The 56,892-nt window shown below is 67.9% G+C and carries 47 protein-coding genes and 1 pseudogene (1 of these 48 cut by a window edge); 23 read left to right on the top strand and 25 right to left on the bottom strand.

Annotation, left to right across the window (positions count from 1 at the left end):
- Both egtD and egtB read right to left on the bottom strand, forming a co-directional pair.
- Window positions 1-802: the 5' portion of an L-histidine N(alpha)-methyltransferase gene (gene egtD / locus QZ853_RS06545; protein WP_295566355.1), read on the bottom strand. It extends 185 nt beyond the left edge of the window; only the first 802 of its 987 coding nucleotides appear in the window; its start codon is at window positions 800-802; its stop codon lies beyond the left edge, outside the window.
- Entirely contained in the window at window positions 799-2,070 is a 1,272-nt protein-coding gene (egtB, locus tag QZ853_RS06540) for an ergothioneine biosynthesis protein EgtB (RefSeq protein WP_295566357.1), read from the bottom strand. The genes egtD and egtB overlap by 4 nt, the downstream gene beginning before the upstream one ends.
- A gap of 143 nt (window positions 2,071-2,213) precedes the next feature.
- On the opposite strand from egtB, the gene QZ853_RS06535 reads away from it, so the two are divergent.
- Complete coding sequence (locus tag QZ853_RS06535) at window positions 2,214-3,494, top strand: GGDEF domain-containing protein (protein WP_295571465.1); 1,281 nt, start codon at window positions 2,214-2,216, stop codon at window positions 3,492-3,494.
- A gap of 3 nt (window positions 3,495-3,497) precedes the next feature.
- Here the strand turns inward: QZ853_RS06535 and QZ853_RS06530 are convergent, their stop codons facing one another.
- Window positions 3,498-3,890, bottom strand: coding sequence for a YchJ family protein (locus QZ853_RS06530; RefSeq protein ID WP_295566361.1), 393 nt, complete (start codon window positions 3,888-3,890; stop codon window positions 3,498-3,500).
- Between the two features lie 80 nt (window positions 3,891-3,970).
- Here QZ853_RS06530 and QZ853_RS06525 point away from each other — a divergent pair, with 80 nt between their 5' ends.
- The gene (locus tag QZ853_RS06525) at window positions 3,971-4,750 is read left to right on the top strand and encodes a TSUP family transporter (RefSeq protein ID WP_295566363.1); all 780 of its coding nucleotides are present in this window, start codon (window positions 3,971-3,973) and stop codon (window positions 4,748-4,750) included.
- Window positions 4,751-4,882: 132 nt separating this feature from the next.
- Here the strand turns inward: QZ853_RS06525 and QZ853_RS06520 are convergent, their stop codons facing one another.
- The 4 genes from QZ853_RS06520 to folE all read right to left on the bottom strand — a co-directional run bounded on the left by QZ853_RS06520 (window position 4,883) and on the right by folE (window position 11,161).
- Window positions 4,883-8,263, bottom strand: coding sequence for an SbcC/MukB-like Walker B domain-containing protein (locus QZ853_RS06520; RefSeq protein WP_295566365.1), 3,381 nt, complete (start codon window positions 8,261-8,263; stop codon window positions 4,883-4,885).
- A 16-nt stretch (window positions 8,264-8,279) separates the two neighbouring features.
- Window positions 8,280-8,981: a DUF4194 domain-containing protein gene (locus QZ853_RS06515; RefSeq protein ID WP_295571464.1), complete on the bottom strand. Its 702-nt coding sequence runs from the start codon at window positions 8,979-8,981 to the stop codon at window positions 8,280-8,282.
- On the bottom strand, window positions 8,968-10,437 hold the full coding sequence (locus tag QZ853_RS06510) for a DUF3375 domain-containing protein (protein ID WP_295566369.1): 1,470 nt from the start codon (window positions 10,435-10,437) through the stop codon (window positions 8,968-8,970). Before QZ853_RS06510 ends, QZ853_RS06515 begins: the two co-directional genes overlap by 14 nt.
- Window positions 10,438-10,549: 112 nt before the next feature.
- Window positions 10,550-11,161 carry a GTP cyclohydrolase I FolE gene (folE, locus tag QZ853_RS06505; RefSeq protein ID WP_295571463.1) on the bottom strand — a complete coding sequence of 204 codons (612 nt, stop codon included), beginning with the start codon at window positions 11,159-11,161 and terminating at the stop codon, window positions 10,550-10,552.
- 344 nt (window positions 11,162-11,505) lie between these two features.
- Between folE and QZ853_RS06500 the strand changes: the two genes are divergently transcribed.
- From QZ853_RS06500 to QZ853_RS06475, 6 genes are all read left to right on the top strand, one after another.
- On the top strand, window positions 11,506-11,961 hold the full coding sequence (locus QZ853_RS06500; RefSeq protein WP_295571462.1) for a MarR family transcriptional regulator: 456 nt from the start codon (window positions 11,506-11,508) through the stop codon (window positions 11,959-11,961).
- Window positions 11,962-12,068: 107 nt separating this feature from the next.
- Complete coding sequence (locus QZ853_RS06495; RefSeq protein ID WP_005411696.1) at window positions 12,069-12,278, top strand: DUF1656 domain-containing protein; 210 nt, start codon at window positions 12,069-12,071, stop codon at window positions 12,276-12,278.
- Window positions 12,275-13,192, top strand: a complete 918-nt coding sequence (locus tag QZ853_RS06490) for an HlyD family secretion protein (protein WP_295571460.1) — start codon at window positions 12,275-12,277, stop codon at window positions 13,190-13,192. Before QZ853_RS06495 ends, QZ853_RS06490 begins: the two co-directional genes overlap by 4 nt.
- Window positions 13,189-14,649: an efflux transporter outer membrane subunit gene (locus QZ853_RS06485; RefSeq protein WP_295571459.1), complete on the top strand. Its 1,461-nt coding sequence runs from the start codon at window positions 13,189-13,191 to the stop codon at window positions 14,647-14,649. The genes QZ853_RS06490 and QZ853_RS06485 overlap by 4 nt, the downstream gene beginning before the upstream one ends.
- A 3-nt stretch (window positions 14,650-14,652) precedes the next feature.
- Window positions 14,653-16,692, top strand: coding sequence for an FUSC family protein (locus QZ853_RS06480; RefSeq protein WP_295571458.1), 2,040 nt, complete (start codon window positions 14,653-14,655; stop codon window positions 16,690-16,692).
- Between the two features lie 94 nt (window positions 16,693-16,786).
- Window positions 16,787-17,185, top strand: a complete 399-nt coding sequence (locus tag QZ853_RS06475) for a hypothetical protein (protein WP_134965983.1) — start codon at window positions 16,787-16,789, stop codon at window positions 17,183-17,185.
- Between the two features lie 635 nt (window positions 17,186-17,820).
- On the opposite strand, the gene recD is transcribed toward QZ853_RS06475, so the two are convergent.
- The 3 genes from recD to recC are packed head-to-tail and all read right to left on the bottom strand — an operon-like array spanning window position 17,821 to window position 26,722.
- A complete protein-coding gene (recD, locus tag QZ853_RS06470) occupies window positions 17,821-19,701 on the bottom strand; it encodes an exodeoxyribonuclease V subunit alpha (protein ID WP_295571457.1) in 1,881 nt (626 codons plus the stop codon).
- Entirely contained in the window at window positions 19,698-23,378 is a 3,681-nt protein-coding gene (recB, locus tag QZ853_RS06465) for an exodeoxyribonuclease V subunit beta (protein WP_295571456.1), read from the bottom strand. The genes recD and recB overlap by 4 nt, the downstream gene beginning before the upstream one ends.
- Window positions 23,375-26,722, bottom strand: coding sequence for an exodeoxyribonuclease V subunit gamma (gene recC / locus QZ853_RS06460; protein ID WP_295571454.1), 3,348 nt, complete (start codon window positions 26,720-26,722; stop codon window positions 23,375-23,377). The genes recB and recC overlap by 4 nt, the downstream gene beginning before the upstream one ends.
- A 189-nt stretch (window positions 26,723-26,911) precedes the next feature.
- Between recC and QZ853_RS06455 the strand changes: the two genes are divergently transcribed.
- The 6 genes and pseudogenes from QZ853_RS06455 to QZ853_RS06430 all read left to right on the top strand — a co-directional run bounded on the left by QZ853_RS06455 (window position 26,912) and on the right by QZ853_RS06430 (window position 31,014).
- Window positions 26,912-27,700, top strand: a complete 789-nt coding sequence (locus QZ853_RS06455; protein ID WP_295571452.1) for an ATP-binding cassette domain-containing protein — start codon at window positions 26,912-26,914, stop codon at window positions 27,698-27,700.
- Window positions 27,700-28,449 carry an MlaE family lipid ABC transporter permease subunit gene (locus tag QZ853_RS06450; RefSeq protein ID WP_005414955.1) on the top strand — a complete coding sequence of 250 codons (750 nt, stop codon included), beginning with the start codon at window positions 27,700-27,702 and terminating at the stop codon, window positions 28,447-28,449. The genes QZ853_RS06455 and QZ853_RS06450 overlap by 1 nt, the downstream gene beginning before the upstream one ends.
- A 59-nt stretch (window positions 28,450-28,508) precedes the next feature.
- Window positions 28,509-28,973, top strand: a pseudogene (gene mlaD, locus QZ853_RS06445) (outer membrane lipid asymmetry maintenance protein MlaD); the annotation flags it as partial.
- Between the two features lie 56 nt (window positions 28,974-29,029).
- The gene (locus tag QZ853_RS06440) at window positions 29,030-29,692 is read left to right on the top strand and encodes an ABC transporter substrate-binding protein (protein ID WP_295571450.1); all 663 of its coding nucleotides are present in this window, start codon (window positions 29,030-29,032) and stop codon (window positions 29,690-29,692) included.
- Complete coding sequence (locus QZ853_RS06435; protein ID WP_295571449.1) at window positions 29,682-29,993, top strand: STAS domain-containing protein; 312 nt, start codon at window positions 29,682-29,684, stop codon at window positions 29,991-29,993. The genes QZ853_RS06440 and QZ853_RS06435 overlap by 11 nt, the downstream gene beginning before the upstream one ends.
- Window position 29,994: 1 nt before the next feature.
- Window positions 29,995-31,014, top strand: a complete 1,020-nt coding sequence (locus tag QZ853_RS06430; protein ID WP_295571448.1) for a VacJ family lipoprotein — start codon at window positions 29,995-29,997, stop codon at window positions 31,012-31,014.
- Window positions 31,015-31,152: 138 nt separating this feature from the next.
- On the opposite strand, the gene QZ853_RS06425 is transcribed toward QZ853_RS06430, so the two are convergent.
- The 3 genes from QZ853_RS06425 to rmuC form a co-directional block, all read right to left on the bottom strand.
- Entirely contained in the window at window positions 31,153-31,698 is a 546-nt protein-coding gene (locus tag QZ853_RS06425) for a glutathione peroxidase (RefSeq protein ID WP_010487473.1), read from the bottom strand.
- A 126-nt stretch (window positions 31,699-31,824) separates the two neighbouring features.
- Window positions 31,825-32,223: a hypothetical protein gene (locus QZ853_RS06420; protein WP_295571447.1), complete on the bottom strand. Its 399-nt coding sequence runs from the start codon at window positions 32,221-32,223 to the stop codon at window positions 31,825-31,827.
- A 71-nt stretch (window positions 32,224-32,294) separates the two neighbouring features.
- Window positions 32,295-33,845 (bottom strand): DNA recombination protein RmuC, encoded by a 1,551-nt coding sequence (rmuC, locus tag QZ853_RS06415; RefSeq protein WP_295571446.1) that lies wholly within the window; start codon window positions 33,843-33,845, stop codon window positions 32,295-32,297.
- Window positions 33,846-33,890: 45 nt separating this feature from the next.
- Between rmuC and QZ853_RS06410 the strand changes: the two genes are divergently transcribed.
- A complete protein-coding gene (locus QZ853_RS06410) occupies window positions 33,891-34,496 on the top strand; it encodes a glutathione S-transferase N-terminal domain-containing protein (RefSeq protein WP_295571444.1) in 606 nt (201 codons plus the stop codon).
- A gap of 162 nt (window positions 34,497-34,658) precedes the next feature.
- Here the strand turns inward: QZ853_RS06410 and QZ853_RS06405 are convergent, their stop codons facing one another.
- The gene (locus tag QZ853_RS06405; RefSeq protein WP_295571443.1) at window positions 34,659-35,666 is read right to left on the bottom strand and encodes a zinc-binding alcohol dehydrogenase family protein; all 1,008 of its coding nucleotides are present in this window, start codon (window positions 35,664-35,666) and stop codon (window positions 34,659-34,661) included.
- A gap of 91 nt (window positions 35,667-35,757) precedes the next feature.
- Here QZ853_RS06405 and QZ853_RS06400 point away from each other — a divergent pair, with 91 nt between their 5' ends.
- The 3 genes from QZ853_RS06400 to QZ853_RS06390 are packed head-to-tail and all read left to right on the top strand — an operon-like array spanning window position 35,758 to window position 37,807.
- Window positions 35,758-36,729: a LysR family transcriptional regulator gene (locus QZ853_RS06400; protein ID WP_295571441.1), complete on the top strand. Its 972-nt coding sequence runs from the start codon at window positions 35,758-35,760 to the stop codon at window positions 36,727-36,729.
- Window positions 36,730-36,743: 14 nt separating this feature from the next.
- Entirely contained in the window at window positions 36,744-37,373 is a 630-nt protein-coding gene (gene leuE, locus QZ853_RS06395; protein ID WP_295571439.1) for a leucine efflux protein LeuE, read from the top strand.
- Entirely contained in the window at window positions 37,370-37,807 is a 438-nt protein-coding gene (locus QZ853_RS06390) for a hypothetical protein (protein WP_295571438.1), read from the top strand. Before leuE ends, QZ853_RS06390 begins: the two co-directional genes overlap by 4 nt.
- 23 nt (window positions 37,808-37,830) lie before the next feature.
- Here QZ853_RS06390 and QZ853_RS06385 read toward each other — a convergent pair whose 3' ends face one another.
- Window positions 37,831-38,733 carry a LysR family transcriptional regulator gene (locus QZ853_RS06385; protein ID WP_295571437.1) on the bottom strand — a complete coding sequence of 301 codons (903 nt, stop codon included), beginning with the start codon at window positions 38,731-38,733 and terminating at the stop codon, window positions 37,831-37,833.
- Window positions 38,734-38,853: 120 nt separating this feature from the next.
- On the opposite strand from QZ853_RS06385, the gene QZ853_RS06380 reads away from it, so the two are divergent.
- Both QZ853_RS06380 and QZ853_RS06375 read left to right on the top strand, forming a co-directional pair.
- Window positions 38,854-39,849 (top strand): aldo/keto reductase, encoded by a 996-nt coding sequence (locus tag QZ853_RS06380; RefSeq protein WP_295571435.1) that lies wholly within the window; start codon window positions 38,854-38,856, stop codon window positions 39,847-39,849.
- A 175-nt stretch (window positions 39,850-40,024) separates the two neighbouring features.
- Window positions 40,025-41,452: an amino acid permease gene (locus tag QZ853_RS06375; protein ID WP_295571434.1), complete on the top strand. Its 1,428-nt coding sequence runs from the start codon at window positions 40,025-40,027 to the stop codon at window positions 41,450-41,452.
- 48 nt (window positions 41,453-41,500) lie between these two features.
- On the opposite strand, the gene QZ853_RS06370 is transcribed toward QZ853_RS06375, so the two are convergent.
- The 4 genes from QZ853_RS06370 to QZ853_RS06355 form a co-directional block, all read right to left on the bottom strand.
- Entirely contained in the window at window positions 41,501-42,742 is a 1,242-nt protein-coding gene (locus QZ853_RS06370) for a dipeptidase (protein WP_295571433.1), read from the bottom strand.
- A gap of 105 nt (window positions 42,743-42,847) precedes the next feature.
- On the bottom strand, window positions 42,848-43,117 hold the full coding sequence (locus tag QZ853_RS06365) for an antibiotic biosynthesis monooxygenase (RefSeq protein ID WP_285318739.1): 270 nt from the start codon (window positions 43,115-43,117) through the stop codon (window positions 42,848-42,850).
- A gap of 92 nt (window positions 43,118-43,209) precedes the next feature.
- A complete protein-coding gene (locus QZ853_RS06360; protein ID WP_295571431.1) occupies window positions 43,210-43,890 on the bottom strand; it encodes a YafY family protein in 681 nt (226 codons plus the stop codon).
- Window positions 43,891-43,986: 96 nt separating this feature from the next.
- Window positions 43,987-45,156, bottom strand: coding sequence for a class I SAM-dependent rRNA methyltransferase (locus QZ853_RS06355; protein ID WP_100475116.1), 1,170 nt, complete (start codon window positions 45,154-45,156; stop codon window positions 43,987-43,989).
- 386 nt (window positions 45,157-45,542) lie between these two features.
- Here QZ853_RS06355 and QZ853_RS06350 point away from each other — a divergent pair, with 386 nt between their 5' ends.
- Window positions 45,543-46,505, top strand: a complete 963-nt coding sequence (locus QZ853_RS06350; RefSeq protein WP_295571429.1) for a TerC family protein — start codon at window positions 45,543-45,545, stop codon at window positions 46,503-46,505.
- 105 nt (window positions 46,506-46,610) lie between these two features.
- Complete coding sequence (locus QZ853_RS06345; RefSeq protein ID WP_295571428.1) at window positions 46,611-47,381, top strand: rhomboid family intramembrane serine protease; 771 nt, start codon at window positions 46,611-46,613, stop codon at window positions 47,379-47,381.
- A 92-nt stretch (window positions 47,382-47,473) separates the two neighbouring features.
- Here the strand turns inward: QZ853_RS06345 and QZ853_RS06340 are convergent, their stop codons facing one another.
- From QZ853_RS06340 to rpmH, 6 genes are all read right to left on the bottom strand, one after another.
- Complete coding sequence (locus tag QZ853_RS06340) at window positions 47,474-48,580, bottom strand: glycerophosphodiester phosphodiesterase (RefSeq protein ID WP_295571427.1); 1,107 nt, start codon at window positions 48,578-48,580, stop codon at window positions 47,474-47,476.
- Between the two features lie 137 nt (window positions 48,581-48,717).
- A complete protein-coding gene (gene mnmE / locus QZ853_RS06335; protein WP_295571426.1) occupies window positions 48,718-50,067 on the bottom strand; it encodes a tRNA uridine-5-carboxymethylaminomethyl(34) synthesis GTPase MnmE in 1,350 nt (449 codons plus the stop codon).
- Window positions 50,068-50,070: 3 nt separating this feature from the next.
- A complete protein-coding gene (locus QZ853_RS06330; RefSeq protein ID WP_295571424.1) occupies window positions 50,071-52,743 on the bottom strand; it encodes a polysaccharide deacetylase family protein in 2,673 nt (890 codons plus the stop codon).
- 95 nt (window positions 52,744-52,838) lie between these two features.
- Window positions 52,839-54,554 carry a membrane protein insertase YidC gene (gene yidC, locus QZ853_RS06325; RefSeq protein ID WP_295571422.1) on the bottom strand — a complete coding sequence of 572 codons (1,716 nt, stop codon included), beginning with the start codon at window positions 54,552-54,554 and terminating at the stop codon, window positions 52,839-52,841.
- Complete coding sequence (rnpA, locus tag QZ853_RS06320) at window positions 54,554-55,048, bottom strand: ribonuclease P protein component (RefSeq protein ID WP_295571420.1); 495 nt, start codon at window positions 55,046-55,048, stop codon at window positions 54,554-54,556. The genes yidC and rnpA overlap by 1 nt, the downstream gene beginning before the upstream one ends.
- A 5-nt stretch (window positions 55,049-55,053) precedes the next feature.
- Window positions 55,054-55,194 (bottom strand): 50S ribosomal protein L34, encoded by a 141-nt coding sequence (rpmH, locus tag QZ853_RS06315; RefSeq protein WP_005411729.1) that lies wholly within the window; start codon window positions 55,192-55,194, stop codon window positions 55,054-55,056.
- Window positions 55,195-55,449: 255 nt separating this feature from the next.
- Between rpmH and dnaA the strand changes: the two genes are divergently transcribed.
- Window positions 55,450-56,781: a chromosomal replication initiator protein DnaA gene (gene dnaA, locus QZ853_RS06310; RefSeq protein ID WP_295571419.1), complete on the top strand. Its 1,332-nt coding sequence runs from the start codon at window positions 55,450-55,452 to the stop codon at window positions 56,779-56,781.
- Window positions 56,782-56,892 lie beyond the last annotated feature (111 nt).

Raw genomic sequence — 56,892 nt, 5'->3', positions numbered from 1 at the left:
GGTGCACCTCCTGCTCGCGCTGGCTGACCAGGTCGGTTTCGATGCGCAGGCGCGCGGTGCTGTAGCGGGCCTGGTGGCGGAAGCCATCGAGGTCGAAATCACTGCCGATCTCGCGGTTGAGGCGGGCCAGCAGATTGAGGGTGAACGCTGCGGTGATGCCGTCGGCATCGTTGTAGGCGGCCTCGATCAGCGCCGGGTCCTTGTGCAGGTCGATGCCGACCAGCGCCAGGCCGTCATCGCCCATGGTCTGTCGCATCGCGCGCAGCAGGGCGATGGCTTCTTCGCCGGCGAAGTTGCCCAGGGTGGAGCCGGGGAAGAACAGCAGGCGCCGCGCCGCCGCGCGCTCCGGTTCAGGTACCTGCACCGGGCGGGTGAAGTCGGCGCAGACCGGCAGCATCTCCACCTGCGGCAGGGCCGGGGCCAGGTGGTCGATGCTGGACAACAGCGCGGCGCGCGAGATTTCGATGGGGGTATAGGCCACCGGATCGTGGAGGGCGGCCAGCAGCAGCGCAGTCTTGCGGCCGCTGCCACTGCCCAGTTCGACCACGTGCGCATGCGCGCCGACGGCGCTGGCGATCTCCGGCAGCACCCGATCAAGCAGGGCCAATTCGGTGCGCGTGGGGTAGTACTCGGGCGTGTGGGTGATCTGCTCAAACAGACGCGAGCCACGCGCATCGTAAAAGTACTTGGACGGCAGCTGGCGTGCGGGGCACGAGAGGCCGGCCACGGCGTCGGCCATGATCTGCTGGCGGCCAGGGGTGAGGTCGGTCAGCGCCTGCAGCGCGTCCTGCACGGTACTCATGGAAGATCCCTCGCCAGGCGAGCGCCGGAAAACTGCCAGCGCGCCGGTGGATTGAAGAAGTTGCGGTAGCTGCTGCGTACGTGGCCACGCGGGGTGGCGCAGCTGCCGCCGCGCAACACCCACTGGCCACACATGAATTTGCCGTTGTACTCGCCCAGGTTGCCGCCGAAAGGCTGGAAGCCGGGGTAGGCGCCATAGGCGCTGGAGGTCCATTCCCAGACATCGCCGAACAGCTGCCGCAGGCCACTGCCCTGCTCCGCGTGCGGATGCAGTCGGTCATCATCGGCGAAGTGTCCATCAAGCGGCTGCGTGGCGGCGGCCGCTTCCCATTCGAATTCGGTCGGCAGCCGTGCCTCATGCCAACGCGCGCAGGCATCGGCTTCGTAATAGCTGAGGTGGCAGACCGGTGCATGTGGATCGATCGCGCGCCAGCCGCCGAGGGTGTACTCGCGCTGCAGGTCGTCGTGCCAGTACAGCGGGTGCTGCCAGCCTTCGGCCTCGCACAGGGCCCAGCCCTCGCTGAGCCACCAGCGCGGATCGCGATAGCCGCCGGCATCGACGAAGGCTCGGTACTCGCCGTTGCTGAGCGGTCGCTCGGCAATGGCGTGTGCGGGCAGCAGCACGCGGTGCGGCGGCGACTCGTTGTCGTAGGCGAAGGGCCCGTGCTGCGGCCAGCGCGCTGCGCCGACGCTGACGATGCTTTCTTCCCGCGCGATCCAGCCCTGTGCGCTGGGCACGCTGGCGACCACCGCAAGGTCTTCGCGATAGGGTGGCTGCAGCGGGTTGCACCACAGAGCGTGCTTGATGTCGGTCAGCAGCAGCTCCTGGTGCTGCTGTTCGTGCTGCAGGCCCAGCTGCAGGTGCTGCAGCGCCTCTTCATCCAGATCGCCATCGGCCAAGCGCGCCAGCACCTGCTCATCGACGTGCCCGCGATAGTCGCGCACCTGCTGCAGCGAGGGCCGCGACAACAGGCCACGGCGTGGTCGGGCATGGGCCGGGCCGAGGCTCTTGTAGTAACTGTTGAACAGGAAATCCCAGGCCGGTTCCCACGGCTGGTGGCCACGTACGCTGGCCAGCACGAAGCGCTCGAAGAACCAGGTAGTGTGAGCCAGGTGCCATTTGGCCGGGCTGGCATCGTCCATGCTCTGCAGCATCGCGTCTTCGGCGCTGAGCGGTGCGGCCAGTTGCTGGCTGCGTCCACGCACATGGGCGAAGTGGCTGGCGAGTTCACGCTGCGGGGCAGCGACGGCGAGGGTTGCGCTGTCCATGGGCGACAGCTTCGGCTGCTGCGGGTGAGCGCGATGTCATCGCATGGCGGCAGCGCATTCACATCGCGCCCATTCAAGAACCCTGCGCCAACGCCGCTAACGGCAGTGCTGCGACCGTATAGTGACCGCGCTGGAATTACCGCTTGTCCGATCATCCGCTCCGCCAGCCTGCGCATTACCTGTTCGTGCTGCCCGCCCTGCTGGTCGCACTGGTGCTGTGGGCCACCCTGGGCGACGAGGATGTCGGCCGCGCCGGCCAGCGCGTGCTGCCTTGGTTGCTGGCCTGCTTGGGCGCGGGGTTGGCGCTGATGTACAACCAAGTGCGTACGTTGTGCATGCTGTTGCTGGTGGCGGCCGTGTTCACGGTGCTGCACCCGGACCTCGCCCACTACCTGCGGCTGGGCTACATCAGCCCGCTGACGCCGCTGCGCTTCCATGCGGTATCCACCTGGCTGCCGCTGCTGTTTGCCGTGCATGCGCTGTGGTCCGAGCGTGGCCGGCGCCGCCAGGACCTGCTGCTGCGCGGGATCGGCAGCGGCACCCTGCTGGCGATCTTCGTCCTGCTGGCGGCGCAGCAGCCGCAGGGCATGAATGACCTGCTGTCGAACCGGCACTTCGCCTGGATCCCGAGCGACTGGAATGCGCTGGCACAGCTGCCAGCCCTGCTGTTCCTGGCCGCCACCGCGGCCTTGGGCGGGCTGGCCTGGCGGCGCCCTCGCCCGCTGCACACGGCGATGCTGTTGGCGCTGCTGTGCCTGTGGTGGATGCTGCCGCGGGTGTTCCTGCAGCCGGTGCTGCTGCCGGCGCTGAGCAGTGCCGCGCTGCTGCTGATGCTGGGCGCGATGCTGCAGGAGTCGTTCCACATGGCGTTCCGCGATGAACTGACCGGCCTGCCGGGGCGGCGCGCGTTCAACGAGACCCTGCAGCGGGCGCGGGGCACCTACAGCATCGCGATGGTGGATGTGGACCACTTCAAATCCTTCAACGACACCCACGGCCACGATACCGGCGACGATGTACTGCGGCTGGTGGCCTCGCGCCTCGCCCGGGTTGGCGACGGAGGCCGCGCGTTCCGCTACGGCGGCGAGGAGTTCGCGGTGGTGTTCCTCGACCGGCCGGCGGCGGCCTGCGTGGACGCGGTGGAAGCACTGCGCCAGAGCATCGAGGACACCCGCATGCAGTTGCGCGACCGAGGTACGCGCAGCCGCGACGACGAGACCGGCCGCCAGCAGCGCGGGCGTGGCGGCAGCGGCCAGGTAGTGCAGGTGACGGTCAGCATCGGGCTGGCCGACAGCCGCGTGGACCCACGCCCGGTGGCGGTGATCAAGGCCGCCGACCAGGCGCTGTACGTGGCCAAGGACGAGGGCCGCAACCAGGTCCGCGCGCACGGCGGCCAGCGCGTGCTGGCGGTGCGCGGCGGTTGAGGCTCAGACCGCGTCGAGGTAGTACCAACGGCCGTCGATGCGCAGGAAGCGGCTGTGCTCGGTCATCTTCACCGCACTGCCGCCGCCCACCCGGTAGCGAGCGGTGAAACGCACCTCGGCACTGTCGGTGCCGGTGATCGTCTGCTCGTGCACGGTCAGGCCCAGCCACTGCGTGCGCTGGCCAGGTGCATCGTCGAGCGACAGTTCGGCCGGGCGCGTGTCCGGGTGCCAGGTCTGGCGCAGGTAGTCGGCCAGCCCCCGTACGTAGGCACTGTAGCGCGAACGCATCAGGTGCTCGGCATCGGGCGCGGCCTGGCCGGCATGGAAGCGACCACAGCAGGCGGCGTAGTCGGCAGGCAGTCCACAGGGGCAGGGATCGGCGGGTTTTCGGCTCATGCATCCATTGTCGCGCGGGACGCCGACAGCATCCATCGGCGAAGGCGTATGCTGTCGCGCCCCCACCTTGATTGATCGCCGTGCTGGAACTGGTTCCCCCTGAGTTGTGGTGGCTGGTGGTGATCGCGTTCATCGCCGGCCTGGTCGATGCCGCCGTCGGTGGCGGTGGGCTGGTGCAGCTGCCCGGCCTGTTCACGGTGCTGCCGCAGCACACCCCGGCGATGCTGTTTGGCACCAACAAGTTCAGTTCGATGTTCGGCACCGGCGCAGCCGCCTGGCGTTACGCGCGCAATGTGCGCTTCCCGTGGAAGCCGGTGCTGTTCGCTGCGGGCACCGCCTTCGTGTTCTCTTTCGCCGGTGCCACAGCGGTGAGCCTGCTGCCCAAGGACGCGGTGCGTCCGCTGGTGCTGGTGCTGCTGATCGCGATGCTGGCCTACACGTTGTGGAAGAAGGATTTCGGCGCGCTGCACCGGCCGCAGGAAATCGGCCGCCGCGAGCTGGTGATTGCGCTGGCGATCGGTGCGGCGATCGGCTTCTACGATGGCTTCTTCGGGCCGGGCACCGGCAGCTTCCTGATCTTCCTGTTCGTTCGCTTCTTCGGCCTGGATTTCCTGCGCGCGTCGGCGGCATCGAAGGTGGTGAACCTGGCCACCAACGTGGCGGCGATCTCGTTCTTCGTGCCGACAGGCAACATCCTGTGGCTGTTCGCGCTGCCGATGGCAGCGGCCAACATCATCGGCTCGGTGGCGGGCACGCGGTTGGCGCTGAAGGGTGGCACGCCGTTCATCCGCAAGCTGTTCGTGGGCCTGGTCGTGGTGCTGATCGCGCGGATGGCGTGGGATACGTTCCGCGGTTCGTGAGCCGCGCTATAAGGCGGTAGGTGCCAACCTTGGTTGGCACGTGGGTTCCAGTCGCCAAGAGCAGCCGAGCATGGCTCGGCTCTACAGGGAACTCCGCCGGGCATGGCCCGGCGCTATCACAGACCGAGGCGCTCAGGCCTCGGCTTCTTCCGGTTCGTTGGCCTGCTGGCGGCTGCGCTCCGGCAGCTTCAGACGCTTGCCTTCTTCGTCGTACTCGATCAGCAGCACGCCGGAGTCGTGGCGGCCGCTGATCTCGACGAAGCAGGCGCCGCCGATGAACGGTTCCAGCGTCATCACCGACTTCAGCGGCGTGGCGACCACCATCTGGAAGCCGAAGTTGTCGAAGATGTTCATCGCCAGCGCGGTGAACTCGTTGTCGGCCTTGTCGAAGGCTTCGTCGAGCACGACCGCGGCATAGCTGGGCAGCTGGCTGTCTGCACCGCCCAACTGGTAGCGCAGCGCGGCGGCCAGGCAGGTGGTGGCCAGCTTCTGCCGCTGGCCACCGGACTTGCCGGCGCCGCTGCGGTAGATCTCGACCTGCTGGCGTGTTTCGGCATCCAGCTCGACGCCGATGAACTCCACGTGCATGCGCACGTCCAGCACCAGCTCGCGCCAGCGCTTGTCTTCGCCTTCCTGCGAGCCGAGGCGGTTGACCAGCTGGCGCAGCACGGTGAACTGCGACTCGGCCAGCTCGCGCTGTTCGGTCTGCTGTTGCGACAACACCTCGCGCAGCTGCAGGTGGAACTCGCCCACCTCCGGCAGACGGCGGTCGCTCAGTTCGATGGTCAGCAACGTGCCACGGTTGAAAGGCACCTGTTCCAGGCTGGCGTTCACTTCGTCCAGGCGCTGGCCGATCGACTTGCGGGCCTCGGCGCTGTGGCGCTGCAGGGCCAGCAGGTTGTTCTTGCTCTGGTTCTGCAGAAGATCGAAGAAGCGCTCTTCGTGCTGCGGCAGGCCATCGCGCTCCAGGCGTTCGAGGCGGGCAAGGAAGTCCTCGGCCGACGCCACAGACACGGTGAAGTCACCCGATTCCTCCGGCCACTGCTGGATGAAGCGGCGGAAGCAACCGATCAACTGGTTCTCGATCCGGTTGAGGTCCTGCTGCGAGGAGGACAGCTGCTCGTTCAGCGCGTTGCTGACCTGGCGCATGTGCGCTTCCAGCGTTTCCAGGCTGAGCGGGCCCTGCTCCTGCAGGCGCTCGGCCAAGCCGGCTTCCTGCTCCTGGGCCAGGCTGGGCAGCACCAGCGCACGGCTCTGCTGGCGTGCGCGGTCGAGGCGATCACGTTCCTTGACCAGCTGGCCACGCTCGACGCGGACGTCTTCATAGGTGCGGCGCGACTGTTCGATGTCAGCACGTACGGCATCAATCTGCGTGGCCAGCTTGGCCAGGTCGGCGTTGCCTTCGCGCAGGTCGCGCAGTGTGGCCTCGATGTCGCTCAGGCGCTGCTGCGGGGCGGCGATGTCGATCTCGTTCCAGCTGATGCTGACCAGCTCGTGGCACGCCAAGCGGCGTTCGTTGTCGCGGTCGCGCTGGCCACGCAGGCGCGCGATATCGGTCTCGCAGCCGGCGATGCGCTTGGCCAGTTCCTGTGCTTCACGCTCGAATGCGCCCACCTTGTCGTGGTTGTTGAAGCCGAGGATCCAGCGACGGCGGTCGCCAACAGCGCTGCGGTCGTCCTTCTCGAAACGGTCGCCCGGATGCTTGACCTGGCCTTCGCGGGTGATACCGCGGTCGACGTTGCGCAGCTGCTTGGCATCGACGCATTCGTAGTCGAAGCGCTTGCCGAGTTCGCGGCGCAGCCAGCTTTCGAACACATGCTCGCGCAGTTCCAGCTTGTGCAGCAGCGACTTCGCCGACGGCTCGCGGGCGAACGCATCGTCGTTGCGGCGCACACGGTAATAGGTGAAGCGCATGCCCAGATGGGTACGGTTCACCCACTCGGCCACGTCGTTGTAATGCTTGTCATCGACCAGCAGCGACAGCGCGAAGCCACCCAGCACGCGCTCGATGGCACCCTGCCAGCCCTGCTCTTCCGAGCGGACCTGGATCAGCTCGCCGACGAACGGCAGCGCTGCCTCGGCGATACCGGTTTCCTCGGCCAAGCGCGCGCGCAGCTTCTGCATCGGCGCCGGGATGTTGGACGGCGTGCGCTGCATCGCTTCAAGTTCCGCACGGACTTCACCGAAGCGGCGCTCGTCATCGCGCTTGCCACCCAGGCGATCGCTGATCGCGTCGTCCAGCGCCGAAGAGGCACGCTGGCGGTCCTGCAGCTCGTTCTGCGCACGCTCGACCAGCTCGGCGAAGCCGTGGGCGTCGTCCGGCAGTTCCGCCTGCAGCTGCTGCGCGGCCTGGCGTGCCTGCTCGCGCTTGGCCTGGCGGCGGTCGCGCTCGGCTTCGGCACGGCCCTGCTCGCGTTCCAGTTCCTCGATGCGCTCACCGCCCTGCTGGCGGCGCTGCAGTTCCAGCTCGGCCAGGCGCTCGGTATGGTTGTCGAGTGCAGCACGGCGCTGGGCTTCCTCGCCCAGCAGGCCACGGTCACGCACATCCATCTCGCGCAGGCGTGCTTCGATCAGCGCCTGCCGGCGGCTTTCGCGGAAGCTGTCGACGCCGAGCTTCAGCGCTTCGTCGTCGCCCCGCTGGCGATGCATTTCCTTCAGGTCGTTGTAGTAGGCGCGTGCCGGCAGCAGGGTCTCCACCTGGCGGCGCGCGGTGACCACCGCCTGGTGCGCGCCATCGAGCTCGGCAAAGTCGCTGACCAGTCGCTCGGCGGCATCGAAGGTCTTCGGCGTGTCGAGCATGAAGTCGCGCAGGAAGACATTGAGGTCGCCCAGGTTTTTCGCCGACTGCGTCTTGTGCAGCAGGCGCAGCGCCATCTCGTTGTCGATGCCGAGCAGATCGCGGAAACGCTCGGCGTAACCGGAGAAGGTGTCGAAGTGGTGCAGGTCGGACAGCTTCTGCTTGAGCTTGCGCAGGTCGAGGTCGAAACCGCCGAGGTCCTTGGCGATGTCGAACGGACGCTCGGCGATCATGTAGTGCTTGCGCACATCGCCAGCGGAGGTGCCATTGCCGGAGATCCACAGCAGGCGCACCAGGCTGACCACACGGCCATCGCCGGCGCGGTATTCCAGCACCAGTGCGGTCCAGGTCGCGCCCTTGCGCAGGTACTGGGTGGCGATTTCACCGGTGCCACTGTCCTGCTGGTCGGCCCACGCGCCACGCACGTAGGACACCAGGTTGCGGTCGCGGCCACTGCGCTCGGCTTCGCGCGCGGCGGCGTTGAAGTCGACGATGGCCGGCGGCGTCAGCAGCGCGGACATGGCATCGAGCAGGGTCGACTTGCCCGAGCCGGAACGGCCGACGAACAGGAAGCCGCGCTCGGCGATCGGCACTTCGGTCAGGCCATTGAAGGTGCCCCAGTTGTGCACCTGCAGGCGACGCATGCGGAACTGCTGCAGACGCGGGTCCGGCAGGCCTTCGTTGAACAGGGCGGGAGTGTGCTTGGAGATAGCCATGCGATGGTCGGGTCTCTCAGGCCTCGGCGGCCGGGGTTTCACGCAGCTGGCGGTAGACCGCCGAGAGCTGGGACACGTCTTCGGCGGAGAACAGCAGCTTCAGCGCCGGCGAGACTTCGTGGCGGTCTTCCTGGCCGCTGAGGCGGGTCAGGATGTGGTTGTCCTTCATCTTCTGCACCGCCGAGGCGACGCGGCGATTGAAACCGGCGCGGTCGGTGGACAGGTTCTTTTCGTAGATGGCCAGCGCTTCGGCCATCTCGGCATCGGCGACCACCGCGCGGTTGCCGCGTGCATCGGCTTCGGCCAGCTGCTGGCGCAGGTACAGCAGCAGTACCGAGTCGATGAAGGTGAGCGGCGAGGTGCGCAGCAGCACCGGCGCGTCGACGTCTTCGGTATCGGCCTGGCGGGTGAACGCCACGCCACTGTCACGATCGAGCACCAGTTCCAGGAACAGGTCTGCCAGCGCCGAGCGGATCGCCGCTTCGCTGCGGATCAGCGCCGGCCACAGCCTGGCGTGGCGCAGCTGGTCGATGCTGGGGCCGATCAGCAGCTGGCACAGCGCGCGGCGCGCATCCAGCGGCAGGCGCCCGGTATCGCCGAGGTAGTACACGTCGTTGCCACGGCGGGCCTGCGCCACAGCCGCCACCGGCTCGGCCTCGTAGGCGTCTTCCGCCACGTCGGCCTGCGATGCGTCGATGGGATCTTCATGCCAGCTCATGGCGTCTCTCCTGGGTGAACCAAACCAGCGGGATGCGGGCGCGACGGATCTGGCCGTCGCCGCCACGCCATTGCGCAAGCTCCTGCTCGCCGGCGACCACATTGCCGAAGCGCGTGCCCAGCGACAGGTAGCCAATGACGCTGCCCAGGCCCTGCGGCGCTTCGCGCTGCGACAGGGCCTGGGCGATGCTGAGCCGCGGCTGTGCGTCGAGCAGGTCGTGCAGGTCCTGGCGCAGCGTACGGAAGTCGATTTCGGACGAAGCGACCAGGTCGCCGACGCTCTCCAGGCTGATCGCAGCAGCGTCGTTGTACTCGACGTTGCCGTCGACCTGGGCGCTGCGCGGATCATGCAGCTTCCACTGCGACCATGAGCGCAGGCGGCTGGTGGTCAGCTGCAGGTCGCGGCCGATGCCGCGCTGTGCGGGGAATTCGTCACGCAGTGCCAGCGCTTCGGACTGCGCCTGCTTCAGCAGCTGGTTGAGGCGGCGCTGTTCCAGGTAGCCACGGCTCTGCACGAAGCCGCGCAGGCTGCGCGCGAAGTTCTGCAGCACATCGTGCACCTGGCCACCGCGCTCGAGCATGGTGCTGGTGAAGCTGCGCAGGAAGTTGCGTTCATTGCGGTCCAGGCGGCGCGCGAAGCCGCGCGCCAGCACGGCTTCCAGCGCGGCATCGAGCTGGGCACTCTGTTCGGCGTCGTTGAGCAGGCGCCAGAAGGCCTGGAAACTGCGGCCGGCGTCACTTTCACCGATGACATCCACACCTTCGAACAGCTGCGACAACACATCGCCGCGCTCGCCCTCGTCGTCGATGATGCGTTCGCGGAACTCGCGGTTGAGCTGCTCGAAGTCATCGCGAACACGGCGGAAGTCCTCGGTCAGCTCGTCGGCCAGGCCGATGATCTGGCGGGTGCGTTCCAGCGCGCGCTTGCCGTCCAGCGCAACCACGCGGCCAGTGCCGACCCGGGCGATTTCGGCATCGATGCGGTCGCGCTCATCGTGCAGCGCGGACAGGCGCGCATCGGGATCGGCTTCGGTCTGCGCAGCCAGCGCCGAGAGCTGCTCAATGACCAGCGCCAGGCGGCTTTCGGTGGCGGCCACGCGGGCCTGCTCGAGGCCATCCGCGAAGCGGATCGCCTGCAGTGCGGCGGTGGACAGCTCGTACTGCTCCTGGTCGGCGCCTTCGGGCAAACGGCGTTCCAGCCAGCCCTGGGCCAGCCAGTGGGCGATGTAGGCCTGGGCGGTACGCGGCAGCTCGCGCGAGAGCTCATCGCCGGCCAGCTGGTCCAGCGCGCGCTGCAGTCGCTCGTTCAGCACCGAGGACGGCAGCGTGCGCTCGCCATCCATCAGCAGGCCCTGCAACAGGCCAATGATTTCCGGGGCATGGTCGGCGGCAAGCAGCTTCCACTGGGGCTGTTCGCGCAGGTGGCGGTAACGGGCAATGCGTTCGCGGTGCTTCATGCAGCGAAAGAAGTCTGTAGGGCTGACAGGGACGAGCCGCCATGCACGGCTGCCGCGTGGGCAGCCGTAGGCATGCCGGCCTGCAGTGGCCGGCGCGATGCGGGCAAGCGGCTCAGCGCTTGCCGCCCACTTCGATGAAGCGCAGGAACTCCGCGCGGGTGCGCGCATCGTCGCGGAAGCTGCCCAGCATCTTGGAGGTGACCATGCTGACGCCGCGCTTATGGATGCCGCGGGTGGTCATGCACTCGTGGGCGCCTTCGACGACCACGCCGACGCCGATCGGCTGCAGCACGTCCTGGATGCACTGGGCGATCTGCGCGGTCATCTTCTCCTGCACCTGGAAACGGCGGGCGTAGGCTTCGACGACACGGGCCAGCTTGCTGATGCCCACCACCTTGCCGGCCGGCAGGTAGCCAACGTGCACGCGGCCGATGATCGGCGCCATGTGGTGCTCGCAGTGGCTTTCGTACTCGATGTCGCGCAGGACGATCAGTTCGTCGTAGCCGGCCACTTCCTCGAAGGTGCGCTCCATGTAGGCACGCGGGTCGTCGCGGTAACCGCTGAACCAGTCGCCATAGGCTTCGGCGACACGGCGGGGGGTATCCAGCAGGCCTTCACGGGACGGGTCCTCACCGGCCCAGCGCAGCAGGGTGCGCACCGCATCCTCGGCCTGGTCCTGGGTCACGTCGCCCTGCGGGGCGGCCTTATCGTTGTTCTTGCTCATTGCGTACAGCGTCCCGAACGGGGGGCGAGCATCGTACCCGACCGGGGGGTGGGTCGTCCTGTTGGGACGGTTCATCGGGGGTCTGGCGGCACCTTGGTTGATATCGGCTTGGATGGGGAAGGGCGGCAGGGCAGGACACGCCGTAAACCCATCCATAGGGGCTCGGTCGGCGCATGGATGCGCCGATCGAGCTTACATGGACGTACTTGCGGCGTGCCCTGCCCCGTCCGGCCTTCCGCCGCCCCAACCGATAGCCAGCAGGCGCAACGCTTTCCTCAACACACCCACCCATTCAGCAAAAATTATTGATAGGAATGAAATTAGTAGTATCCTATCTATCTCTTATGGATCGACCCCTCGACGAGCGCACCGTGCTGCAGATGCAGCTCAGCTCCGGCCTGCTGTACGCAGGGCGGCAGTGGCAGCGCCTTGCCGACAGCCGGCTCGGCAGCTACGGCATCTCCACCGCCTGCACCATGCCCCTGCTGATGATCGGTCGCTCCGGCGGCGGCATCCGCCAGGTGGCGCTGGCCCAGCAGCTGGGCATGGAGGGGCCGTCCCTGGTCCGCCTGCTGGACAAGCTGTGCGCCTGCGAACTGGTCCGCCGCGAGAGCGACGCCAGCGACCGCCGCGCCAACCTGCTGTGGCTGACCGACGCAGGACACGCGCTGGTCAGCGAGCTGGAAGACCAGTTGATCGGCCTGCGCCAGGACGTGTTCGGCGAGCTTTCCATGGATGAACTGCACGCCGTGCTGAAAGCATGGCGCCTGCTGGCCGAGGCTGCCGACCGCATCACGTAAGCGCGTTGCCCCCGAACACCGCCGCTGCCGTGCACACGCCAGCGGCTTTTGCCCGTTGCCGTTGTTTCGTTGTCCCTCCCCTCCCCACCTCGCCCCCGCCCCTTCCGATGCCCGGTGAATTCAGTCTCCACGGAGTGTTCGTCCCGACCCTGCTCGGGTTGATGTTGCTGGCCTACCTGGTCAACAGCGGCCTGCACGCGCTGCTGCAGCGTGCCGGTGCCTATCGCCATATATGGCACCCGCCACTGTTCAACCTGGCGCTGTACGGGATCGTGCTTGGCCTGCTGTTCCACCTCCTGCGTTGGATGCAATCGTGAACAAGATCGTGAAGAAGACCCTTCCCATACTGCTGACCAGCGCAGCCGTGATCATCGCCCTGCTGGTGCTGCGCCAGCTGTGGGTCTATTACATGGATGAGCCGTGGACCCGCGACGCCCATGTCGGCGCCGACGTAGTGCAGGTGGCGCCGGATGTTTCGGGCCTGGTGGAAACGGTGAACGTGGCCGACAACCAGGCGGTGAAGAAGGGCGACCTGCTGTTCGTGGTCGACCGCGCCCGTTACCGCATCGCGCTGGAGCAGGCCAAGGCCAGCCTGGCCGAGCGCCAGGCCTCGGTGGCACAGCTGCGCCGCGAGATCGGCCGCGACCGCAGCCTGCAGGACCTGGTTGCCGCCGAGGACGCCGAAGTGCGCCGCGCCAAGCTGCAGGCCGCACAGGCCGCGCTGGCCACGGCACAGGCCGCAGTGGACCTGGCCGAGCTCAACCTGGGCCGCACCGAGGTGCGCGCGCCGGTCGACGGCCGGGTCAACGACCGCACGATGCGCGTGGGCGACTACGTGGTGGCCGGCAAGCCGGTGCTGGCGCTGCTGGATACCGGTTCGTTCCGCATCGATGGCTACTTCGAGGAGACCCGCCTGCGCGGCGTGGCCCCGGGGCAGCGCGTGGACATCCGCCTGATGGGCGAGTCTGCCCCGCTGCGTGGCCATGTCGAAAGCATCGCCGCCGGCATCGAAGACCGCTACCGCAGCAACGGCAGCACCCTGCTGCCGAACGTGACCCCGGCCTTCGACTGGGTGCGGCTGGCGCAGCGCATTCCGGTGCGCATCGCCATCGACGAAGTTCCCAAGGGTGTGGAGCTGATCGCCGGCCGTACCGCCACGGTGACCGTGCAGACCCGCAGCACGAAGCGCGCAGACAAGGCCGGCACCACGCCGACACAGGCGGGCCTGTGAACGCTGCCCTGCCCCGTCTCGGCCTGATTGCCGCGCTGGCCAGCCTGGCCGCGTGCAGAACCGTCGGCCCCGACTATGCCTTGCCGGAAGGCTCGGCGTTCAAGCGCCCCGAAGCCAATGCCGCCTTCATCGATACGCAGAACCCGCAGGTCGCCGCCAACCAGGCACTGCCCGACCGCTGGTGGTCGCTGTACAACGACCCGGTGCTGGACGGGCTGATCACCCAGGCACTGCGTGACAACGTGGAACTGAAGGCCGCCGATGCGCACCTGCGCCGCGCCGCCGCCGTGTACGAGCAGGCGCTGGACGCCGGTGGCTTCGAGTACGAGGCCGAGGCCGGTGTCAGCCGCGCACAGCTGTCGGCCGAGTCGTTCCTGCAGGAGCACGAGCTGCCGGTGATCAACCTGGCCGACGGCAAGTTCGCGGTCAGCTATCAGTTCGACCTGTTCGGCAAGCTCAAGCGCGGTGCAGAAGCGGCGCGTGCCGACGAGCAGTCGGTGGCGGCGGCACGCGATCTGGCCCAGGTCAGCGTGGTCGCGCAGGTGGCCGACAGCTACCTGGAGATCTGCCACGCCAACCACGAACTGCACGTGGCCGAGCACTCGCTGCAGCTGCAGCAGCGCAGCCGCACCGTTACCGAACGCCTGATCGCAGCCGGTCGCGGCACGCCGCCGGAACTGGCCCGCGCCAACGCGCAGGTGGCCCTGCTGGAAGCCGCATTGCCGCCGCTGCGCGCGCAGCGTTCGGCCGCGGCCTATTCGCTGGCCGCGCTGCTGGGCCAGACCCCGGGCCAGCTGCCGGCCGGCGTGATCGACTGCGCGCACGCACCCGGCCTCGCGCAGCCGCTGCCGGTGGGTGATGGCCGTGCCCTGCTGCAGCGCCGTCCAGATGTGCGGCAGGCCGAACGCAAGCTGGCCTCGGCGACAGCGCGGATTGGCGTGGCCACCGCCGAGCTGTATCCGGACATCCGCCTCGGTGCCTCGGTAGGTGCCGCCGGCCTGCTGGAAGACTTCGGCACGCCGATGACCCAGCAGTGGTCGATCGGCCCGCTGATTTCGTGGACGCTGCCGTCGTCGGGAACGCATGCGCGCATCCACGCTGCAGAAGCCGGCGCCGATGCCGCGCTGGCCGAGTTCGACCACACCGTGCTGCAGGCGTTGCGCGAGACCCAGACCGCGCTGGACCGCTATGCGCAGGACCTGCGCCGCCTGCAGTCGCTGCGCACCGCACAGGAGCAGGCCGCGCTGGCCGCCGAGCAGAACCGCCGGCTCTACCAGGGCGGCCGCACGCCATACCTGTCCAGCCTGGATGCCGACCGCAGCCTGGCTACCAGCGACGCTACCCTGGCCGCCGCCGAAGCGCAGGTCTCACGCGACCAGATCCATCTGTTCCTGGTGCTGGGTGGCGGCTGGCAGGCCAGTGCCGCCGCGACCAACGTCACCACTGCCGCGAAGTAAGCCATGAGCGCGCTGACCGACCGCCAGGCCTGGCTGTTTTCGATCAAGACCTACCTGGCCGCGGTGGCCGCCCTGTACATCGCCATGGCCGGCAACCTGTCGCGCCCGTACTGGGCGATGGGCACGGTGTACATCGTCAGCCAGCCGCTGCTGGGCCCAACCCGTGCCAAGGGCGTCTATCGCATCGTCGGCACGCTGGTCGCCGGGCTGGCCACCCTGCTGGTGCTGCCGGCACTGGTGGAAACGCCGCTGGTGCTGAGCGCTGCAATGTCGATCTGGCTGGCCGGTTGCCTGTTCATGGCGCTGCTCAACCGCGGCCCGCGCGGTTACGCGTTCCTGCTGGCCGGCTACACCACCGCCTTCATCGGCTTCCCGGCGGTGACGTCGCCGGAAACCATCTTCGACACGGTGGTGGCGCGCAGCGAGGAGATCATCCTCGGCACGGTGGTGGCGGTGCTGTTCGCCTCGCTGCTGTTCCCGGCCTCGGTGCGACCGATGCTGCGCGCACGCATCGGCAACTGGATGGAAGACGCCGCGCAGTGGTGCCGGCAGATTCTGGAACGCGGCCGTGCGCATGCGCCGCGCAACCGGCTGGCCGCCGACCTGGTGCAGTTCGAGGCGCTGATCGAGTTCCTGCGCCGCGATGATCCACGCCACGCCGGGTCCGCGGTGTCGATGGAGCGGCTGCGCGAGCGCATGCTGCTGCTGTTGCCGGTGCTGTCCTCGATCGCCGACCGCCTGAGTGCGCTGCGCAGCGATGGCCAGCCCCTGCCGGAGGGCCTGCCGGAGCTGATCGACGACATCCACGACTGGCTGGACGGGCCCACCAACGCCAGCGAGTATGCCCGCCTGCGCGCGCGCATCAGCGCGCTGAAGCCGCAGGTGGACCGCGACCTGCAGCACCTGCAGCTGGCCAGCCTGCTGCTGCGCCTGGAGGAGCTGGTGGACCTGTGGCAGGACTGCCGCACCCTGCAGCACGCGATCGACCACGGCACCGCGCCGCTGGACCGCGCGCACTACCGCATCCGTACCGAACGCGTGACCGCCGACAAGCACGTCGACTACGGCATGGCGCTGTTCTCCGCGCTCAGCGCCGGCGTGGCGCTGATGAGCTACTGCGTGCTGTGGATCGCGTTGGGATGGGAAGGCGGCGGCAACGGCGCGATGATGGCCGCGGTGACCGCCGCGTTCTTCGCCGCGCAGGACGATCCGGCACCAAGCATGGTCTCGTTCCTGGTCTGGGCCATCGTCGCTTCGCTGGTGGCCGGCGTGTACCTGTTCGGTGTGTTCCCGGCCGTGCATGACTTCGGCCTGCTGGCACTGGTGCTGGCGGTGGCGTTCCTGCCGCTGGGGCTGCTGCTGCACCACCCCAAGAGCGCGCTGTTCGCACTGCCGCTGACAGTGAACCTGGCTGCGCTGCTGAGCCTGCAGAACACCTACAGCGCCAACATCCAGACCTTCCTCAACTCGTCGATCGCGATGTTCATCGGCATTGGTTTCGCGGTGGTGATGACTCGCCTGTTCCGTTCGGTGGGTGCCGAGTGGACCGCGCGCCGATTGGTACGCCAGGGCTGGACCACGCTGGCCGAAGCGGCCGAAGGCCGTGGCCAGCAGGACCGCCAGCGCTTCGCCGCACGCATGCTGGACCTGCTGGGCCTGCTCGCACCGCGCCTGGCGGCGACGCCGGAAGGCAGCGACATCGCCTCGGTGGACATGCTCAACGAGGCACGCATCGGCCTGAACATCCTGCAGCTGCGCCGCGCCCGGCTGGAACTGCCCGAGCGCAGCCGCGAGGCGGTCGAGCACATCCTGGAGGAAATCGCGGCGCACTACCGGCGGCAGATCGCCGCACGCAAGCCGATGGTGGCGGCCGAGGCGCTGCGCGAACGGCTGGATACCTCGCTGGGCCGGGTCGGCAGCGTGGGCGCCTGCAAGGCCCGCGACGAGGCGCTGATGGGCCTGATCGGCCTGCGCTTCGCGCTGTTCCCGGAGGCGAAGGCGTTGGCGCCGGGATGGGTAGGCGCCGAGCCGCCGTCCGTGTAATGCGATCCGCCAGGCGCGGCCCGGCGCTACCATCGTGGTTCGGTAGCGCCGTGCCATGCCCGGCGGCCACTCGCGATCCCCACAGGACGGTTCAATGAGTTACGACATGATGGTGTTCGAGGCCAGCGCGGCCCCACGCGAGGCGGCGGCCTTCATCGCCTGGTTCGAGAAGCAGACGCAGTGGAACGAGCGCCACGAGTACGACGACCCGGCGGTCAGCAGCCCGGCGCTGCAGGCGTGGTTCGCGGAGATGGCGCAGGAATTCCCGCCGTTGAACGGGCCGTTGAGCAACGACGATGACGACCGTGCCGAGGTAACCGAGTACAGCATCGGGCAGCAGGTGATCTACGGTGCGTTCGCATATTCGGTGGCTGAGCGCGCGCACGGGCGGGTGCAGGACCTGGCCGAGAAGCACGGCGTGGGCTTCTTCGATGTGAGTGCCGATGAAGCCGCGATCGTGTTCCCGGATGGGCTGGTGCTGATCGCGGAATGACGGGGGGCGGCAGGGCTGCGCCCTGCACCCGCCGAGGCAGCGTCAACGTCAAAAGCGGGCTTTCCATGGGATGGCAGGGTGGGTGCGGTTGCGGGGGGCGCCGTAAATCCGTCCATGGAGGCTCGGTCGCGCCATCCATGGCGCTCACGCCCCCGCAACCGGCCTCCCCCGCCTTCGACAGTGTTCCGCGATCTGCAGTAGATCCACGCTCATGCCGGATGAGCGTGGAAATGATCGAAGTACTCTTTTGTAGAGTCGCGCCATGCTCGACTGCTTCTGGCTATCGACTCAGGAGTAGATCGATCACTTCATCCGCCTCGCAAGCGGTTATCTGCCCAAGCATCCGCGCGACACCGGTGTTCTCATGGGCCAGGGCAAGCGCTGTCAGCAAAGCGCGCGAGGCGCTGAAGCGACGCCGAGTAGTGCGGCTCCAGAAATTCGGGGGCGCTCGATGTCAGCGTCCCTTCGCTCGGCCTCGATTGTGATCGGCAGCCCAGCGAAGTCGAACATCAGGAGCGCTGACCGCTGCGCAAGCGCATCAACCATATGCGGCACAACCGCAAACGAGGCGCTATAGACATCCCCGGGTGGCAAGGGCAGATACGACATCCGGGCGACGGGGATCCGATCCCGGTTCAGAACAACTGGCCCTGCACCGTGGGTTGCTCGATGGGTGCCGGTGCTTCGGCCACCTCTTCTGCACCCAGCCGCCAGGCCAGACCACCGAGGCGGCTGGCATGCCGCTTCAATGCGGCCTGCAGCACGTCGGCGCTGCCGGCCACATGCAGCACCTGGCGGGCGCGGGTCAGGCCGGTGTAGACCAGCTCGCGTGACAGCACGCGGCTGTCCTGGCGTGGCAGCTGCAGCCATACTTCATCGAACTCCGAGCCCTGCGCCTTGTGCACGGTCATCGCGAACGCGCTTTCGTGCGCGGGCAGCGCGGCCGGGTGGAAGGCGCGCGGCTGCTCGACGGTATCGCCGGGGAACCAGGCCACCATCGCGCCGCTGCTGTCACGCAGGCAGATGCCGATATCGCCGTTGAACAGGCGGTGCCGATAGCTGTTCTCGGTGACCAGCAGCAGGCGGCCCTGGAAGTAGCCCGGGGTGTTGCCGGCCAGTAGTTGTTCAATACGGCTGTTGAGGCCGCGTGCACCCTGCGGGCCCTCGCGCAGTGCGGTCAGCACGCGCAGGCGGCCGGCCTGCTGCAGGGCAAGCACTGGATCAGCCGCCTCGGCCAGCGCGCGCCAATGGCCGAGCAGATGCTCACGCTGGCCGCGCAATGGATCGGCCTCGCCTTCGTGGAAGTGCACGCCCGCCAGCGACCCACCGCGCAGCAGCTGCAATGCGGTGCTGCTGTCGCCTTCGCGCACGGCATGCGCCAGTGGCGCCAGGTCCAGCGCATCACTTTGCCGGTAACCACGTTGCAGCTGCACGCGGCGGCCGGCGAAGGCGCGTGGTGCGGCCTGGGGTTGCAGCGTGGCCGGCGCCAGCAGGCCATGCAGTGCCTGCGCGTCGTCGGCGCGGGTGCCGATCCCATCGCCGCTGGCGCGCAGGATCGCACTGAGCACGTCACCGGCTTCGACCGACGGCAACTGATCGGGATCGCCGAGCAAGATCAACCGGGTGCCGCTGGCAATCGCCTCGACCAGCTTGGCCATCATCGGCAGATCGATCATCGAGGCTTCGTCGACCACCACCACATCCACCGGCAGCGGATTGTCGGCGTGGTGACGGAAGCGCGGTGAATCCGGGATCACGCCGAGCAGGCGATGCAGGGTGGTGCCGGTACTGGGCAGTGCCGCGCACAGCGCCGGGTCCACACCGTCTTCCTGCAAGCGCTGCACGGCCCGCCGCAGGCTCTCGGCCATGCGTTCGGCGGCGCGCCCGGTAGGCGCGGCCAGCGCCACCTCGGGCAACGGTTGGCCGGCCTGCCGGGCCTGCGCCGCCAGCAACAGCAGCAGGCGCGCGATGGTGGTGGTCTTGCCGGTACCGGGACCGCCGGTGACCAGCGCCAGCGGATGGCGCAGGGTTACGCCGGCGGCACGTGCCTGGTGATCTTCGTGGTCGATCGCCTGCGGGAACAGGCGCGCGAACAGCGGTGCCAGGGCGACCATGTCCGGCGCCGGTAGCGGATGCCGGCCGATGCGCTGCAGCCCGGCCGCCAGCTGGCGTTCGTACTCGCGATAGCGGCGCAGGTACAGCAGGCCGTTTTCCAGTACCAGCGGCGCATCCTCGGCGATCATCTCGGCCTGCTCCGGCGTGGCCACCCATGGCGATGCGCGCAGCTGTACCAGCCAGGCCTGTGCATCGGGCCATTCCGGCACGCCCTCCAGCAGGCGCTGCGGCTGTGCCGGATCAAAGCCGGCGTGGCCTTGCGCCACCGCCAGCGAGGCCAGTGCCGCCGCCAGCGCCACGCTCTCGGGCGTGTCGTCGCGTAGCCGCTGCAGGCTGGTGGCCAGTGCATGGTCGAGGGTACGCAGCAGACCCTTCTGGTGCAGTTCCTTCAGCAGGTTCATGCGCTGGCTCCACGCGCACGCGCGGCGAGTTCGACCTGGGCCTGCTCGCCACCGGCGAACAGTGCATCCAGTGCGTCCACCAATGCCAGCGGGAAGCGATCCGCATGCACACCGTTGCCAGCGCCATCCAGTCCGCGGCAGAACAGGTAGCGGATGCCGCCCATGTCGCGCTCATAATCGTAGGCCGCGCCCAGGCGGAAGCGCAGCCAGCGGTGCAGGGCCACGGTGTAGATCAGCGCCTGCAGGTCGTATTCGCTGTGCCGCATGGCGATGGCCAGCAGCTCCGGGCTGTAGCCGGGCAAGCGGTTGGACTTGTAGTCGAGCACGTACCAGCGCCCGTCGCGCACGTAGGTCAGGTCGATCATGCCAGTCATCAGCCCTTCCAGCCGGCGGCGCTGGCCGAAGCCTCGACGACCACTGGAAACGCCGTGCGCATGCAGCACCTGCAGCAGAGCCGGCACCGTGGTTGGTTCGATGGCGAAATGGAAGTCGATTTCCGCGCGGCGCTCGCCTTCGCCCAGGCTGTGCAGCGCGCCGCCTTCGGGCAGCGGTACGGTCAGCGTGTGGCCAACCAGCGGCACCAGCACGGCCACGCCGTCGTCCAGATCGACGTCGGCATAGCCTTCGTCGTGCAGCGCCTTGCGCAGCACCTCGCCCTGTCCCTCGGGCGCTTCCAGACCCGGCTGCCAGTCAGCCCATGCAGCAAAGTCGACGTTCTCCATCGCCTCATGCAGCACGTTGCCGAAGCGACTACCCATGAAACGCGGGTCGATCGGCGCGCTGTCTTCCACGATCGCGGCGGGTTCGGGCAGCGCCGGTTCCAGTGGCAGCTCCGGGCCGGCCGGTTCGTCGGCGGCCGGTGCCGGCAGCTCGGTGGCGGCCGCTTCGATATCGTTGCCGGCACCGGCGTCTGCGTGGGCCAGCTGGGTGAAGCTGTACACCCACCAGTCGTGCGGCACGCGCCGGGTCAGTGCACGCACCGCCGGTAGGTCACCTTCCACTTCCGCGGCCAGCTGCGGCAGCGCGGCCGGTGTCTCACTGTCATCAACGTGCACATCGGCGTGCGCGCGCAGCGCCTGCAGGTCGTCCAGCAGCGGCGCCAGACGCGTCCTGCCGAGCCCGGCCAGATCACCCACGGCGATCCACAGCGCATGCTCGGCACGGGTCAGTCCCACATAGAGCAGGCGCGCATCCTCGGCCCGCTGCTCGCGCTCACGCTGCGTGCTGGCCGCTTCCCAAGCCTCGTCCTTGCCCAGCTTCCAGTGCAGCTGGCGCTGGCCACCAGAATGCACGGTGCAATGCGAGGCGGTGTTCGGTGCGCCGCCGTCGATGCCGACGAAGGGCAGGAACACCAGCGGATACTCCAGGCCCTTGCTCTTGTGCAGGGTGATGATCTGCACACGGCGCGCGTCCGATTCCAGGCGCAGCAGCTGCTGCTCGTCATCCTGGTCGGCGCTGGCCATCTGCCCCTGCAACCAGTCCAGCAGCCCGTGCATGCCCAGCGCCTGCGCGGAGGCTTCCTGCAGCAGTTCACCCAGCTGCAGGTAATTGGTGAGGCGGCGCTCGCCGTCGATCAGCGCCAGCAGGCGTTCGCCCTGTGCGGCACAGACATCGGCGATCACCGCGAACGGTCCACCGCGCTGCCAGCGCTCGCGCCAGTGCAGCAGCTGCGCCTGGAAACCGCGTTGCAGGTCGCCCTCACGCTCCATCGCGGCGATCGCACTGGCCCGCTGGCCGAGCAGTACCGTGGCCAGCACTGCACGCAGGCGACCTTCGTCGGCCGGTTGCAGCAGGGCCAACAGCAGCGCACGCAGATCACGCGCCTCAGCAGTGGCGAACAGGCTCTGCTTGCCCGCTGCCACCGCGGGAATGCCGACCGCGGCCAGCGCCCGTTGCACCAGCGTGGCCTCACGATGCGAGCGCACCAGCACCGCGATGTCACCGGGTTGAACCGGGCGCCCACGCAATACGGCATTGCCCGCACGCGCCTCGACCAGAATCTGGTGAATCGCGGCCACGCAGGCCTGGGTCGCCGCCTCGCGCGAGGCATCGGCGCTCATCGCCTTGTCACCACCACTGCGCAGCACGCGCAGGGTGAGTGCCTTGGCGGCATGGCCGTCGCGCAGGTAATCCGCATCGCTGCGCACGCCACCAGGACGCACCGGCTCGAACTGGATGTCGCGCTCGAGGAAGGCGTCTTCGCCACCGTTGTCGTACAGCGCCTGCAGCGCACGCAGCACAGCCGGTCGCGAGCGGAAGTTCTGCTCCAGCACCGGCGCTTGCTGCGCCACCTGCTTGGCCTTCAGGTAGGTGTGGACGTCGCCACCGCGGAAACCGTAGATCGCCTGCTTGGGGTCACCGATCAGGAACAGCGCCGGCGCCAACCCGAGTTCGCGCACCTCCGGCGAATCGCCGAACACGGTGTGGAAGATGCCCCACTGGCGGTCGTCGGTGTCCTGGAACTCATCGACCAGCGCGATGCAGTACTGCGCGCGCAGCTGCCTGACCAGCGCCAGCCGCTGCGGGCCTTCCAGGGCCTGGGCTACGCCATCGATCAGGTCATCGTAGGTCTGCACCCGGCGCGTGCGCTTCAGTGCCTGCAGGCGCTGCGTGGCTTCGTCGCGCAGCGTATGCAGGAAGTTCAGCGCGGTGGCGCGCAGCCAGGTTTCACGCTCGGCCAGCAGCGCGACGTAGCGGGCCAGCGCTGCCTGCAGCGGCGATGACGGCGTGCGCTCGGCGAACTTCTTGTTGGTCTTGGCTGCCAGCGCCTCTGGCAACAGCGCCGGCAGGCGTTCGCTGATCAGCAGTTCGCGCGGGTCGGCGCGCTCGGCCCAGGCCAGCAGCTGCCGGCGCAGCGGATGCAACCAGCCCAGCTTGTAGGACACGCCGTTGATCCACTTGTTGTCGACCGCATCGCAGAGGTCGATGAAGAACTGCTCGCCGTGTTCGCGCACGCGTGCCGACAGCGCTTCCGCCGCGTCCTGCAGGGCCACATGCGGATCGGCCAGCGCCACCGGCTGCGGCAACGGGTGCAAGGGCGGCGCAGCCAGCAGCACGCGCAGATCGGCGGCCAGTGCGTCCGGGGTGGACCACAGCCAGGTCAGCGGCTCCACCGTGACCGGGTTATTGGCATGCACGCGCCACAGATCCGCCGCCAGTTCCTCCAGCAGCTCGCGGTCGCTGGCCAGCAGTTCCGGCGGGTCGAAGGTATGGCCACTCTCCAGCGCATGCTCGCGCAGCACGCGGGTGCAGAAACCGTGGATGGTGAAGATCGAAGCGAGGTCGATCTCATCGGCGGCAACCTGCAGGCGACGCTTCAGTGCCGGCGCGCTTTCGCTGCCTCCCTGCAGATGACGCTGCAGAACCTCGCGGGTGAGGCGCACGTCCGGCGCTTCGCCCTCGGCCGGTTCCAGATCGACCAGCCGCGCCGCCAGCGCCAAGCGCTCGCGGATGCGCTTGCGCAGTTCCTGGGTGGCGGCATCGGTGAAGGTCACCGCCAGGATCTGGCCGATGCGCAGGCCCTGCTCCACCACCAGGCGGGTGAACAGCGTGGCCAGGGTGAAGGTCTTGCCGGTACCGGCGCTGGCCTCGATCAGGCGGATGCCATCCAGCGGCAGCGCCAGGTAAGGATCACCACCGGAGCGGCCGATGTCGTTGTCCGCGATGACGTTGTTCATTCGCTGCCCTCCTGGCGTGCATCCGTGCCAAGGGTGCGGCCTTCGCGTACCGCACTGAAGACCACTTGGCTGTTGCGCAGCAGATCGGCATAGCTGGCATCGGTGGCGAACGGATCGGCACCGCGCAGCAGCAGCTGCCAGGCATCGCTGCTGGATTCACCCCAGCTGCGATCGCTGCCATGCCATTGCTTCCAGCCTTCGCTGCGTTGTTTCTCGCCCGCGGTGCTGTACAGCACCCAGCCGGTATACGGCGCAAAGCGCAGCGGTTCGCGCAGGCCGCGCGTGCGCAGCTGCAGCAACGCACGCAACGCCGCGCGTGCTGCCGTCACGCTCAATGCCGGCTGCACATGGGGGCCCGGCCCGGCATCGCCACCGTCGTGGAACTGCACCAGCGGCAAAGCATCACCGGCGGCATTGGCCAACAGCCAGTCCAGGCCCTGGCGGATCACCGCATTGCCGTTGAGCGTGCCGGCGCGCAGCCGCACCAGGCCGTCGGGATGGCGGTCGGCGATCCGCCCGTGCAGGCGCACGCCATCGATGTCCACCTCATAGCGGCGGCTTTCCAGCGGTTGGCCCTGCATCCAGCCCAACAGGGCGTTGGCATACGGTCGGGTCTTCAGCTGCTCCACCTCGAACTGGCGCTCGCCCAACGCACCGGAGGGCAGCAGGCCGCGCGCGCGCAGCCTTGGATACAGCGGCTCGGTGTCGCCAGTGAGCGTGGCCCGCACCACCGCGGCCTGCACGCTGCGCTTTTCCGGACCGCGCGAAGACAGCACCAGCGGCTCCAGGTCATCCACCTCTTCGACCTCATCGGCCAGGCGCAGTCCGAGCGACTGCGCCAGGAACTGCCCGGCCGGGTCGCACAGGAAACGGCGCAGGGCATCGAGCGCGACCTCGTCTTCCACCGTGTCTTCCCGCGGTGGCGGCAACGGGGCGTCGAACCAGGGCTGCAGGCCGCCACGCTGGCCGGTCAAGCGGCCCGCCGCCGGATGCCATTGGTGGCGATAGCTGAAACGGCGCGGGTCGCCGTCGCCGAACGCGGCCGGCGAGAACGGCTGCAACGCATGACGCACGGTGAAATCGCGGGTGGCTGCAGCCGGATCGACGTGATACGCGGCGGCGGCGTCGATCAGTTCGCTGACCAGCACCGACGGCTCGCGTACGCTGCCGTCGCGCGGATCGGCACCGAGATAGCTGAGATAGAACACCTCCTGCGCCGCCGCGAAGAGCTGCAGGAACAGGAAGCGGTCGTCTTCGCGGGTGGAGCGGTCACCGGGGCGGCGACGCGGCGTATCCAGTTCCGCAGTGAGCTGGTTGAGGCCGGCGGCCGGGTCCCGGCGCGGGAAATCCCCATCATTCAGGCCCAGCACGCAGATCACCCGGAACGGCAGCAGGCGCATCGGCACCATGCGGCCGAAGCTGATGCCACCGGTCAGCAGCGGTGCGCGCGTATCGGCCTCGCCCAGCGCGCCGGCAAAGTGCGAACGCACCACCTCCGGCGGCACGCCGTCTTCGAAACCGGCCTTGGCGGCATCGTCGGCAAACTGGTTGAGCAGCTTGCGCAGCCGCTCCAGCGCGCGCTGGCTGTTGGGTGAGCTGGGCGCGGTCGGCAGCAGTGCATCCAGCAGCGACAGCAGGCGCTGTCGCCACTGCGCCGGGGTCAGCAGTTCGCCCAGGCGGCGCTGGTAGATGGCCAGCACCCGCAGCAGGCGCAGCAGCCGGTCCAGCGCGTCCAGCGCGCCGCCTTCCAGTTCGATCCACGGCGCCACGCCGGCCAGATCGGCCTCGCTGCCGCTGGCATGGCCGAGCACCAGACGGTCCAGCGCGAACTGCCAGGTGTAGGCATCGTCGGCCGGCGCCTGATGCTGGTCGCGATGCCTGGCATCCAGTCCCCAGCGCGCACCGGCCTGCTGCAGCCAGCCGTGCAGGCGGTCGAAGTCCGCCGCTTCCAGCCCGGCCGCCTCGGCCAGCGGCGCGCTGGCCAGCAGATCCAGCACTTCGTTCAAGCCAAAGCGTGAGACCGGCAGGCCCAGCAGATGCACGAACACGTCGGCCAGCGGCTCGCCGGCCAGTGGGCTGCTGTCGGCCAGCGCGTAGGGAATGTGTTCGTCGTCACCGCCGCGGCCACCGAACACCGCTTCCAGGTACGGCACGTAGGGGTCGATGTCCGGCGCCAGCACCGCAATCTCGCGTGCCTGCAACGGCGGGTCGAAACGTGGGTCCTGCAGCAGGCTGCGCAGCTGGTCGTGCAGCACCTGCAGCTCGCGCAGGCGGGTGTGGCAGGCGTGCACCTGCAGGCTTGGGTCGTCGCTGCGCAGCCCATCGCGGCGATCGCCCGAGGGCAGCGCGCGGCGGTGGAACAGGTCGCGCTGCAGGCGATGCAGCAGGCTGTCGGACAGGCCACCGTGGTCCAGGCTCGGCCGGGTGTCCTCTTCCGGATCGGAATAGGCGGCGATCTCGCCGGCCGGGTGCACTATCTCGTAGCTGCCCAGCACCGCCATGAAATCGCGCCCGGCCGCGCCCCAGGCCTCCAGCAGGCGGTTCTCGCCGGCGGCCTCGCCGAACGGGTCCGGCGCGCCGCTGCGCAGCCGCTCGGCCAGGGTCTGCAGGTCGCCCCAGTACGACTGCACGGGCGTGGGCATATAGAAATGCAGTTCGCCGACCCGCGCCTGGGTCGCCATCACCCGCAGCACGTCGGGCGAGATGTTGAGCGTGGCGAACGCGGACATTCGCAGCGGCAAGCCTTGCGGCAGCGGCTGGCCGGCGCCTTCGAAGCGGTCAAGGTATTCCTGGATGCGACGGGCGCGGTAGTCGTGGCCGTGGGTGATGGTGCGCCACAGGATCGCCTGCGGATCCGCCGGGTCGGCACCGGCCGCCCAGCGCAGCAGCCAGTCGCGGCGCCAGGCCTGGTACTTCTCGAACACCGCAGCGAGTTCACCGGCCAGCGCCCAAGGCTTCAGTGCATCGGCGCCGGCAAGGTAGGACTGCAGCGCACGCATCGGCGGCTGCGCCAGCAATGCCGGGTCGCGCAGTGCCTGATACAGCCTCCAGTGCAGGCCGGCGGCATCCAGGTCGTCCTGCTCGCCGCTGACATTGGCCTTCAGCGCGCGGGCCACGAACTCGCCGGGGGTGAGGAATTCCAGGTTGGCTGCGACACCGAATTCGGCCGCCAGTGTCGCTTGCAGCCAACGGCGCATCGCTACCTGCGGGATCAGCACCACCTCCGGCGCCAACAACGGTTGGCCCGCTACAGGGGCGCGCACGTTGCGCGCCAGCAGCGCGGCCAGCACGTCCAGGGAGTTGGAATGGTAGAGGCGGAAGTCGCTGCCTGGGTCACTCATCATGCACAGTGTGCAGGACGACAGGCAGTATTCAATGGTGCGCGCACCACCGGTACGGATTGTTCCGGGCTCCTAATCGATTGTCCCGGCCTGCGCCAAGCCTTGTCGTGCAACAATACTGGACCGTCCAGTCTGCTTATGTTCAGCCGGCTGGCCCGATCCTTCGATGTCTAAAAAACGTTAATGGTGCCCATGTCGGCTTCCACCTCCAGTCTGGTGCAGTTGTCCAACGTCCGCATCGACCGGAGCGGGCGCACGATCCTGCGCGATGTGTCGCTGCAGGTCCCGCAGGGCAGCATCACCGCTGTGCTCGGCCCGTCCGGCAGCGGCAAGTCGACCCTGCTGGCCGCGCTGACCGGCGAACTGCGCCCGGTCGCCGGCGACGTCACCCTGTTCGGCAAGCCCATCCCGCACGACAGCAGCGCGCTGCTGGAAATGCGCAAGAGCGTGGGCGTGCTGCTGCAGGGCAATGGCCTGCTGACCGACCTCACCGTGGCCGAGAACGTCGCGCTGCCGCTGCGCACGCATACGCGCCTGCCGAGGGCCGTGCTGCGCCGGCTGGTGGAGATGAAGCTGCATGCGGTGGGCCTGCTGGCCGCCGCCGATGCGTGGCCGCGTGAGCTGTCCGGCGGCATGGCGCGCCGCGTGGCGCTGGCCCGTGCGCTGGCGCTGGACCCGCCGCTGATGATCTACGACGAGCCGCTGACCGGGCTGGACCCGATCGCCTCGGGGGTGATCATGAGCCTGATCCAGCGCCTCAACCACAGCCTGGGCCTGACCAGCATCATCGTCAGCCATCACGTGCACGAGACCCTGCCGATCTGCGACCAGGTGATCGCCATCGCCAATGGCGGCATCGTGTTCCAGGGCACCCCCGAGGCGCTGCAGTCCAGCCAGGATCCGCTGCTGCGGCAGTTCCTGCATGGCCAGCCCGATGGCCCCATCCCGTTCGATGCCGCGCCGCGTGCGAGGGTTGCCTGATGCCGTTCGTTCAAGCCACCCGTTCGCTGGGCCGCGCCGGCCTGTTCTCGCTGACCGTGCTGCGCGGTTCGCTGCCGACCCGTGATTTCCTGGCCGAACTGACCCGCGAGATCTACAAGATCGGCGCGCGCTCACTGCCGATCATCGCCGTCGGTGGCGCCTTCGTCGGCCTGGTGCTGACCCTGCAGGGCTACCGCACGTTGACCACCTTCGGCGCGGCCGACGCGCTGTCGACGCTGCTCGGTCTGTCGCTGTACCGCGAGCTGGCGCCGGTGCTAACCGCGCTGCTGTTCATCGGCCGCGCCGGCAGTTCGATTGCCGCCGAGCTGGGCCTGATGCGCGCCACCGACCAGATCAAGGCGCTGGAGCTGATGGCGATCGACCCGGTGGCCAAGGCCGTGGCGCCGCGCTTCTGGGCAGCGGTGCTGACCGTGCCGCTGCTGACCGGCATCTTCTGCTCGCTGGCGATCAGCGCCAGCTACTTCGAGGCCGTGCACGTGCTGGGCCTGGACAATGGCGTGTTCTGGTCGGCGCTGCGCAACAGCGTCGATTTCTGGGATGACTTCGGCGTGGCGATGCTGAAGTCGGCGATCTTCGGCGGCACCGCCGCGCTGGTTGCCGCCTACGTTGGTTTCCACGCCGAGCCGACCATCGAGGGCACCTCGGTGGCGACCACCCGTGCGGTGGTCAACGCCTCGCTGCTGGTACTGATGTTCAACTTCGTGCTGTCGGCAATGTTGTTCACCTAACCCCTCCACCGGCGGTGCGCAGGCGCGCGCGGCCACCACGACTCGATCAGGTAATCCACATGGCCATCCGCGGTCCCAGACTCGAATTCTCCGTCGGCGCTTTCCTGCTGCTGGCCCTGGCCTCGCTGATGGTGCTGGCCGTGGCCTCGACCAACCAGCGCTGGAGCTGGGGCAGCGACGGCTACGAGCTGAAAGCACGCTTCTCCCAGGTCGGCCAGCTGCGCAAGCAGGCCCCGGTGAAGATCGGCGGTGTCACCGTCGGCCAGGTCGCCTCGATCGACCTGGATCCGGTGAAGTTCGAATCCATCGTGACCCTGCGCATGGACAGCAAGGTCAAGGACCTGCCGGCAGACACCTCGGCCGGCATCTTCACCAGTGGTTTGCTCGGCGAGAGCTATATCGGACTGCAGCCGGGTGGTGATCCGGACGTGCTAAAGGCCGGCGACGAGATTGTCTTCACCCAGCCGGCGGTGGACCTGATCCAGCTGGTCGGCAAGTACATGTTCAGTGGCGGCGCCGGTGGCGGCGCTGCTCAGAAGCCCAACGATGGCGCCCAGGCGCCTGCAACGGAACCGCAACCATGAAGATGAAACTGATCCCGGCCCTGCTCGCCTCGGCGCTGCTGGCGACCACCCCGTTCCTGGCCCAAGCCCAGGCCGCCGCCCCAGCCGCAGCCGCGACCCAGGGCCAGGCCGGCAAGGTGGTGATCGACGCCAGCAGCCGCATCCTGACTACCCTGCAGCAGCGCAAGAGCGAGTTCACCAGCAACCCGGCCAGCCTGCGCAGCTACATCGACAGCGAACTGACCCGCACCTTCGACCGCGACTATGCCGCGCGCCTGGTGCTGGGCCCGCACGCCCGCGGCGCGTCGGACGCCGACATCAAGCTGTTCGCCGATGCCATGGCCGACAGCCTGATGCAGCGCTATGGCTCGACCCTGCTCAACATCCAGGGCAAGCCAAGCTTCCGCCTGAAGGGTGAAAGCCCGCTGCCGGGCAACCGCGGCGTGCGCGTGAGCACCGAACTGGTGCGTGCCGGCAACGAGCCGACCCCGGTCGAGTACTGGATGCGCAACGTGAATGGCCAGTGGAAGATCTTCGACGTCAACATCGAAGGCATCTCCTACGTGCAGACCTTCCGCAACCAGTTCGATACCCCGCTGCGCCAGAAGGGCATCAAGCAGGTGGCCACCGAGCTGCACAGCGGCAGCATGCAGGCTGGGCCCGCAGGCAATGGCAAGTAACGCACTGGCCCTGCTGGAAGGCGACACCCTGCGCCTGCGCGGGGTGCTCGACCGTGCCGCGGTGATCGCGCTGTGGCCGCAGCTGCAGGCCCTGCCGGCGCAGCTGGCGCGGCTGGAGCTGGGCGAAGTGGAGCGTGTGGACAGCGCCGGCCTGGCCCTGCTGGCCGAGCTGGCTGCACGTGCACGCACGGCCGGCCATCCGCTGGCGATCTCCGGCGCCCCCGCCGGACTCAACGAGCTGAGCGCGGCCTACCGGCTGTCGCCCGACCTGGATTTCAACGCTACTTCTGCTGCGAGCTGACATGAACGTCGTACGCGCTCTCCCCCTGATCGTCCTGGCCACCGCGCTGACTGCCTGTGCCGGCAAGCCCGCGCGCAGCGACGCGCCGGCCGCCAGCACCGTGGTCCCGGCCAACGCTCCCGCCGAGGCGGCGCCCGTCGACACCGGCGTTGCCGACGTCGCGCCGGTAGTCCCGGTGGCCGCGGTGAACACTCCGCCGCCCGCCACCGCTGCGGCGCCGACACCGCCCGCAGCCAGTACCGATGCCGATGCAGCGAAGACCGCGGCGGCCAGCGCGCCGGGCGGGGATGATGACTTCGATGCTCTTTACGGCGGCGCCCGCAACACCGGCAGCGCGGCGGCCTACGACCCGTGGGAACCGTTCAACCGCAAGGTGCACACGTTCAACAACGCGGTCGACCGCGGCATCGCCCGTCCGCTGGCTACCGCCTATACCCACGTGGTGCCGCGCTTCGCCCGCACTGGCGTCAGCAACTTCTTCAGCAACCTGCGCGCGCCGGTGACCATCACCAACCAGCTGCTGCAGGGCCGTGGTGCCGATGCGTGGGACAGCCTGGGTCGCTTCCTGATGAACAGCACGCTGGGTATCGGCGGCCTGTTCGATCCGGCCAGCAAGGCGATGGTGCCGCGTCGCAATGAAGACTTCGGCCAGACCCTGGGTGTGTGGGGCTGGCGTCGTTCGCGCTACGTGGAACTGCCGTTCTTCGGCCCGCGTACCGTGCGCGATGTGTTCGGCCTGGCCGGCGACATCCCGCTGTCGCCGATCCGCCGCATCGAGGAAGACAAGGTCCGCATCGGCCTGCAGGGCCTGCAGCTGGTCGATACCCGCGCGCAGCTGCTGGCGATCGACGACCTGCGCGACACTGCGGTGGACGAGTACTCGCTGGTGCGCGATGCGTGGATGCAGCGCCGCAACTACCAGATCGAGAACGATCTGCGCAGCAAACGCGACCGTGGCCACGACGATGCCAATTCGCCGATTCCGGTCGATGCGATGCCGATGCCGCAGTGGACCCACTGAGGTCGCTGATCGATGCATGAAAAACCCCGCCTCGGCGGGGTTTTTTCTTTGGCGTTGCCGGTGGGGTCGGAACCCTTTCCCCTGAAAAGGAGTCCGGCCCCGGCCCGGCAGGTGCCAACCTTGGTTGGCATGCCTTGCTCAGGCCGCCAGCGCGGCCTCGATGGCTTCGCGCAGGCGTGCATCGTCGGCGGCCACGTCCGGAGCGAAGCGGGCGATGACCTTGCCGTCGCGCCCGACCAGGAACTTCTCGAAGTTCCACAGCACCGCCGGCGCGGCGTGGATCGGAATCTCCTTGCTGGCCAGGCGCTCGCGCAGTGGGCCTTCGCCGATCGACTGCGGCTGCGCGGCGGTCAGCTGCTGGTACAGCGGGTGGGTGTCATCCCCGGCCACGCTGATCTTGGAGAACATCGGGAAGCTGACATCGTAGGTGAGCTGGCAGAACTGCTGGATCTCCGCCTCGCTGCCCGGCTCCTGGCCGAGGAAGTTGTTGGCGGGGAAGCCCAGCACTTCCAGGCCCTGAGCGTGCTTTTCCGCGTACAGCGCCTGCAGGCCTTCGTACTGCGGGGTCAGGCCGCACTTGGAGGCGACGTTGACCAGCAGCAGGACCTTGCCCTGGTAGTCGGCAAGCGAGGACGGCTGGCCGTCGATGGTGGTGAGGGAAATATCCTGGATCGGGGTGCTCACGCGGGGGCTCCGGCTACGGCGGGGAATGGCCCACCAGCATAGCGCCGCGCGCACTGTTGTAGAGCCGAGTCTACGCTCGGCTCATTGCAGGGCAGCCGAGCATGGGCTCGGCTCTACAGGACATCTTCAATCCACGCAGATCGTGCCCTGCGCCTTGCCGTCCTCGATGCGCTGGCGGCATCCGAAGTTCTGGCTGGCATCACGCTGGCAGGTACCGGTGGCGACGCTGCCGGCGGCCACTTCGCCACTGGCCAGGCATTGGCCCGTGCAGTCGCTCTTGCCGCTGCAGGTCTTGCGGGCATCGGCATTGGGAATCACGCACTGCTCGCGCTGCAACCGGCCCAGCCGCTGCAGGCTGCCACCGGCCGCCTGGCAGTCGACGTCGCGCGCTTCACGGTAGGCCTCGGCCGCTTCAGGCGTGGTTGCCGCGCCGGCAGGCGCCGGCGTGTCCGCAACCGGTGGCGCACTGCTGCAGGCGGCAAGCAATGCGGTCAGGACAAGGCGGGTGCAGAGGCGCAGGCGCATGGCGGTACCTGATCGAAGCGGACAGGCCGCCAGCATACGCATCGGCGATGCAGGCGGCGTGTCAGCGTGGCTCAGGCCTCGTCGCCGTCGTTGCCTTCCTCCTCGCCGGCCCCATCGCCCTCGGCCAGATCACCCAGCAGCGACTGCGCCTGTTCGGACGCCAGCGATTCCACGCCACGCAGGCGTCGTTCGATGGTGCGCGTCTTGCGGCTGGCCTCGCCGATGCTGCGGCCGACCGTGGTGATCTGTTTCTCGGCCTTTTCCAGGATGCCGGCGAACTTGCCGAACTCGCTCTTCACCGCACCCAGCAGGCTCCACACTTCGCTGGAGCGCTGCTCGATGGCCAATGTGCGGAAGCCCATCTGCAGGCTGTTGAGCAGGGCGGTGACCGTGGTCGGCCCGGCCACCACCACGCGATGCTCGCGCTGCAGCAGGTCGACCAGGCCCGGGCGCCGGATCACCTCAGCGTACAGGCCTTCGGTGGGCAGGAACATCACCGCGAAGTCGGTGGTGTGCGGCGGTGCGATGTACTTGTCGCAGATCGACTTGGCCTGCACGCGCACCGCGCGCTCCAGCTGGATGCCCTGAAGGCGCACGCCCTCGGCGTCCCCCTGTTCCTGCGCATCCAGCAGCCGCTCGTAGTCCTCGCGCGGGAACTTGGAGTCGATCGGCAGCCATACCGGCGTGTCATCGCTGCTGCGGCCCGGCAGGCGCACGGCGATGTCGACCATCTCGCCGCTGTCCGGCCGCACCTTCACTGCACGTGCGTACTGCTCCTGGGTCAGGGTCTGCTCGAGGATGTTCTCCAGCTGCACTTCGCCCCAGCTGCCGCGCGTCTTGACGTTGGTCAGCACGCGCTTGAGGTCGCCCACGCCGGTGGCCAGCTGCTGCATCTCACCGAGGCCGCGCTGCACCTGCTCCAGGCGCTCGGAGACCAGCTTGAAGGACTGGCCCAGGCGGGTTTCCAGCGTGGACTGCAGCTTCTCGTCCACGGTCACGCGCATCTGTTCCAGCTTCTGTGCGTTGTCGCTCTGCAGCGCACGCAGCTGTTCTTCCAGCGTCGTGCGCATCTCGGCGATACGCTGCTCGTTGCGCTGGGTCAGCTCCTGCAGCCGCTGGCCCAGGTTCTCGGTCAGGCGCTGCTGCGACTGCGCGCCCTCCTCGCGGCCCTTGCGTGCATCGTCCACCTGGGTCTGGCGCAGGGCACCGAGCTGGCTGTCGGTGCGCGTGGTCAGTTCCTGCAGCTGCTGGCCGAAGGCATGGATGCGCGCCTCCTGCTGCTGGCCAAAGGTATCCAGCTGACCACGCAGTTCCTGCAGGCGCTGGCCCATCAATGCAGCGCCGCGCTGCTGGCTTTCGGCGGACTCGGCGCGCGCCTTGCGGGCGTCCTCGCCCAGGGCCTCGCGCAGCAGGTCCAGCCGCTGGTCGGTACGCGTGGACAGATCGGTCAGCGCGCGGGCGAAGGTGTCCAGCTGTTCGCGCAGTTCGCTGCGCCCGGCCCGCGCCTCCTCGCGCACCGCCTGTTCCAGGCGGTCGTGGGGCGGGCGCCGCAGCAGGGCGACCAGCTGCAGGATGAGCACGGCCAATAGAAGGCCGCCAATGAGCAGATATTCGGTTTGCATGCGGCAAGTGTAGGCTGGCGGAGTCTCAGCTGCTGCGCCGGAACCATGCTCGCTCTGTACGGAAAGCCCACCTCCATCAATGTGCGCAAGGTGCTGTGGCTGTGCGCGGGGCTCGACCTGCCGCTGCAACACGATCCCATGCCGCCGCCAGACCTGCTGGCCGCGCTCAACCCGAACCGGCAGGTACCGGTGCTGCGCGACGGCGACTTCGTCCTGTGGGAATCCAACAGCATCTGCCGTTACCTGGCTGCCCGCGCCGGCCGCGACGACCTGCTGCCCGCCGCGGCACAGGCCCGTGCGCGGGTGGAGCAGTGGATGGATTGGCAGGCCAGCGACCTCAACAGTGCCTGGCGCCACGTGTTCATGGCCCGGGTACGGCAACACCCGGACTACCTGGATGACGTACGCGCCGAGGCCAGCCTGGCGCAGTGGAACCGGCTGATGGGCGTGCTCGACGCGCAGTTGGCCGATGGCCGGGCCCATGTCACCGGCAGTGCGTTCACCCTGGCCGACATCGTGCTGGGCCTGTCGACCCAGCGCTGGCGCAGCACGCCCGGCGGAAAACCCACACTGCCAAATGTGAAGGCCTGGTTCGAACGCCTGCGCCAGCAGCCCGGGTTTGCCGAACACGTCGACAACGGCGTGGCCTGAGGAGTGGGTCGCGCCCGCTGTGGGGAGGTGTCGCGCTTGATCGGCACGGTAGATCCGCGCCATGCGTGGGTGAAGCGCTGCAGAGCCGAGCCCATGTTCGGCTGATGCCCATGCGCAAACGGCAGCCGAGCGCGGGCTCGGCTCTACAGAAGGCGCTTCGTGTTACCAGCCTTCCAGCACGATCTTGCCCTTGGCGCGGTGGCTTTCCAGCAGCGCATGGGCACGCCGCAGGTTGGCCGCGTCGATGCGCCCGAAGTTCTCACCGAGCGTGGTCTGCAGCACGCCGGCGTCGATCAGCTCGGCCACCCGGTTCAACAACTCATGCTGGCGCTGCATGTCCGCAGTCTTGTACAGCGGTCGGGTGAACATCGATTCCCAGTGCAGCGACAGCGCCTTGCGCTTGAGCGCCATGACATCCACCTGTCCCGGATCGTCGATCAGGCCGAACTGGCCCTGCGGCGCCAGCAGCTCGACGATCTGCGCGTAGTGCTGGTCAGAGTGGGTCAGGCTGGCGACGTGCTGCACCTCGCTGATGCCCAGCCGCGCCAGGCCTTCGGCCAATGGCTGGCTGTGGTCGATCACGTGGTGCGCGCCCATCGCATACACCCAGTCCTGGGTATCCGGTCGCGAGGCGGTGCCGATCACCGTCAGTTTCGTCAGCTTCCGTGCCAGCTGCACCAGGATCGAGCCGACACCACCGGCCGCACCGATCACCAGCAGGGTCTGACCCTCGCCACCGCCCTCGGGAATGCGCAGGCGGTCGAACAGCAGTTCCCAGGCAGTGATCGCGGTCAGCGGCAGCGCCGCAGCGGCGGCATCGTCCAGGCTCGCCGGCTTGCGGCCAACGCTGCGCTCGTCCACCAGCTGGTACTCGGCATTGCTGCCCGGGCGGTCGATCACACCGGCGTAGTAGACCGCATCGCCGGGCTGGAACAGGGTCACCTCGCTGCCGACCGCGTCGACGATGCCGACTGCATCCCAGCCCAGCACGCGCGGACCGTCGGTGGCCACGCCGCGCCGCACCTTGGTGTCGACCGGGTTGACCGCCACCGCGCGCACCGCCACCCGCAGGTCACGCGGGCCGGGCTGCGGCAGGTCCAGTTCGATGTCGATCAGGGCCTGCGCATCATCAATCGGCAGGCCGGCGTGGGTGTAGGCAATGGCGCGCATGGCAGCGGTCCAGTGGGGAAGGAGCCGACAGAGTGCGCCGCGCACGGCCGCTCAGAAAGGCGCAGAATCGGGCAGCACTTTCACTCCGGCAATGAAGATGATCCGCTTCGATGACCTGCACCTGTTCGTCCGCACGGCTGCGCTTGGCAGCTTCTCGCAGGCCGCACGCGAGGCCGATCTGCTGCCCGGGCAAGTCGCGGCCGCGGTGGCGCGGCTGGAGCGCGAGCTGGACCTGCGCCTGTTCGTGCGTACCACCCGCAGCCTGCGCCTGACCGGCGAGGGCGCGCTCTACCTGCCCTATGCGCAGGAGGTACTGGCCACCCTGCGCGAAGGGCGGGCCCGCGTGCAGGGCGAGGACGCCGAGCTGCACGGCACGCTGCAGCTGTCGGCGCCGTCGGACTTCGGTCGCAACCTGCTGCTGCCGTGGCTGACCGCGTTCCGCGCCGCGCACCCGCGGCTGCGCCTGCACCTGCGCCTGTCCGATGAAGTGGCCGACGTGTTCCGCGACCCGGTGGACGTTGCGATCCGCATCGGCCATTTCGATGACGCCAGCTATGTCGCCCTGCCCCTGCTCGAAGACAACCGCCGTGTACTCGCAGCCTCGCCCGATTACCTGCGGCGACGAGGCACGCCCGTGCGCCTTGACGAACTGCGCGAGCACGATTGCCTGGTCTACCAGCTCAGCGGCCGCGCCTACGATCGCTGGTCGTTCGAGGTCGACGGGCGCCGCACTGTCATTCCGGTGCGCGGCCCGCTGGTCTGCGACGACGCCGATGTGGTGCGACGCTGGGCGGTGGCCGGCGAAGGCATCACCTACAAATCCTGGCTGGACCTGCGCGAAGACGTGCTGGCCGGGCGCCTGCAGCTGCTGCTCGATGGCGTTGGCAGCCACATTCCGCTGCAGCTGGTGTGCCCGCATCGCAAGCAGTTCTCGCCGGCGGTGCGGCAACTGCACGCGCAGCTGCGGCAGCACCTGCAACCGCTGCTGTCTGGCATGCCCGATGGACTTGCCGGCCCCCTGTCGCCCGCCCCGGCGCTGGCCGACAATGGCGGCCCCCCGTAACAGAGAACACCGCCATGCCGTGGATGGGCATCCAGGACCTGTGGACGTTTCTGGTCGCCGTGCTGGTGTTCCTCGCCCTGCCCGGCCCCGGCACCTTCACCCTGCTGACCGCCACCGGCCGTGGCGGCGTGCGCGGCGGCTACACCGCACTGGCCGGCCTGCTGGTCGGCGACCAGATCCTGATGTGGCTGGCGCTGGCTGGCGTGGCTGCGCTGCTGAAAGCCAACCCGCTGGTGTTCCATGCCGTGCAGTACCTGGGTGCGGCCTACCTGGTGTGGGTCGGCATCAGTCTGCTGCGCACGCCCAAGCACGACGGTGCGGATGCCGGCCCGATCCGCATGCAGCCGGGCCGCTATTTCCAGCAGGCGATCCTGGTCAGCCTGCTCAACCCGAAGGCGATCCTGTTCTACATGGCATTCCTGCCGTTGTTCATCGATCCCAAGGCGCACCAGGGCATCGCGACCTTCGCGGCATTGGCCGGCATCATCCTGGTGGTCAGCATCGCCTACTGCTCGATGCTGATCGGGGTCGGCAACCTTGCCCGCCGCCGCTTGATCCAGCATCCGCGGATCAGCGATGCACTGCGCCGGGTGGCCGGCCTGTTCCTGGTGGGGTTCGGCATCCGGCTCGGGTTGAACGGATGAACGCGCGGCTGCCACTGCTTGGCCTGGCCCTGCTGCTGGCCGGTGCCGCCCCGGCCGCCACCGTGCAGGACCATCGCTGCCTGAGCGGTGGTCGCAATGACCGCATCCATCTGGAATGGCGCTGGCTGGCGGGTGGCGGCGCCGACGTGCGCTACGCCGGCCAGCGTGAGCGCCTGACGCTGCGCCGGATGTCGATGGAGACCACGGTGCTGGCCGAAGATCGCCCCTACCAGTTCGACAGTGTCTGGGAAGAGCGCATCGACGGGCGGGTCAACGGCCGCTACCGGCTGAGCACCCAGGGCGCGCTGGTGCTGGACCTGAGCTACGAACGCGCCAGCGACGGCCGCACCACCGCTTTCCACGATGACCCCAAGGCCTGGCAGGAAGAGGGCTGCCATTGGCCGGGAGGCGTAGCGGCGCGCGTGATCGATTGAAGCATGCCAGCCAAGGTTGGCATCTACCGGTCGTGCATCTCCGCCCGCAGGTGGTCGATGAATACCCGCAGCTTGGGCGCCATCTGCTCGCGCGCGGGGTAGTACAGGTGGAAACCTGGGAACGGCGGCTGCCAGTCCTGCAACACACTCTGCAGTCGACCAGCGGCGATGTCGTCGGCCATCAGCGAGGCGAACCCCTGGGCCATGCCCAGCCCCGCCAGCACGGCGTGATGGGCGACGCCGGCATCGTTGAACGCCAGCCGCCCGCTCACTTCCACCTCCAGGTCGTGGCCTTCGCGGCTGAACTCCCACGGCATCAACCGGCCATTGGCCAAGCGGTGCACGATGCAGGCGTGGCCCTGCAGGTCATGCGGGGTCTGCGGCACGCCATGGCGTTCGAAATAGACCGGCGTGGCCACCACCACCTGCCGCTCGGGTGGCCCGATCGGCACCGCGATCATGCCCTGTGCGAGTGATTCGCCCAAGCGGATGCCGGCGTCGAAGCCCTCGGCAACGAGATCGGTCAGCGCCGGATCGACGCACAGTTCCACCTGCACCTGCGGGTAGCGCGCAAGGAAATCGGGCAGCCGCGGCAGCACCATGCGATCGGCGACGATGCGCGGCAGGGTCACACGCAACCGCCCGGCAGGCACCGAGCGAGCGCTGTCCAGTTCGGCAAACGCCTGGTCGATCTGATCCAGGCCGCCGCGCACGCGCTGCAGGAAACGCGCGCCGTGTTCGGTCAGGCTGACCCGCCGCGTGGTCCGCTGCAGCAGTCGCACGCCCATCCGCGCTTCCAGCGCGCGCACGCTCTGCGACAACGCCGAGGTCGACACGCCCAGGGCATCGGCAGCGCGGGTGAAGCTGGCGTGCTCGGCCACGTGGACAAAGGCGACCACAGCGGTGAGGGGAACGGAGGCATCCATTGTGAAGCCTGCCTTCAAGGTAAGTCCGGTGGAACGCAGTTTATCCACATGATGGCGTGGAGGATGCTGTGCCCCTCGCCACTGCCCATCCCGGCGTGGCGCTTCCCCAAGGAGATCCGCATGAAGACCCGTACCCTAGGCCCCGCCGGTCCCGCCGTGTCCGCCCTCGGCCTCGGCTGCATGGGCATGAGCGCCTACTACGGCGGCCGCGGCAGTGACGATGATGGCATTGCCCTCATCCGGCACGCGCTGGAGCGTGGCGTGACCCTGCTCGACACCGCCGATGTGTATGGCCCGCACACCAACGAGGTGCTGGTCGGCCGCGCGATTGCCGGCCGCCGCAACCAGGTGTTCCTGGCCAGCAAGTTCGGTATCGGCCTGGACGCGGCCGACCCGAAGGCGCGGCAGGTCAACGGCCATCCGGACTATGTGCAGGCCGCCTGCGAGGCCAGCCTGCGCCGCCTGGGCGTGGACCATATCGACCTGTACTACCAGCACCGCGTCGACCCGACCGTGCCGATCGAGGACACTGTAGGCGCGATGGCACGACTGGTGGAACAAGGCAAGGTGCGCTGGCTGGGCCTGTCCGAGGCCTCGGCGGCCACCCTCCGCCGCGCCCATGCGGTTCACCCGATCACTGCGGTGCAGAGCGAGTACTCGCTGTGGTCGCGCGAGCCTGAGCAGAACGGGGTGCTGGCCACCACGGCGGAACTGGGCATCGGCTTCGTGCCGTATTCGCCGCTGGGCCGTGGCTTCCTTACCGGCGCCATCCGCAGCCCGGATGACTTCGAGGCCGACGACTACCGGCGTAGCTCGCCCCGCTTCGAGGGCGAGAACTTCCAGCGCAACCTGGCGCTGGTGGACACCGTGCAGGCCCTGGCCGCTGAGCGCGGCATCGTCGCCTCGCAGCTGGCGCTGGCCTGGGTGCTGTCGCGCGGCGAGCACATCGTACCGATCCCGGGCACGACACGGCGCGCACGGCTGGACGAGAACCTCGGTGCGCTGCAGGTGGAACTGGATGTGGCCACGCTGGACGCACTGGATGCCGCCTTCCCGCTGCATGCCGCTGCGGGTGAACGCTATTCGGCCAGTGGCATGGCCAACATCGAGTCGTAGCGGCGGCCGGGACCAACGCACACCGGTGGCTGTGGCCGGATTGTGCCGATTCCGGCAGCGTAGCCGGGGTGCAGCGCGCGCCCCGCCATGCATGACCCCCGTCAGTGGTAATGCTGCGCTGCGTTCGGTCACACTCGGGAACTTGTCGTTCTCAGTCACCCCTTCCGAGGCCTGCATGTCCCTGTTCCGGCGCAAGTCCCTAGATTCCGTCACCGTCCATGAAGCCGGCAGGCGCCTGATCCCAACGCTCAGCTGGCCACACCTGATCGCGCTCGGCATCGGCGCCATCGTCGGCACCGGCATCTATACGCTGATCGGCGTCGGAGCCAACCTGGCCGGCCCGGCGGTGCTGATCTCCTTTGCCATCGCCGGTGCGGTCTGCGCCTGCGCGGCACTGTCCTACGCCGAGCTGTCGACGATGATGCCGGCCGCCGGCAGTGCCTACACCTACAGCTACAGCGCGCTGGGCGAAGTGTTCGCCTGGGTGGTGGGCTGGAGCCTGATCCTGGAGTACTCGCTGGTGGTGAGTACGGTGGCGGTGGGCTGGTCCGGGTACTTCGTCGGCTTCCTTGAATGGGTGCACACCCAGTTCGGCTGGAACGTGCACCTGCCGGCCTGGCTGGCAGCCGGCCCGCACGTGGAAGGCGGCATGATCAACCTGCCGGCGATCATCATCACCTGGCTGGTGGCCGGCATGCTGATGGCCGGCACCAAGGAAAGCGCCACGCTCAACGCCATCCTGGTGGTGTTCAAGCTGATCGCGCTGGCCATCTTCGTGGCGGTGGCCCTGCCCGCCTTCGACAGCGCCAACCTGCAGCCGTTCATGCCCTATGGTTTCGCCAAGTCGCTGGGCCCTGATGGCGTCGAGCATGGCGTGATGGCGGCGGCCGCGATCATCTTCTTCGCCTTCTACGGCTTCGATGCGATCTCCACCGCCGCCGAGGAAACCAAGAACCCGGGCCGCGACCTCTCGATCGGCATCATCGGTTCGATGATCGGCTGCACCATCGTCTACGTGCTGGTGGCGCTGGCGGCGGTGGGTGCGATGAGCTACGCCGTGTTCGGCCACAGCGCCGAGCCGCTGGCGCTGATCATGCGCCAGCTGGGCCATCCGACCGCGGCGATGGTGATCGGCGTGATCGCCATCATCGCCCTGCCGACCGTGCTGCTGGCGTTCCTGTACGGCCAGAGCCGCATCTTCTTCGTGATGAGCCGCGATGGCCTGTTGCCGCGTGGCCTGTCCAAGGTCAATGCACGCACCGGCACGCCGGTGGCGACCACGCTGTTCACCGCGGTGGTGGTATCGGCGCTGGCCGGTGTGGCACGCCTGGACGAGATCGCGGCGCTGGCCAACGCCGGTACCCTGGCCGCGTTCACTGCGGTGGGTATCTGCCTGGTGGTACTGCGCCTGCGCGAGCCGAACCGCGAGCGCACGTTCCGCACACCGCTGGCCTTCGTGGTGGGCCCGCTGGCGGCGCTGGGCTGCATCTACCTGTTCCTCAGCCTGCCGCACAGCACCCAGCTGTACTTCCTGGTGTGGAACATGGTCGGCCTGGTGCTGTACTTCCTGTACAGCCGCCGCAATGCATTGATCGCGAAATAACCGGTTCACCCGTAGTGGCGGCCGCTGGCCGGCACTACCGCAGGGTGGTCAACCGCCCTGCTTTGCCGCGTACTCCTGCGCCTGGCGCATCACCCGCAGCAGATTGCCGCCCCAGATGCCGGCAATCTGCTGCTCGGTATAGCCCTTGCGCAGCAGCCACGCGGTGATCTTCGGCAGCTGGCTGACATCGGGCAGATCGCTCAGGCCACCGCCGCCATCCCAGTCCAGGCCGATGCCCACGTGCTCGGGGCCGACCACCTTGAGGATGTGCTCGAAGTGGGCGAAGAAGTCGTCCAGGCTGGCATGGCGCACCGGATGCTCGTGGTCCAGCGCCTGTTCGGCTTTCAGCAGAGCCACACCCTGCTCGATGCCCATGCCTTCCCAGCCGCCCAGCTGCTTGCTGAGCGCTTCTTCGGCCTGCTTGCGCTCGGGCGTCTTCGCCGTATCGATCAGGTAGCCGCCATAGGCGTTCACCTGGATCACGCCACCGGCCTTGGCCAGTTTGCGCAGGCGCGCATCGTCGAGATTGCGCGGATGGTCATAGACCGCCTTGGCCGAGCTGTGCGAGAGCACGAACGGCACCGGCATCATCGCCAGCAGGTCATCGAACACCGCGTCCGAGGCATGTGACTGGTCGATCACGATGCCCAGCTTCACCGCCTGCCGCACCAGCTCCTTGCCGGCCGGGCTCAGGCCCTTCCATTCCGCGCCCTTGGGGTCGGTGGCCGAATCGGCGAACTCGTTGTTGGCGAAATGCACGGTGCTGAGCAGGCGCAGGCCGGCGCGGTGGTAGAACGACAGCAGGCTCGGGTCAGCCACCAGCGGGCTGGCATTTTCCATGCTGATGTAGACCACGCGCTTGCCGGCGGCCTTGATACGCGCGGCATCGTCGGCGGTCAGCGCCAGTGCGAAGCGCTCGGGATTGGCGGCCAGCATTTCGCGGATTTCCATCAAACGCTGCAGGCCGTGGTCGCGTTCGGCCATGTGCGCAGCGGCGCTGCGGTCGCCCTGGTCGGTGTAGATCGCCCAGAAACCACCGTCCAGCGCGCCTTCGACCATGCGCGGGTAGTCCACCTGCGAGAGCGCGTTGCGGTCGTGGCGCTGTTCGATGTCGAAGCCGCTGCGGCCGAAATTGGCCGGCGTATCCAGATGGCTGTCGAGGGTGACCAGGCGTTGCTGCAGGGCCTTGGCCCGCGCCAGTTCCTGCGCGCTGAAATCGATGGCGTGGGCGGACAGCGGCGCACTCAGCGCCAGGACAAGCACGACGGACAGCTGACGCAACGATGGCATGGGGCTTTCACCGGCATTGGGAAGAGCCCGACCATAGCGCTGCGCCCGGCCTTTTTGTAGGGCCGGGCATGAGCCCGGCACTGACAGACGGGTGCCAGGCGTCGATCAACCCGGCAGGAAGTGCTGCATCAGCTGCAGCTCATCAATGGCGGCCATGTACGGTGCAAAGCGCGCATCACCACCGGCGAACGCCTGTGCCGCCGCCTGCGCGCTGGCCAGGTCCTTCCAGTGGGCGATGTCGACGAAGCGGTCGTCGCCGTCCATCGGCGAGAACGGCTGGTAGTCGATCAGACCGGGAAACTGCGCGATGGCCGCGCGCAGCCGCTCACGCAGCATCGGCATGTCGGCACGGGCGTGCGGTTTGACGGTGAACACGGCCAGTTCGAGGACGGAAGAAGCAGGGTGCATGGTGATGCCCGTTGTGGGAGGAGCGCGCAGTCTGCGCAGCCCCTGCTGCCAGCGGGGTGTCAGTGGCCGCGCAGCGCCCAGGCCCGCTGTTGGTAGCGCAGATAGGCTTCCAGACCGACCTGCGCCGGCAGGTCCAGCCCCTCTGCTTCGGCGAGGGCTTCGATCTGGTCCAGGCGGAAATCGCGGTAGTCCTGGCGCAGCGCGCACCAGCTGCCCAGTGTCCAGTGCTGGCCCCAGTGGAACAGGCCAAGCGGGTGCACGGTCCGCTCGCTCGATGCGCCCTGCAGCGTGCGATATCGCAGCTGCACACTGCGGCCGTCGGCGATGGCCGTATGCAGCGGCTGCCAGCACGGCAGCGAAACGGGTATGGCGCGCAGCGCGCGGGCAGTGCGTGGGCTGGTCGCACGCGTGGGCATGGCCGCCTGCAGTTTGTGCAGCAGCGAACGCGCCGCAGGTTGCAGGTGGCCCGCGCCACTGCAGGCTAGCATCTCCACGGCCAGCTGCAGTGCCTCGGCTTCTGCCGCATCCAGGCTCAGGGGCGGCAGTTCGAAACCGGGATCAAGGCGATAGCCAATGCCGGCCTCGCCATAGAGCGGGATGCCGGCCACGGACAGATCATCGACGTAGCGGTAGATGCTGCGCACCGACAGGTCCAGTTCCGCCGCCAGCACGGCGGCGGTTACCGGCTGGCGCACGCGGATCAGGTTGACCAGCTGGAACAGGCGGTCGGCTTTGCGCATGGGCGGTCTTGGTTGTGTAGAGCCGAGCCCATGCTCGGCTGCCAGGCCGATCAGCCGAGCGTGGGCTCGGCTCTACAGAGATCGGCGGTCACGCGGTCAATCCACCACGCGGCAGAACACGGCCTTCAGGTAACGCGATTCCTGCACATGGGCCATGAACGGATGGTCCGGACCGGCGCCGGCCACCTTCAGGATCTGGATGGTGCGGCCGGAGAAATAGGCCGCGCGGCGCAGCATGTCGAGGAACTGGTCCTCGGCCACCAGGCCGGTGCATGAGAACGTTGCAAACAGGCCACCCGGCTTGACCACGCCCAGCGCCAGCTTGTTCATGTCCAGGTACTTCTTCAGCGCGGTGATCACCTGGTCGCGGTCGCGGGTCATCTTCGCCGGGTCCAGGATCACCACGTCGTACTGCTCGCCGCGGTTGGCGGCGTCGCGCAGCCACGGGAAGATGTCGGACTGGACGAACTTCGGGCGCACGTTGTTCAGGCGCGAATTGCCCTTGGCGATCTGGATGACGTCTTCATCGATGTCGATGCCGACCACTTCCGAAGCACCGCGCGCGGCCGCGTACACGGCAAAACCGCCGGTGTTGCAGCACAGGTCCAGCACGCTCTTGCCTTCCACCTGCTGGCTCAGCCATTGGCGGTTCTCGCGCTGGTCGGCAAAGAAACCTGTCTTGTGCGCGCCGGCCGGGTCGGCGCGGAACTTGATGCCGTACTCGGTGATCACCGACGCTTCGGTGGTGGTGTTGCCGTGGAAGTCGAAGCTCTCCTGCTTCTGCACGTGCTCGTCGGCGAAGCTGTGGAAACGGCAGCCCGGGAACTGCTCGCGCAGCGCGTCATAGATCCACTCGCGGTGGCGGAACATGCCGGCGGCGAAGAACTCGACCACCACCAGGTCGCCGTAGCGGTCGACCACCAGGCCGGAAAGGCCGTCGCCTTCGCTGTGCACCACGCGCCAGGCGTCGGACACCGCGTCCAGCTTCAGCACCTCACGGCGCAGCGACACCGCCTGGGCGATCTTGCGCGAGAACCAGCCGGCATCGACCGGCACGTTCTGGTCGGTTTCAAGGATGCGCACGGCAATGCGCGAGTGCCCGTTGTAGAACCCGCGGCCAATGAACTCGCCATCGATGCCGACCACGTCGACGATGGAACCGGGTTTGGGCCGGACGGTCGGCTTCTCGACCAGTTTCTGGAAGATCCACGGGTGGCTGGAACGCCACGCATTCTTGAGGCGGACAATCGGAAGGGGGGTATTCATCCACCTATTGTAAACCGGGCATCGGGCTCAGATCCCCGCAGTGGCTCTGACCCCGGCCGGCATGCCAACCAAGGTTGGCGTCTGCCAGGGTGGGGGCGCGGGAACGGGGGTCGGAGCCCCTTTGGGCATCCGCCCCCGGCCCCAGGGCATTTGACGGCGGCCCGGCCAGACGGCAGAATCGGCGCCAGAAGGGGAGTAGCTCCCAGACGTTGTCGCCGTCATTTCGAGCCCGCAGGCTCCGGTGCAACGGCAGTTCCAGCCGACTGGGACTGCGAGCGAGACCTTCGCCGTACTGGCGAAGCTCTGTCCCTGGATCCCCCTCCCGATCCTCCGTTGCAGATCCTCGCCGTCCGGCCTGGCATCCATCTTTCCAACGGACATTCCCAATGCAGACGATCGGTAACGTGTGGTTGTGGGGCGGCTTCGCAGCGGTGGTGGTCATCGCCCTGCTGGTCGACCTCGTGTTGATGCGCCATGGTGGACCGCACAAGGTCACCTTCAAGGAGGCCCTGTGGTGGTCCATCGGCTGGGTTGCGCTGGCCCTGCTGTTCAATGCCGGCCTCTGGTACTACCTGAATGAGACCGCCGGCCAGGTGATGGCCAACAAGGTCGGCCTCGAATTCCTGACCGGTTACCTGGTCGAGAAGGCGCTGGCGGTCGACAACATCTTCGTCTTCCTGATGATCATGAGCTACTTCGCGGTGCCCGAACAGCAGCGCCAGAAGGTGTTGATCATCGGCATCCTGGGCGCGATCGTGCTGCGTACGATCATGATCTTCGCCGGCAGCGTACTGATCAGCCAGTTCCATTGGCTGCTCTACGTATTCGGTGCCTTCCTGCTCTTCACCGGCTGGAAGATGTGGTTCGCCGCCGGCCAGGAACCCGATCTGGAGACCAACCCGGCGCTGCGCTGGATGCGCAAGCACCTGCGCCTGCTGCCCGACTACGCCGGGGACGCGCTGAGCGTGAAGCGTGATGGCGTGCGCTGGTTCACCCCGCTGTTCGCGGTGCTGATCCTGATCGCGGTCACCGACGTGATCTTCGCCGTGGACAGCATCCCAGCGATCTTCGCGATCACCACCGACCCGTTCATCGTGCTCACCTCCAACGTGTTCGCGGTGCTGGGCCTGCGCGCGATGTTCTTCCTGCTGGCCGGCATGGCCGACCGCTTCCACCTGCTGCCGTATGGCCTGGCGCTGGTGCTGGGCTTCATCGGCATCAAGATGATGATCATCGACCTGTTCAAGATCCCGACCCCGGTGTCGCTGGGCGTGGTCGCGGTGATCATCGCCGCCACCGTGGTGCTGAGCCTGAAGTACCCACCGAAGGAAGGCTCCGGCCACGCCTGAGCCCGGCCTGCTGAACATGCGGCCGGTGGGATTGTCCCGCCGGCCGTCTCCACTCTCCCGCCGCGGCAGCCTTGGTTTCGCGGCGACCACCGCCATTGCTGAGGTATGGACAACAACACGCCACTGCCCGCCGGCGACGTGCCGGCCCCCCGCAATGACCGCTCGCGCATCCTGCGGGCGTTCAATGTCAGCCTGGCCGCCGTGCTGGTGCTGGTGGCCGTGTTCGCCCTGCAGGGCAGCTTCGAGTGGCGGCCGTGGGCGGTGGCGCCACTGGAAGCCAAGGGCCTGCTCGGCCTGGTCGGCAGCCCGCTGCTGCATGCCTCGGTGGAGCACATCGTCGCCAACAGCATTGCGATCCTGATCCTCGGTACCCTGGCCGGCAGCGTCTACCCCAAAGCAACGGTGCGCGCGCTGCCCCTGTTGTGGCTGGGCTCGGGTCTCGGCGCGTGGATGCTCGGCAATCCCGGCAGCGTGCACTTGGGTGCCAGTGGCGTGACCCACGGCCTGATGTTCCTGCTGGCCAGCCTCGGCCTGCTGCGCCGCGACCGCGCGGCGATCGCCACCGGCCTGATCGGCATGCTGTTCTACGGCGGCATGCTGATGACCATCCTGCCGCACGCCGATGGCGTGTCCTGGCAGTCGCACATGGGCGGGGCCTTCGCCGGCATCATCGCCGCGCTGCTGTTCCGCAACGCCGATCCGCTGCCGCCGCGCCCGCGCTACAGCTGGGAAGACGAAGAAGAAGACGCCGAGCCGCTTGCCGACGACGAGCTGGAGCCGCCGTCACCGCAGCGCGTGCCGGTGTTGTGGCAGCCGCGCGAGGGCCAGGACTACGTGGTGATCCCGTTCCGCCGCCCGGACGACCCGCGCGGCTGAGGTGGGGTAGTGCCGGCCGCTGGCCGGCAATCCGGGAATTGCCACCGAAGGTTCATGAGGTTGCCGGCCAGCGGCCAGCGCCACCGGGAGAATCAGTTCCCCGCCGCGCCCATTCCATCCACCGCCTGCCGACCGAGCGCCGGATCATCGGTGAAGAACGCATCGATGCCGGTCGCCAGGTAGGCGCGCATTTCGGCGATCGACCCTTCGGCGTTGCGCGCGTTGTCGGCACCCTTGCGCAGGTTGCTGGCCTGGAAATGGTTCTCCGGTCGGAAGGTGTACGGAATCACCATCAGCCCCACTGCGTGCGCATCGCGCACCAGCGTGGTTGGCGTGCCCAGTGCGCCCTTGTCATCCAGCGGAATGATCGAGCGCAGCTCCGGGCCGATGCTGTCGGCATAGGTGGCGATGTCCTTCAGCCCGGCCGGGGTCATCATCTGCGCGTAGGTCAGCTTTCCACCAGCCTTGGCGATGTCGGCCGGCTGGGAATCGCCCTTCCACAGCAGCTGCAGCAGGCGGATGTTGCTGCCACGCGGGATCTTGCCGCGCAGGTAACGCAGGTTGGCGGTCTCGAACGACTGGATGGTGACCGGACCGACGTTGGTATACGCGTTGCCGCGCAGTGCGGCCAGCAGCTTGTCTTCCATCGGCAGGCCAATCGACTGGAAGTAGGTCGGGTGCTTGATCTCCGGTACCAGGCCGATGCCACGGTTGGCGCGGCCGGCCTGCTGCACCAGGAAGGCCAGGATCTCGTCCAGGCTGGCGATCCGGAACTGGCCGTCGTAGGCGGTGCTGCGCAGCTCCGGCAGGCGCTCGCGTGCGTACAGGGTCTTCAGCTCGGCCAGGGTGAAGTCTTCGGTGAACCAGCCGTCGACCTTCTGCCCGTCGATGACCTTGCTGGTGCGGCGGCTGGCGAACTCGGGATGCGAGGCCACGTCGGTGGTGCCGCTGATCTCGTTCTCGTGGCGGGCCACCATCACCCCATCCCTGGTCATCACCAGGTCCGGCTCGATGTAGTCGGCGCCATCGGCGATCGCCTGGGCGTAGGCCGCCAGGGTGTGCTCCGGCAACAGCGCGCTTGCGCCACGGTGGCCGTAGACCGACACCTTGTGCGCGGCCGGGATGGAGGATTCAGCACTCATGGCCACCGATGGTGCCACGGCCAGCGACAACAGCAACGCACAACCCCACGACTTCACTGCGACTTCCCCAAGCGGTATGTGATGGGCGTCAGTATGCGGCGGCAATGTGACAGGTGGGGGAAGCCTGCACCTGTAGAGCCGAGCCCATGCTCGGCTGACGGGTAGAACAGCCGAGCATGGGCTCGGCTCTACAGTTACTTCCCGATGCAGAAGCTGGAAAAAATCCTGCCCAGCAGGTCGTCCGCACTCATCTGCCCGGTGATCTCGCCCAGCGCATCATGCGCCAGACGCAGTTCCTCGGCGGCCAGTTCCAGATGCTCATGCGCCAGCTCGCCATCGGCGCGCTGTGCGTGTTCCTGCGCGCGCTCGATCGCATCGACATGGCGGGTGCGCGCAGAGAACTCACCATCCATCTGCTCCCCTGCCCCGGCCGAAGCGATCGAGCGCAGCCTCGCATGCAGGTCCTCCAGTCCTGCACCGGTCGCAGCGGAGACGAACACGCGGTCCGGATCGTCCATCGTCGGCAGCACATCGAGCAGATCCGACTTGTTGTGGATGTAGACCTTGTGCGGCACCGCCGCCACGGCATCACCCAACGCGGCTTCACCGGCCGCAGGATCGCGCGCATCCAGCACGATCAGCGCCAGGTCGGTGCGCTCGATTTCCACGTGGGCGCGGCGCATGCCTTCACGTTCGATGGCGTCGCCGCCGTCGCGCAGGCCGGCGGTGTCGACCAGGGTCAGCTCCAGTCCGTCCAGGCGGATGGTCTCGCGCAACGTGTCGCGGGTGGTGCCGGCGATGTCGGTAACGATCGCGCGTTCGCTGCCGGCCAGTGCGTTCAGCAGCGAGCTCTTGCCGGCATTCGGCGGACCGATCAGCACGGCGTGCAGGCCATCGCGCAGGCGGCGGCCACGTTCGGCGTCGCGGCGCAGCAGGGCCAGGTCGCTGCGCGCCTGTTCCAGGCCACGTCGCACCTGCGCGCCGCCGAGGGTATCCAGCGGTTCGTCGGCGAAGTCGATGGCCGCTTCCACATGGATGCGCAGCAGCACCAGCTGCTCGACCACGGCGTCGATGCGGCGCGAGAACACGCCATCAAGCGAGCGACGTGCCGCGCGCGCGGCGCGGTTGTCGCCCGCAGCGATCAGATCGGCGATGGCCTCGGCCTGGGCCAGGTCGAGCTTGCCGTTGAGGAACGCGCGCTCACTGAACTCACCCGGCCGCGCCTGGCGCGCACCGAGCGCGATGCAGCGCGCGACCAGTTGCTGCAGCAGCACCGGGCTGCCATGGCCCTGCAGTTCCACCACCTCTTCGCCGGTGAAGCTGTTCGGTGCCGGGAACCACAGCACGATGCCATCGTCGATCACCTCGCCGTCGGCATCACGCAGGCGCGCGTAGTGGGCGTGGCGCGGGCGCAGCGTGGGCGCACCCAATTCATTGGCGATGGCGGCCGCACGCGGGCCGGACAGGCGCAGCAGGCCGACACCGCCCGCGCCGGGGGCACTGGCGATGGCCACGATGGTATCGGTGCGGGTCACATCGTTCATGGCTCAGAGTTTCTCCAGCTGCGCCCGTGCCTGCGCGGCACCACTGCCCTGCGGCTGCAGCGCCAGATAGGTGGTGTAGGCCTGCTTCGCCTTGGCCTTGTCGCCGGCGTTGAAGTAGGCATCGCCCAGGTTGAGATAAGCCACGGCCCGCGAGGGGTCGATCTTCAGCGTGTTCTCCAGCCAGCGCGCGGCTTCGGCGTAACGCTGTTGGCGGTAATAGACGAAGCCGAGGTTGTTGGCGGCCTGGGCGAAGTCCGGGCGCAGCTTCAGTGCCTCGGTGAACTGCGCAGCCGCCTCGTCGTACTGTTTCTCGCGGTACAACTGCAGGCCGCGGTCATTGGCCTGCTGTGCGCGCTGGCGGTCGGAGGCCGGACCGGCAGTGGGCACCACCAGCTTGGCCTTGCCGCCCTGCAGATCGGCCACGGTCACCGGCGCCTGGGCACCCTTGGCTTCGCTGGCGGCATCCACCTTGTTGTTCAGCGCGATCGCATCGGCAGTCAGCTGGCGCGTATCGGCGTTGAGGAATTCCTGGCTGTCGGGCACCTGGAACACGAACTCGCCGCCCTGCGAACCCGGCAGGCTGCCGAAGGCCGGGGTCTGGTGCGAAACGGCTGAGACGGCCGGCGCCACGTAGGCGGCCAGTTCGGTACCGGTGATCAGGCCGTCGCCGTTGAGATCGCCCTTGCCAGCCAGCGCCTGCAGCAGCACCCAGGTGAACACCGAGTGGCCGTTCGGGCCGGCATCGGCCACTTGCTGGTCGGCACCGCCGGCAGTCAGCATCTGCCGCGCGCTGCGGCGTGCGTTCTCGCGCAGGAACGACGACGACGACGGCCCACCACGGGTCAGGCCCAGTCCGCTGTAGCAGGCATCCATCACGAACATCACGTGCTTGGCCTGCATGCTCTCGGCGATGTTCTGGATGTCGGTCATCGCGATGGCGTCGGTGGCGAATTCCTTCGGGTCCGAATCCACGGGGATGATGTAGCCGAGGTCGCGCCCGGAAGCGAGCTGGCGGGTGGCGCCGTGGCCGGCGAAGAATACGAACACGCGATCATTCCTGCCGGTGCGGTCGTCGGCCAGGCGGTCGTGGAAGGCAGCCAGGATATTGTTGCGGGTGGCCTGCTCGTTCTTCAGCACGATCACCTGCGAGGACGGGAAACCGAACTGCCCGGTCAGGGTGTCGGCCACCGCCTGCGCATCGTGGCTGGCGTACTCCAGCTTCGGCCACTTGGCGTAGGTGTCGATGCCGACCACGATCGCCCACGACTTCTCATAGCCGGTGGTGACGGTGGCATCGCTGGCCGCGCCCTTGCGCGCGCGGGCGACGGTGAACTCGCGGCCGTTCCAGCCGGCGAACTGGTAGCCGTCGGCGATCAGCCGGTCCAGGATCTGCGGCAGCGCCTTCACCGCACGGTCGTGGATGTCATGGAACAGGATGATGCCGCGCTGTTCCTTGTTCACCTGGTCGAGCACGCGCTGCACGATCGATTCCGGAACCGGGTCGGCCCAGTCCATCGAATCGATGTTCCACATGATCGACTTCAACCCGGCTTCGTTGAGCAGCTGCAGGCCTTCGGCATTACGCGCGCCATAGGGGAAGCGGAACAGCGGCGCGCGCTTGCTGTCGACATCCTTCAGCAGCGTGTCGGTGTCCAGCACCTGCTGGCGCAGCGCATCACCGGTGGTGCGCGAGAGCTGGGCGTGGGTCAGGCTGTGGTTGCCGACCGCATAACCCTCTTCCATCAGGTTGCGGCTGATCTTCGCCATCGGGCCGAGGCTGACCTTGCCGTCGGCCTCGACCTTGCCCAGGTTGCGGCCCACTTCGAAGAACACACCCGGCACGTCGTAACGCTTGAGGATGGCCACCACTTCATCGGTGTAGGCCTTGTGCGGGCCGTCGTCGAAAGTCAGCACCACGGTCTTCGGCGGCAGGTCACGGCCGAAGATCTCGCGGTCGCTGTCCTTCATCGACATCGGGTACGGCTCGATCACGCCGTAGTCCCGCAGGATCGCTTCGCGGCTGTAGTCCTTGTGCAGGTGGGCGATGTAGTCGTCCCACTTCTCGCGCTTCAGCTCGATGGCACGGGTGCGCTCGAAGCGGCTGAAGATGCGGGTGAGTTCCTGGTTGTAGTTGCGCTCGATCTCGTCAAGCGCCTCCAGGTCCTCGCCGATGCGCTGGTGCAGCTTCACCGCCGGCAGCGACGAATCGTTGCCGACCCGTTCGTGCAGATCGCGCAGCACTTCGCGGAAGGCCAGGCGGTCGGCGTCGAACAGCTCCGGCGCCGATTCGATGTAGTCCAGCACAGTGCCGAGGGTGGCGAAGCGCTGCGGACTGGAGTCGCGCAACAGCGTGTCGAACTGCGTGGCGATCGCCGTGCGCTGTTCCAGGCCTTCGTGGAACAGCTGCTGGCCGACGCGGGTGGACGTGCCGCGGTCGGCAGTGCTCTGGCGGTCTTCATCGGCCAGCAGCACGATGATGCGGCGGTAACCATCGAGTTGCTTCTGCAGCGCGCCCAGCAGTGGTGCGGCGGCCGGGTCGGCAGCGGCAGCGGCCTGCGCGCTCGGCTGGGTCACCGCGTTCGCCGGCGCCTTCGCGTCCTTGTCGCCACAGCCGGCAACGACGAGGGTGAGCAGCAGCGAAGGCAGGAACAGGCGGAACGACGACGCACGCGGCATGGCGGACTCGGTAATGGGAGGAACGGTGTGCGGGGAATTCTAACGCCGCATGCGAAAAGCCCGCCTTGCGGCGGGCTTTTGCGGTTCGATCGGGATTACTTCTTCTTGACCGGGGCCGGAGCGGTGGTGGCCGGGACCGGGTCGCCGCCATGGCGCTTGGTCATCCACCACTGCTGCAGCAGGCCCAGGCCGCCGTTGACCACCCAGTACAGGACCAGGCCGGACGGCATGAAGGCCATCATGACGCCGAACACCAGCGGCATGAACTGCATCATCTTCTGCTGCATCGGGTCCATGCCCGGTGCCGGGGTCAGCTTCTGGGTGAACCACATCACCGCCACGTTGATCACCGGCAGGATGAAGTACGGGTCGCGTGCGGTCAGGTCCTGGATCCAGCCCAGCCACGGCGCCTGGCGCAGCTCGACCGACTCCACCAGCACCCAGTACAGCGCGAAGAAGATCGGCATCTGGATGAGGATCGGCAGGCAGCCGCCCATCGGATTGATCTTTTCCTTCTTGTACAGCTCCATCATCGCGGTCTGGAACTTCTGGCGGTCATCGCCATAGCGCTCCTTCAGCTGCGCGATGCGCGGCTGGAAGCGACGCATCTTGGCGCCGCTCTTGTACTGCACGGCCGACAGCGGATACAGCACCAGCTTCAGCAGCACCACCAGGCCGACAATCGCCCAGCCCCAGTTGCCGACCAGCTTGTGCACCTGGTTCAACACCCAGAACAGGCCCTGGCCGATCACCGCCATCATCGAGAAGCGGCTGTAGTCGACCACGCGGTCCAGGCCCGGCACGTCTTCCTTGGCGATCAGGTTGACCAGCTTCGGGCCGACCCACAGGCGGGCTTCGGTGCTGGTCGACTGGCCCGGGGCCACGGTGAAGGCCGGGCCACGCGCCTCGATCAGGTCACGACCGGCCACCTGCGACAGCACGTAGTGCGCGGTCTGGTCCTTCTGCGGGATCCAGGCGGTGAAGAAGTGGTGCTGCAGCATCGCCAGCCAGCCGCCGGTGATGTTCTGGTTCAGCGTGCCGTCTTCCAGGTAGTCCTTGAACGCACGACGCTGGTACTTCTTGTCGTTGTCGTACCAGGTGGCACCGTTGAAGCTGAACGAATCCGGGTTGGTCATGCTCCGCGACAGGATGGTCGGGGTGCGGTCCAGGGTGCGGTAGACGTAGCCGTTCCATGGCGCAGCGCCGGCATTGCTGACTTCGTCCTTGAAGCGCACGGCGTACTCGTTGCGCGAGACGGTCAGGGTGCGCTTGATGGTCACGCCGTTGTCGGCGGTCCACACGAACGGGATCTGCAGCTCGTTCTGGCCCTTGGCCAGCACGAAGTCCCGGGTGTCGCCGACCAGCTTGAAGCCGTCGGCGCCCGGCACCGGGGTGTTCTTGTCTTCGCTGGCCCAGCCACTGATCGCGCTGTACGGATGCGCGGGGTCTTCGGTCAGCAGGCGGACCGGCGGGCTGCCTTCGTCCTTGGTCTGCGGGAACTGCAGCAGCTCGGCGTCCAGCACGCGGCCGCCGTCGAGCACCAGGCGCAGCACGTCGGTAGTGACGGTCACGCGCTGGCTGGCCGGGGTGGCGCTGGCCTGGGCCTGCACGGCCGCCTGGCCCGGTGCACCCGGCACCTGGGCGCTGGGGATGGCGCCCGAGGTCGCGCCCGGAACACTCTGTGCGGCGGCCGGGGCCGACGTGGTCGTCGGTGCCGGGGTCGGGGCAGCCTTTTCACGGCTCCACTCCATCCACAGCAGCACGGCCACCATCAGCCAGGCAAAAATGAGGAATACGCGGGTCTGGTTCATCAGCGGACAGGCTCGGCGGGGCCGGGACGCGATGCCGGCTCGGTCAAAGAAGGAATGGCGATGCCATCAGGCGGCGGCATTGTGCCGTCCACGCCCGGCGTGGGCAATGCACGCAGGCGACGCAGCAGGCGCAGGAAGGCCTGGCGAATGTCGTCGTTGCTGGCGGAACGCGCAGCACTTCGAGCCACGACGACAAAGTCGCCTGGCTGGATTTCGGTACGTGTCTGACGCAGGATGTCGCGCAGGACGCGCTTGATCCGGTTACGCCCCACGGCGTTCGGATCAACCTTGCGGGAAACCGCCAGACCCAGCCTGGCCGGCCGGTCAGCCGGCAGCCAGTGCAGGGTCATCAGCGGATCGGACACACGGCGGGCGCCGTTGAAGACCGTTGAATATTCGGCACGCGTGCGAACCCGCGCAGAGCGAGGGAATCGCTTGCGCGGGTCTGCAGTATTCACTGTCGAAGGGATTGCGTCTGCCGCAAGGTGCGGCATGGCAATCAGGCGCTCAGGACTTTGCGGCCCTTGGCGCGTCGACGCGACAGGATCTTGCGGCCGTCAGCGGTCTTCATACGGGCACGGAAGCCGTGGTCGCGCTTACGCTTGAGGTTGCTGGGCTGGTAGGTGCGCTTCGTGGCCATTGGGGGCCTCTCGTATGAATGGGACGGAAAGAACCGGAAATTCTAGAGAGGTACCCCGCCCCGAGTCAAGCCCTTGTAGCTACGCCAATTCACCGGCCTGTGCAATAGCTGTGGATGTTTTTGTGAATAAGTAGGGGACAAGCATTCCGAAGGCGGGCGCTCGGTGGTAGTCTGAGCCATCCATTTCCCCCCTTTCAGGCCTGTGTTTGGGCGCCTTGTCGCGTCCATGCCCCGGCCACCGGACGATTATTGCTGATGGATGCTTGGTCCCGTAGTCTCGAGCGCCTCGAAGCGGAGTTCCCGCCGGAAGACGTTCACACCTGGTTGAAGCCGCTGCAGGCCGATCTGCGCGTGGACAGCCTGGTGCTTTATGCACCGAATGCCTTCATCGTCGACCAGGTCCGCGAGCTGTACCTGGCCCGGATCCGCGAGCTGCTCACCCATTTCGCCGGTTTCAGCGACGTTTTTCTTGAAATCGGCTCGCGCCCACGGCCCGTGGAGGCGCAGAACGTGCCGAGTTCCACGCCGTCGGCGCAGGTGTCCAGCGAACCGCAGGTGCCGTTCGCCGGCAACCTGGACAACCACTACACGTTCGCCAACTTCGTTGAAGGCCGCAGCAACCAGCTGGGCCTGGCCGCGGCGTTCCAGGCGGCGCAGAAGCCGGGCGACCGCGCGCACAACCCGTTGCTGCTGTACGGCGGGACCGGCCTGGGCAAGACCCACCTGATGTTCGCCGCCGGCAACGCCATGCGCCAGGCCAATCCAAGCGCGAAGGTGCTGTACCTGCGCTCGGAACAGTTCTTCAGCGCGATGATCCGGGCCCTGCAGGAAAAGACCATGGATCAGTTCAAGCGTCAGTTCCAGCAGGTGGACGCGCTGCTGATCGATGACATCCAGTTCTTCGCCGGCAAGGACCGCACCCAGGAAGAGTTCTTCCACACCTTCAACGCGTTGTTCGACGGCAAGCAGCAGATCATCCTGACCTGCGACCGCTATCCGCGCGAAGTCGAAGGCTTGGAAGCGCGCCTGAAGTCTCGGCTTGCCTGGGGCCTGTCCGTCGCGATCGAACCGCCGGACTTCGAGACCCGCGCCGCGATCGTGCTGGCCAAGGCACGCGAACGCGGTGCCGAGATTCCCGATGATGTTGCGTTCCTGATCGCCAAGAAGATGCGCTCCAACGTGCGCGACCTCGAGGGCGCGCTCAATACCCTGACCGCCCGCGCCAATTTCACCGGCCGCGCGATCACCACCGAATTCGCCCAGGAAACCCTGCGCGACCTGCTGCGCGCCCAGCAGCAGGCGATCAGCATTCCCAACATCCAGAAAACCGTTGCCGACTACTACGGCCTGCAGATCAAGGATCTGCTGTCGAAGCGTCGGACCCGCTCGCTGGCCCGCCCGCGCCAGGTCGCCATGGCCCTCACCAAGGAACTGACCGAGCACAGCCTGCCCGAGATCGGCGATGCCTTTGCCGGCCGCGATCACACCACGGTGCTGCACGCCTGCCGCCAGATCCGCACCCTGATGGAAACCGACGGCAAGCTCCGCGAGGACTGGGACAAGCTGATCCGGAAGCTGAGCGAATGATGCACGGATGCCGATGAGGCGTCATCGCACAAAACGGTGCAGAATCCGGTAGCAAGCGCGGGACACGTTGTGGATAAAAATGGCGTTTGAAATCGCGCCGAATTTATCCAC

This window comes from uncultured Stenotrophomonas sp. (genome assembly GCF_913778665.1).
Taxonomy (GTDB): Bacteria; Pseudomonadota; Gammaproteobacteria; order Xanthomonadales; family Xanthomonadaceae; genus Stenotrophomonas.
Note: the sequence above shows the minus strand (reverse complement) of the source record. Positions and strands in the feature narration are given on the sequence as shown.

What these genes read in the sequence shown, in the direction of transcription:
- egtB (WP_295566357.1), bottom strand. Translation starts at nt 2,070, where the DNA reads ATGGACAGCGCAACCCTCGCCGTCGCTGCCCCGCAGCGTGAACTCGCC.
- QZ853_RS06530 (WP_295566361.1), bottom strand. Translation starts at nt 3,890, where the DNA reads ATGAGCCGAAAACCCGCCGATCCCTGCCCCTGTGGACTGCCTGCCGAC.
- QZ853_RS06520 (WP_295566365.1), bottom strand. Translation starts at nt 8,263, where the DNA reads ATGGCTATCTCCAAGCACACTCCCGCCCTGTTCAACGAAGGCCTGCCG.
- QZ853_RS06515 (WP_295571464.1), bottom strand. Translation starts at nt 8,981, where the DNA reads ATGAGCTGGCATGAAGATCCCATCGACGCATCGCAGGCCGACGTGGCG.
- QZ853_RS06510 (WP_295566369.1), bottom strand. Translation starts at nt 10,437, where the DNA reads ATGAAGCACCGCGAACGCATTGCCCGTTACCGCCACCTGCGCGAACAG.
- folE (WP_295571463.1), bottom strand. Translation starts at nt 11,161, where the DNA reads ATGAGCAAGAACAACGATAAGGCCGCCCCGCAGGGCGACGTGACCCAG.
- QZ853_RS06500 (WP_295571462.1), top strand. Translation starts at nt 11,506, where the DNA reads ATGGATCGACCCCTCGACGAGCGCACCGTGCTGCAGATGCAGCTCAGC.
- QZ853_RS06495 (WP_005411696.1), top strand. Translation starts at nt 12,069, where the DNA reads ATGCCCGGTGAATTCAGTCTCCACGGAGTGTTCGTCCCGACCCTGCTC.
- QZ853_RS06480 (WP_295571458.1), top strand. Translation starts at nt 14,653, where the DNA reads ATGAGCGCGCTGACCGACCGCCAGGCCTGGCTGTTTTCGATCAAGACC.
- QZ853_RS06475 (WP_134965983.1), top strand. Translation starts at nt 16,787, where the DNA reads ATGAGTTACGACATGATGGTGTTCGAGGCCAGCGCGGCCCCACGCGAG.
- recD (WP_295571457.1), bottom strand. Translation starts at nt 19,701, where the DNA reads ATGAACCTGCTGAAGGAACTGCACCAGAAGGGTCTGCTGCGTACCCTC.
- recB (WP_295571456.1), bottom strand. Translation starts at nt 23,378, where the DNA reads ATGAACAACGTCATCGCGGACAACGACATCGGCCGCTCCGGTGGTGAT.
- recC (WP_295571454.1), bottom strand. Translation starts at nt 26,722, where the DNA reads ATGATGAGTGACCCAGGCAGCGACTTCCGCCTCTACCATTCCAACTCC.
- QZ853_RS06455 (WP_295571452.1), top strand. Translation starts at nt 26,912, where the DNA reads ATGTCGGCTTCCACCTCCAGTCTGGTGCAGTTGTCCAACGTCCGCATC.
- QZ853_RS06450 (WP_005414955.1), top strand. Translation starts at nt 27,700, where the DNA reads ATGCCGTTCGTTCAAGCCACCCGTTCGCTGGGCCGCGCCGGCCTGTTC.
- QZ853_RS06440 (WP_295571450.1), top strand. Translation starts at nt 29,030, where the DNA reads ATGAAGATGAAACTGATCCCGGCCCTGCTCGCCTCGGCGCTGCTGGCG.
- QZ853_RS06435 (WP_295571449.1), top strand. Translation starts at nt 29,682, where the DNA reads ATGGCAAGTAACGCACTGGCCCTGCTGGAAGGCGACACCCTGCGCCTG.
- QZ853_RS06430 (WP_295571448.1), top strand. Translation starts at nt 29,995, where the DNA reads ATGAACGTCGTACGCGCTCTCCCCCTGATCGTCCTGGCCACCGCGCTG.
- QZ853_RS06420 (WP_295571447.1), bottom strand. Translation starts at nt 32,223, where the DNA reads ATGCGCCTGCGCCTCTGCACCCGCCTTGTCCTGACCGCATTGCTTGCC.
- rmuC (WP_295571446.1), bottom strand. Translation starts at nt 33,845, where the DNA reads ATGCAAACCGAATATCTGCTCATTGGCGGCCTTCTATTGGCCGTGCTC.
- QZ853_RS06410 (WP_295571444.1), top strand. Translation starts at nt 33,891, where the DNA reads ATGCTCGCTCTGTACGGAAAGCCCACCTCCATCAATGTGCGCAAGGTG.
- QZ853_RS06405 (WP_295571443.1), bottom strand. Translation starts at nt 35,666, where the DNA reads ATGCGCGCCATTGCCTACACCCACGCCGGCCTGCCGATTGATGATGCG.
- QZ853_RS06400 (WP_295571441.1), top strand. Translation starts at nt 35,758, where the DNA reads ATGAAGATGATCCGCTTCGATGACCTGCACCTGTTCGTCCGCACGGCT.
- leuE (WP_295571439.1), top strand. Translation starts at nt 36,744, where the DNA reads ATGCCGTGGATGGGCATCCAGGACCTGTGGACGTTTCTGGTCGCCGTG.
- QZ853_RS06390 (WP_295571438.1), top strand. Translation starts at nt 37,370, where the DNA reads ATGAACGCGCGGCTGCCACTGCTTGGCCTGGCCCTGCTGCTGGCCGGT.
- QZ853_RS06385 (WP_295571437.1), bottom strand. Translation starts at nt 38,733, where the DNA reads ATGGATGCCTCCGTTCCCCTCACCGCTGTGGTCGCCTTTGTCCACGTG.
- QZ853_RS06380 (WP_295571435.1), top strand. Translation starts at nt 38,854, where the DNA reads ATGAAGACCCGTACCCTAGGCCCCGCCGGTCCCGCCGTGTCCGCCCTC.
- QZ853_RS06375 (WP_295571434.1), top strand. Translation starts at nt 40,025, where the DNA reads ATGTCCCTGTTCCGGCGCAAGTCCCTAGATTCCGTCACCGTCCATGAA.
- QZ853_RS06370 (WP_295571433.1), bottom strand. Translation starts at nt 42,742, where the DNA reads ATGCCATCGTTGCGTCAGCTGTCCGTCGTGCTTGTCCTGGCGCTGAGT.
- QZ853_RS06360 (WP_295571431.1), bottom strand. Translation starts at nt 43,890, where the DNA reads ATGCGCAAAGCCGACCGCCTGTTCCAGCTGGTCAACCTGATCCGCGTG.
- QZ853_RS06355 (WP_100475116.1), bottom strand. Translation starts at nt 45,156, where the DNA reads ATGAATACCCCCCTTCCGATTGTCCGCCTCAAGAATGCGTGGCGTTCC.
- QZ853_RS06350 (WP_295571429.1), top strand. Translation starts at nt 45,543, where the DNA reads ATGCAGACGATCGGTAACGTGTGGTTGTGGGGCGGCTTCGCAGCGGTG.
- QZ853_RS06345 (WP_295571428.1), top strand. Translation starts at nt 46,611, where the DNA reads ATGGACAACAACACGCCACTGCCCGCCGGCGACGTGCCGGCCCCCCGC.
- mnmE (WP_295571426.1), bottom strand. Translation starts at nt 50,067, where the DNA reads ATGAACGATGTGACCCGCACCGATACCATCGTGGCCATCGCCAGTGCC.
- QZ853_RS06330 (WP_295571424.1), bottom strand. Translation starts at nt 52,743, where the DNA reads ATGCCGCGTGCGTCGTCGTTCCGCCTGTTCCTGCCTTCGCTGCTGCTC.
- yidC (WP_295571422.1), bottom strand. Translation starts at nt 54,554, where the DNA reads ATGAACCAGACCCGCGTATTCCTCATTTTTGCCTGGCTGATGGTGGCC.
- rnpA (WP_295571420.1), bottom strand. Translation starts at nt 55,048, where the DNA reads ATGCCGCACCTTGCGGCAGACGCAATCCCTTCGACAGTGAATACTGCA.
- rpmH (WP_005411729.1), bottom strand. Translation starts at nt 55,194, where the DNA reads ATGGCCACGAAGCGCACCTACCAGCCCAGCAACCTCAAGCGTAAGCGC.
- dnaA (WP_295571419.1), top strand. Translation starts at nt 55,450, where the DNA reads ATGGATGCTTGGTCCCGTAGTCTCGAGCGCCTCGAAGCGGAGTTCCCG.